Below are 57671 nucleotides of genomic sequence, written 5' to 3'. Positions count from 1 at the left end.
TCGCTGCGCCCTATTCACTTCACGTACTGGCTGCACTGATATGGGTCGGGGGCATGTTTTTCGCCTGGATGGTGCTTCGTCCTGCTGCTGTTTCCGAGTTGCAGGCGCCGGAACGGCTGAAGCTGTGGGCCGAAGTATTCCGCCGCTTCTTTCAGTGGGTGTGGGTTTCGGTACTGGTTCTGCCGATCAGTGGTATCGGCATGTGGCACATGCGCTTTGACGGGCTAGAGGCTGCCCCCCGCTACGTCCACATCATGACTGGAGTGTTCTTGGTGATGCTTGCGCTGTTTCTGCGCATACAACTGCTGCAGCTGCCTGAACTCAAGCGCGCTATCGCCGAGCAGAACTGGCCGGAAGGTGGCGCTGCACTGGGCAGAATCCGCAAGCTGGTCGGTATCAACCTACTGTTGGGCCTGGCTGTGGTGGCGCTGGCAAGCGCACGGCCGCTGTTCTAACACCAGCGTCCGTTATCAAAAACACCGGGCATCCAGACCATGTGAAAGCTGCGGTCCTCCGTCAGGCTGCGAAAGCAGCCTGACCTCAGATCGCTACAAATTCACACGGCCAGGTACACCCGGTAACTATGCATCGCTCGCGTTATGGGCGCGCTTCGACCGAAGCCTCAACACGACGGTTGATGGCACGACCCAACTCAGTCGAGTTGTCAGCGATCGGACGCGATTCACCATAGCCAATAGCCTCTAGACGGCTGGCCTCGACACCGTAGCGGTTGACCAGCGCATCGCGAACGGACTGGGCACGCTGCATGGACAGACGCTGGTTATAGGCATCAGTACCGATGGCATCAGTGTGGCCCTCTACAGTCGTCGAGGTCTGATCGTACTGCTTCATGAAGTCAGCAAGCACTTCGATGTCATCGTAGGCGTCCTGACGGATAGTCGCTTTATCGAAGTCGAATTTTACGTCCAGCTCCACCCGTACGGCTTCCAGCACTGGCTCGGGCTCCGGCTCTGTCACTGGGGCAGGTTCAACTGTCTCTACAACGGCGACAGTCTCCTGCTCGGTTCCATTGGCCCAGCAGTAGGCTGCAGCCATGCCGCCGCCAATCAAGGCGCCATAGCCAGTATAGGTACTGCTTTCTATCGCACCCAGCGCGGCACCGGTTACGCCGCCAACAGCCGCACAACTGGGCCAATCCTGCTTCTGCACCCCTGCGCAGCCGGCCAGAAAGGTGGTCATCACAATCACGGGTACTGCTGTCCGTAAGCTACTCATCGTTAAAGCCTCCTAATGTGGGATCGGCCAGAGCGTTATGCGCAATAGCATAAGCAGCTCCAGTTATATCGAGACTAGGACGGCAGGCGCCTGCGCGCTAGTCTTTATACTTTGGCAGACTGAGCGGACTGCAATTTTTGCGTTCCGCCACGCCTGATAACGAGGAATCCCGGTTTGACAGCATCCCGCTCATCGCAGACGCCACAGCAAGCTCTGGCCGCCCTGTTGGAGCAACAACGCCCGGCGCGATTGCTTTATGTCGGCCGCAGCGAACTGCCCGCCATCGAAGCATTCAGCCGCAGTCACGACAACAGTCAGATTGACCGTACACCAACCGGCCCTCTTCCCGCAGACCTCGCCGACCGCCGCTACGATCTGGCATTGGTCGCCGACTGCCTGGAACATCTTTCGAAGCGCGACGGCCTGCAGCTGCTCGGTGGTATTCGCAATCTCAATACCAACCGCATGGCGGTTTTGGTCGATCTGAACGCGTGCGACTGGCAGGCAACTGACTTCTTCTCCCTGGCACTACAAGTCAGCGCACGTTTCGAACGAGGCGGCCAAACGGTGACCCTCTTCACCTACGACCTGCTTGATTACAAGCAGGTTCCAGATTGGCTCAACGCGAAGTTCTGGGCCAATCCGCAAATGTTCGGCAAATATTGGTGGTAACCAACGATGACTGATGATCAACGGGCAGCTGCGAATTGCCCCTGTGGCAGCGGCGATCCTTACGGCAAATGTTGCGGTCGGTATCATCAAGGTCTGTCGGCACCTAGCGCGGAACGATTGATGCGTTCGCGATACACCGCCTATGTTGTCGGGGCCATCGATTACCTTCGGTCAACCACTCTACCGGCGCAACAGCAAGCCTTGGACCTCCAGGCGATGAAGGAGTGGAGCGCCAACAGCACTTGGCTGGGCCTCGAGGTCGAAGAAAGTCAGGTGTTCGGCGGCCAGCCGGAACATGCGCTGGTCAGCTTCACAGCCCGCTGGCACGACGGGGCAGGCGAACATGCTCAACATGAGCGTTCGGCTTTTGTTCAGCACGACGGATGCTGGTATTTCATCGACTCCACCACACCGCTGAAGGCCGGCCGCAACGACCCCTGCCCTTGCGGCAGCGGTCAGAAGTTCAAGAAGTGCTGTGCCACCTACCTCTGAACACGCAGAAAAAAACCGGCTGACGCAATGCGTAGCCGGTTCATTGCATCCCAACGACCGATCACTTCTCGACGAATGCTCGCTCGATCAGGTAGTGGCCCGGGTCACCCATACGCGGCGACGCCTTAAGGCCGAAGCTGTCCAGCACTTCGCTGGTTTCAGCCAACATGCTCGGGCTGCCACAGATCATCGCGCGGTCATCTTCAGGGTTGATCGGAGGTAGCCCGATATCCGCAAACAACTTGCCGCTGCGCATCAGGTCAGTTAGACGGCCCTGATTCTCGAACGGCTCGCGAGTGACGGTGGGGTAATAGATCAGTTTTTCTTTCAGCGCTTCGCCAAAGAATTCGTTTTGTGGCAAATGCTCGGTGATGAATTCACGATAGGCGACTTCATTAACGTAACGAACGCCGTGCACCAGGATGACCTTCTCGAAGCGCTCATAGGTTTCCGGATCCTGGATCACGCTCATAAAGGGCGCCAGACCAGTCCCGGTGCTCAACAGGTAGAGATGCTTGGCAGGCAACAGGTCGTCCAATACCAGCGTTCCGGTCGGCTTGCGACTGACCATCAGTGAGTCGCCTTCCTTGAGGTGCTGCAGTCGAGACGTCAGCGGACCATCTGGAACCTTGATGCTGAAGAACTCGAGATGTTCTTCATAGTTGGGGCTGGCAATGCTGTAAGCGCGCATTAGGGGTCGCCCTTCCACTTCGAGACCAATCATCACGAACTGGCCGTTTTCAAAGCGCAGACCCGGATTGCGGGTGGTTTTGAAACTGAACAGCGTGTCGTTCCAGTGATGCACACTGAGGACTCGCTCAACGTTCAGGTTGCTCATGTAGTGCTCCCCTTCTAGCGCGCGATGGCGCGTCAATATTTGCCACTAGTTTACTGGCCCGACTAATATCCGCTAAACGAATATTAACGATATATGTTATCGGTTATATAGATATGCATTTCACGCTCCGTCAGCTTCAAGTATTCGTCGCATTCGCGCGGCACGAAAGTGTCTCGCGTGCGGCCGAAAGTCTCGCCCTATCCCAGTCCGCGACCAGCACTTCGCTGGCTGAACTGGAACGCCAGTCGGGGTGCCAGCTGTTCGACCGTGCGGGTAAACGATTGTGGCTGAATGCATTGGGCCACCAGCTCTTACCGCAGGCAGTAGGCTTGCTCGATCAGGCTAAAGCCATCGAGGATCTACTGGCTGGCAAGACCGGCTTCGGCTCGCTCAGCGTGGGTGCCACCCTGACGATCGGCAACTACCTTGCCACCTTGCTGATCGGCAGTTTTATGCAACGCCACCCTGAGTGCCGCGTGAAGCTGCACGTTCAGAACACCGCTCATATTGTCCAACAGGTTGCGCAACATGAACTTGACTTAGGTCTGATCGAAGGCGACTGTCAGCACCCGGAGATCGAGGTACTGCCTTGGGTCGAGGATGAACTGGTGGTGTTTTGTGCACCTCAGCACGCGCTGGCTGAGCACACTGCGGTAAGTCTGGAACAGCTCTCGCGGGAAGCCTGGATTCTCCGCGAACAGGGCTCCGGTACGCGCCTGACATTCGACCATGCCATGCGCCATCATCCCGCCAAGCTGAACATTCGGCTTGAGCTGGAGCATACCGAGGCGATCAAGCGAGCCGTTGAATCTGGGCTCGGGATTGGCTGCATTTCCAGGCTGGCGCTACGCGATGCATTCCGCCGCGGCAGTCTGGTCGCTCTGGAAACACCCGAACTGGATCTTGCCCGGCAGTTCTATTTCATCTGGCACTCGTTGAAATACCAGACCGCTGCGATGCGCGAATTCATCGAGCAATGCCGCGCGCTGACAGCCGGCATCCGTCGAAGTGATGAGATCGTACTGCCGGCGATTGCGTAAGGTGGAGAATCGAGATTAGCGAGGCATCGGCAGGCCGAAACGGTTGTCAGCTGCTGGGAATTGAGCCCATCTGCTGCAAGAGCAGAGCTGCCTGGGTCCGGGTGCGAACGCCCAGCTTGCGGAAGATTGCGGTCACATGCGCCTTGATGGTCGCTTCGGAAACGCTGAGCTCATAGGCGATCTGTTTGTTTAACAAACCGTCGCACACCATGGTCAGCACGCGAAACTGCTGGGGCGTGAGGCTCGCGAGCCCTTCGCTAGCGGCTTTGGCTTCGGCGCTGACATGCGCCACATCATCAATGTTGCTAGGCCACCAGACATCACCGTCAAGCACGACCCGCACGGCCTGCTGGATCGTCTCGAGTGAACTGGACTTGGGGATGAAACCACTGGCGCCAAACTCGCGCGAACGAGCTACAACCGCAGCGTCTTCCTGCGCGGAGATCATTACCACAGGCAGCTGGGGATACTGCCCTCGCAGCAACACGAGCCCGGAGAATCCATAAGCGCCCGGCATGTTCAAATCCAGCAAGACCAGATCCCAGTCCGAGGTACGGGTCAGTTGGGCTTCGAGTTCGGCAATGCTAGCCGCCTCGGAAAGCCGAACGTCATCGCCCAGGCCAAGCGTTAGCGCTTGCTGCAGCGCACTGCGAAACAGGGGGTGATCATCGGCGATAAGGATTTCGTAAGCAGCCATGGCGGACCTATAGTTTTTATTGGCGCTACACCAACCTGAGCCGGTTGCTGACAATCAGGACGGCAAGAACCCGCAATATGCTCGAGGGTGACCGCGGTGATGATATCGCGCCACCACGGGAAATTCGATCATCGTTCCGCATTTAATCAGCTACCCGCCACGCTGGACGGCGAAGCAGTGGCCAAGCGCATCGGTTTAATGCAAAGTTTGCGATTTTCCCGCACGAGTCCAAACATGCGCAAACAAGCCCTTCGCGCCGACTTTCTAATGCTCATCACGGCCATGATCTGGGGGAGCGGATTTGTCGCACAGCGGGTCGGCATGGATAACATCGGGCCGTTCCTGTTCACTGGGTTGCGCTTCGCATTGGGCGCAATCGTGTTGCTTCCCTTGTTATTGCACCAGGGTCGAGGCGCCGCTCGCCACGAACCGTTCTTGCAGCGTGGTTTGCTGCTGGGTGGCCTCAGCATGGGACTCGCGCTGACTATAGGCATCAACCTGCAACAGGTTGGCCTGCTTTTCACGAGCGTGACCAACTCCGGTTTCATTACCGGGCTGTACGTTATCGTCGTGCCTCTGCTAGGGCTGGTAATAGGCCAGAAAACCGGTACTGGGACCTGGCTGGGGGCGGTGCTCGCGGTGGTTGGCATGGCTTTGCTCAGCATCGACGAGAACTTCCAGATCGCTTCCGGCGACTGGATACAGCTGGCCGGCGCCTTCGTCTGGGGCGTTCATGTATTGCTGGTGAGCTTTTTCGTTGGTCGCCACGATGCCATCCGCCTGGCCTTTCTGCAGTTCGTGACCTGTGCGGTCGTCAGCCTTGTTTTGGCGGCAATCTTCGAGCAAGCCAGCCTGGACAGCATCTGGCTTGCCGCACCCGCGCTGATCTACGGCGGAATGTTTGCAGTCGGCGTGGGCTATACCTTGCAAGTCGTGGCACAGAAACATGCAATTGCCTCGCACGCGGCCATCATCCTCTCGCTCGAAGCGGTGTTCGCCGCGCTTGCTGGCGCCTTGCTGCTTGATGAAAGCCTCAGCCCGCGGGGCTATTTCGGCTGTGCGTTGATGTTCGTCGGCATGCTCGCCGCACAACTCTGGCCGCGCAAGGACCTACCGGTGGTGGCGGCCAGCGAGATTCCACAGGTGGCGCGGCACTGAGTGCCCCATCCTGTTCAGCGCTGGCCCATGGCGGCCAGCGCTTTGTGGGTTTCATCATCAGGGTCTGGCGTACGGTGGTGCTTGGCGCCGAGATAATGGTCGGTGAATGCATCGAGCCAAGTATCCAGCGCCGCCGCGCCCTGCTCATCTCCCGCTAAGCCAAGGCACAACGCAGCAACTTCTGCGGTGCATAGATGTTCACTGCGCGTCGAACGGCGCAGGCGGTAGCGTGACAGCACCTCGGCTTGCAGGCTCAGCACCGGCAGATGATTCAGGTAGGGGCTTTTGCGAAACATCTTGCGCGCCTCGGTCCAGGTCGCATCAAGCAGAATGAACAGCGGACGCTTTCCTGGCGCGGCCTTCACCTCCGAGACCACCCGATCAGGTGACGCATACTCGCCCGGAAAGACCACCACCGGCTGATATCGGGTATCGGCGAGCAGTTCCAGCAAACCAGGCTCCACAGCGGTCCGCTGCCACGTGAAGGCGTAGGTGTCGGCCACGATATCTGCAATCAGCCAGCCGGTATTGCTCGGCTTCAGCGGCTCGATATCGTGCATGATCAGGCACACCGCGCTGTTGGTCGTTACGGCTGGCAGCCAGTCGCACAAACAATGACTAGCGGCCACACGGCAGCGAGCACACCGGGGCGTACGCGAACCACGTGCGATGAACGGCTTGGCGCTACGCGCCAGGCGCGCGTCGCGAAGACGGACTACGGCATGAGACATGGAGATTCGATCGATCAGGGCGGAGCGGCAGTTTACCAGCCCGCCCCGAAACCATGGCAGATCTGAACCGTGGGGGCCGGTACCGGTCGAACGACGGCAGTCATCAGGAGATCACCATGCGCCGTCTGACCCCACTATTAACGCTCTGCCTCGCCCTGCCCTTCGCCAATGCCGCGTATGCACAGGACCCAGCACTGGGCCAGTTACTTGAAAAAGTCGCCCGCGAAAGCAGTGTAGGCACGCCGCGCGCGATCAACTCCGACCTGCTCGACGAGGGATACAGCGTAGAGGGAAATGAATTGGTCAACCATCTGAGCGTTCAGCCACGCCATGCCGCTCAGATGCGAGACAACCCCAAGCAGGTCCGCACCCAGTTGGCAGCCAGTGTGTGCAACAACGAGGGACTGCGTCAGCTGATGAGTCAGGGCGCGGTATTGCGCTTTGAGTTCAACGAATACCAGAGCAAGAAGCCGATCACCACCGAGCGCTATCGCTCCAGCGATTGCTAAGGCAACCCGCGCGCCGTGGGCAGCACCAGTGCTGCCCGCGACGGGGGTCCTGGCTAACGCAGCACGCGCGGATCGCCCTTGCCAGCCACCGCGGCGGCCTCATCCGGCTTAAGCAACGCAGTTCGCGGTACGTCGAGCAACCGTGCGCAGGCGGCCAGCACATTCGCCCAGGACGCCCGGTTGGCGAATTGCATGCCACCCTCGTCCAGGGTGCCACCGCGATTGCGATAGCCCAGCACTGAATTGCGCCGCACGTCCGGCAGGATTGGCCAGAGATGACCACGCGCTACCTCAGGGCGCATGTGGGTCAGCAATACCCGCATCTCGATCTGTTCAGGAAACAGACGTTCGGTCACCCCGTCCGCTGCGAGCGCCTCGATTTCCCAACGATCACGCGGCGCGCGGAAGCGCCCCGGCTCCTGAAGATAAACCAGACGATAGCTGACACCCGCCTCTTTGAGCCTCTCGGTGGCCCGCTGCATTTCGGTCAACTGGTAGCTGCCGTTCGCAATCAGAAGGAGGGGATTAGTGCCCTTCTGCTCGTCGACGATGATCGCGCCATCACGCGCAAGCTGCTCGGCCTGGACCTGATTGAAAATGGCAGGCCGCTCACGCTTAGGCATGACCAAGCAAGCCAGCGCACCGCGGGCCTGATAGATGGAAGGCAGCAGCGCCAAGGCACTGTTGTGGTCCGCAGGAAACAGAACCCTCGCCATATCGCTCATCTCGCCCAGCAAGGCCTCGCAGAAGGTGGTGTCCTGGTGCGACTGCTGATTTTTGCCGTTTTCCCAGGTGTGCGATGTGGCGATGATCGGCCAGCCAAGCCAACCAGCGGGCCGTCCCACTTCCTTCTGCTGCCGGGCGAAAATCAGGCCTTGGCGTACCGCACCGAGCATCTTGACGCAGAAGGCCTCATAACTGGCAACCAGGTTCAGCCCACCCTGGTTGGCGAGACAGGCGGAAACCACGGCCTCTTCGTTCAGTGCCGTGATGATCTTGCCGTCCACCGCCTCGAACTCCCCTTCAGGATCGACCACACGGTGTTTCAACGCTTTGAGTACCCCACCCAGGCGATTGCTGGCGAGTTCATCGGGGTTACCTACACGAGGGCGCAACGACGGATTGGCGCGGGTGAGTTCGACAAAAAAATCATCTACCGCTGCCATCGGTGAACAAGCGTGATCGTGGTATCTGAGGGACGGCATGGTCGGCGCAGCGGGCCGCCTCATCGCCAGAACACTGTCGCGCTCGGCGGGGCGCGCGTGACGGGACTGTGCAACCAGATGGCGAGCGTGCTCAAGCTCATCCCAAGGCACGAAAAGCGGGGCGACATGTGTATTGAACAACTCGCGCGAGGCGTCATCGACGTGCGGGTTACCCGGCAACGGCAGGTTATGCGCCGCATTGCTGCCGGCGCCATAGAAGCCGAACCCTTTGATCGTCTCGGCAACGCCGTAGGGGATCGGCAGCGGATAGCGCAGCAGGCCGCGAGCCTTTTCCTCGACCCGCCGGGCCAGGCGCTGCTCCATCTCCCACAATGCACAGACGAAGGCTGCCGGGTCACGACCATCGAAGGGAATCGGGTCGAAGCCACAACGGCTCAGGTGCTGGCGAAACCCTTCAAGCCCCTCGTGGGTACCAAGCTGGGTTCGTTGTTCGATTCGCCGACCGTTGGCGATCATGATCGGCAGCGCCACGCCACAATCCTCAGCACGCCACCAACGTGGCATCCAGTCGCTGCCGCGCTGCTCCTCTGCCGCACCATCAGAAAGGAAGGCGACAAGCGTCTCGCCAGGCAGTGGCATATGGGCATATTGCAGCTCGGCGAAACCAAGGTACCCGCCTTCGGCAATACCGCCGCCGGTGTGCGCGTTGACATGGCTGCCCAGAGGCGCCGATGGGCTGCCATCCGCCGCCTGATGGTAGCCATAGAAATCCTCGAGCAGTCGGTTGAGGCCTGCTTCGCCATCGCCATAAGCTTCCTTTTGCTCGGGATGCATATTGTCGGTAAGCAGATTCAGCGCTTCGATCGCTGCGACGCAATGGCCCTGCCCCATCAACCATGCACGCGTACGGCCTGTCAGAGCGTTCAGTCCAAGATAACCGGCGTAGGCAGGCACCATGTTCAGCGAGCCGCCGGTATGCCCTTCTGGCGCAGCCTTGAAGTCCTCGGCGCAGAGTGGCGCACCGTCGAGCCGAACGCGACGCGCATAGGTCATGTGCACGACCAGCCAGAGTCCTGCCGAGCCGATTCGGTCGATGGCCTGCAATAACCGATAGACACTTGCCAGATCCGGCTGCATCTTCGCCTGTACCAGTTGATGAGCCAGACGAAACACCGCAGCCTGCGTTTCCAAGGCATGCTCGAAAGGTCCATACCCGGTTCGCCAGGAACCGAACTCTGGCTGGATCTCCGCATGATGATCCAGCTCGACAAGACTGGGCAGTAGCTGATTCATGGAGCACTCCGTTAATGGGCGTTGGCGATAGTCTAGTCAGCGTCCGGGGCGCTCTCTCTGATATGCATCAAGATGAGCCGCCGGTATAGCGGGCATGCTTGGCGCAACCGTACAGACAGGAGCTTCTCATGGCTTTGCTCAGCTTTCTCGGCGCCATCCAACAGGTCACCGGATCCTGCTACCTGATCGAAACTCATGGAGGCGTTCGCGTGCTTCTCGACTGCGGCATGCGCCAAGGGCGGCGCGAAGAGGAAGCAGGCAACCGAGCGGGTTTCAGCTTCGATCCTCAAACCCTGGATGCCGTGGTGCTGTCGCACGCGCACATCGATCATAGCGGCTTGCTACCGAAGCTAGTGGCAGCAGGATTCAAAGGGCCAATCCATGTCACCGAAGCGACCGGCAAGCTGGTCGAGCTGATGCTGCTCGACTCTGCGAACATTCAGGAAAAGGACGCCGAGTGGGAAAACCGGTGGCGGGCGCGTTTGGGCAAGCCAGCCATCAAGCCCCTCTACACCCGGGTCGACACCGAACGCATGCTGACGCAACGTCAGCCTCATGCCTATGGCGAAGCGTTCGAAGCAGCACCGGGGGTTTCTGTGAACTTCTTCGATGCGGGGCACATCCTTGGGTCAGCCATCGTTCAGGTCGACGTTGAAGATTTCGGCTCCACCCGCCGACTGGTCTTTTCTGGCGATCTGGGCAATGCCTGTTCACCACTGATGCACGCACCGACGCCATTGAGCGAAGCCGACGTACTGCTGATGGAATCTACCTATGGTGATCGCGACCACCGTGATCACCAGGCCACCATCGAGGAGCTGGCCGAGATCCTTCAGCAGGCCCACCGCGACGGTGGAAACGTACTCATGCCGTCTTTCGCGGTCGGCCGCACGCAAGACTTGATCTATTACCTTGGCCTCCTCTACCACCAAGGCCGTGTACCTCAGCAAGTGGTCTTTCTGGACAGCCCGATGGCCATCGGCGCGAACGCGATTTACTCACTGTTCCAAGAGCAATTGGAGATACAGCCCGGCATACCTGGCGACGACAACCGGCAGCGTATCGAAACATGGCTGCCGATATTCAGGGCGACGCCGACAGCCGAAGAGTCAATGGCCATCAACCGTTTCAAGAGTGGCGCGATCATTATCGCGGGCAGCGGCATGTGTAATGGCGGGCGCATTCTTCATCACTTCAAGCACAACCTCTGGCGTGAAGAATGCCACTTGATCATTCCAGGCTTCCAAGCGAGCGGCACACTCGGTCGCGCCATCGTCGATGGAGCCAAGACCGTCAAGCTGATGCACCAGCGCATAGCGGTGAAAGCTCAGGTTCATACCTTGGGCGGTTTCTCAGCGCATGCCGGACAATCACAGCTGATTGAATGGGCGAGCCAATTCAAGACGCGTCCGGAGCTCTATCTCGTGCATGGGGAGCTAGACAAGATGCGCGCCTTGCAGGAAGCACTGCGTGATCGCCTCGACTGGCAAGCCAACATTCCGGAACCAGGCGACCGCATCGCCCTCTGATGACCGGACACAGCCGCAGCTCAACCCTGCGGCTCACGCACAAAACTGCACGTATGATGATGGGCTTTCGCTCACTGAGCGTAGGGACCAGCATTTTCGCCTTCGCGCGAGGCTACTGTTAGGCATAGAACCATTGGCCCCAGTAGCCGCATGCCAGGCGTCACCTGGACCAAATTTTGGCGGTCATTTGCATACATGCGCACATGGGAGGCGCCGCCCTCGCGCATGGCGGCAGCAGCGCCGAAGCTTTCTCAAGGAGATCTCGTATGCCTTTCGAATCGGACGATTACCTGTCGCGGCATTTCAAAACCAGTGGCGCCGAACTGTCGAAGAAAATCGATGAACTGGTTGCCTTGGTAGTCCCATCCAGCAGCCAGAACCTGCCGCTGTATCGGGAAATGCTGGTCACCGTCATGCGCATGGCACAAGCCGATCGAAGCCGTTGGGACGCAAAGATTCTGCTTCAGACCATGCGCGAAATGGAGCATGCCTTCAGCCGCCTCGACCAGTTCAAGCGTCGCCGCAAGGTGACTGTTTTCGGCTCTGCACGCACCCCCGTCGAGCACCCGCTGTACGCACTTGCCCGGGAGCTCGGCGCGACGCTTGCACGCTACGAGTTGATGGTTATTACCGGCGCCGGTGGCGGCATCATGGCGGCCGCCCATGAAGGCGCAGGCATGGATAACAGCCTCGGCCTTAACATCACCCTGCCCTTTGAGCAGCATGCCAACCCGACGGTAGATGGCACCGACCACCTGCTGTCCTTCCACTTCTTCTTCGTGCGCAAGCTGTTCTTTATCAAGGAGGCGGATGCGTTGGTACTGTGTCCCGGTGGTTTCGGCACACTGGACGAGACCCTGGAAGTGCTTACCCTGGTTCAGACGGGTAAGAGCCCGCTGGTGCCAATCGTCCTGCTGGATGAACCCGGCGGCACGTTCTGGAAAGATGCGCTGGACTTTATGCGTCGCCAGCTTGAGGGCAATCGTTACATTCTGCCGACCGACATGCGATTAATGCGCCTCGTGGACAATGCCGAAGACGCTGCCGCAGAGATTGATCACTTCTACAGCAACTTCCACTCGAGCCGATGGTTGCAGGATCGCTTCGTCATGCGCATGAATCATGTGCTGAACGATGCCGCGGTGTCCTACATGAACGAACATTTCGCCGACCTCTGTCTCAATGGTCGCTTCGAGCAGCAAGCGTGCTGTGAAATGGAGCTGGACGAGCCGGAACTGCAGCCTTTACCCAGGCTGAGCTTTGTTTTCAACGGCCGGGATCACGGCCGGCTACGGGAACTGACCGACTTCATCAATGCGAGGGAACACTGGGCTTCGCCATTGGGTGCCGAAGATTGAAGCGGTGCGAAAACAAGATTTGCAAACGGACGAGGCCGAATAGCGGAGAAACGCTGTTGAGCCCGGATCAGTCGAGCGAAGCGCCTCGTAGGAGGCGCCCGATCAAGTCCAGCGGATAGCCACGGTAGCTGAGAAATCGGCCCTGACGAGCCCTTTCCCGCTGATCGCCCGGCAACTCACCGAACTTGCGCAACCAGACTTCGTGCAGTTGCGCATTCCAATCGAAGCCGCTGTCGCGTAATGCCTGCTCGATATCCTCTCGAGCCAGCCCTCGCTGGGTCAGCTCTTCACGTATGCGCAATGGACCGTACCCGGCGTTGGCTCGCATGCGCACGAAACTCTCCAGATAACGAGCTTCGCTAAGCAATCCCTCATCGGCCAACCTTTCCAGCGCAGGCTCGATGAGTTCAGCTGGCGCACCGCGTAAGCGCAATTTGCGACTCAGCTCGATGCGTCCATGCTCGCGCCGGGCCAGTAGATCCATGGCTGCCCGCCGCACAGCGGCGGGGCTGTCGAGCACGACCGGCATACCGATTAGGCGTCGGCTTCGACCAGATTTTCGCCGGCCGGATTGGCCTTGGTATCAGGCGCAACCACTAGCAACTTGTCGCGAATCTGCTGTTCGATCTCGCGACCGATCTCCACGTTCTCTTCAAGGAACTTGGCCGCATTAGCCTTGCCTTGACCAATCTTGTTGCCCTTGTAGGCATACCAGGCGCCGGACTTCTCGACCAGACCCTGCTGCACGCCAAGGTCAATGACCTCGCCATTGCGGTAGATGCCCTTGCCATAAAGGATCTGGAACTCAGCCTGACGGAACGGTGGCGCCACCTTGTTCTTGACCACCTTGACCCGCGTTTCGCTACCAACCACTTCGTCCCCTTCTTTCACCGCGCCAGTACGACGGATGTCGAGACGGACCGAAGCGTAGAACTTCAGCGCGTTACCGCCGGTGGTGGTTTCCGGACTACCGAACATCACGCCGATCTTCATGCGGATCTGGTTGATGAAGATCACCAGGCAATTGGCGTTCTTGATGTTACCAGTGATCTTGCGCAGCGCCTGGGACATCAGACGCGCCTGCAAACCGACGTGGGTATCGCCCATCTCACCTTCGATTTCGGCCTTGGGCACCAACGCAGCAACCGAGTCGACGATGATCACGTCGACCGCATTGGAGCGCACCAGCATGTCGGTGATTTCCAACGCCTGCTCGCCGGTATCCGGCTGGGAAACCAGCAGATCATCGACATTGACGCCGAGCTTGCCTGCGTAATCTGGATCAAGCGCGTGCTCGGCATCGACGAATGCGCAGGTAGCGCCCATCTTCTGGGCTTCAGCGATAACCGACAGGGTCAGCGTGGTTTTACCCGAAGATTCCGGGCCGTAGATTTCAACGATTCGCCCTCTAGGCAATCCGCCAATGCCAAGCGCGATGTCCAGGCCCAGCGAACCGGTGGAAATGGAGGGAATAGCCTGGCGATCGTGATCGCCCATACGCATGACCGCGCCTTTACCGAACTGCTTTTCGATCTGGCCCAAGGCAGCAGCCAAGGCGCGCTTCTTGTTCTCGTCCATTACAATCCTCACTTGATCAAGAGGGCCAGAGGCCACAACAACTGTATAAGTAGACAGTATTAGAGCATAGGCAAAAACGAGCGCCTAGCCCTCAATCGGATTTTCTCCTGTCGCCAGGCGGATCAATCCGACGAGCGCCGCCTTCACACTCTGTTCACGAACGGCCTGCCGGCCGCCGTCGAACTGAAAACGTCTTGAGTACCGTTCATTGTCGCAGGCCCAGGCCAGCCACACCGTACCGACCGGCTTTTCTGGCGAACCGCCGCCCGGCCCCGCTACGCCGCTGACCGCCACAGCGTAGCGCGCCCCGCTGGCAGCCTGGGCCCCGCGGGTCATCGCTTCGACGACCTCACGGCTCACTGCACCTACTTCGGAAAACAGATGTTCCGGCACGCGCAGCTGACTGGATTTCTGACGGTTGGAATAGGTGACGAAGCCAGCCTCGAACCAGGCCGAGCTTCCGGCAACACGGGTAATGGCCTCGGCAATACCTCCCCCGGTGCAGGACTCGGCTGTGGTTACTTGCGCCGACTTTTGCTGAAGCGCATGGCCCAGCTGGGCCGCGAGTTCGGTCAAGGTGGACATGAAAGCTCCTGATGCCGATATCAAAGGCTACCTTAGCAGCGCACGTTCTGGCGGTCAGCCACGCGAGGCCAAACGCCCTCCGCTGTAAGGACTCACCGGACAGTCCAGTGGCGCTGCATTTCGAGAAACAGAAACGAGGCGGTCCAGGTGATCAATACCAATCCCGTCAGTGCTTCGATGCCGGTCAGGAATCGAATGGCGCCAACGGGATGGATGTCGCCAAAGCCAACGGTCGTAAATGTCGTGAAAGAGAAATAGGCACAGTCCAGCAGGCTGCCGTTGAACTCACCAGCCAGCGTTCCCCAGCCAGGCGAGTGGTGCATGAGATAGTAGGCAAAGGCAAACACCCAGACCTCTACCGCATGTGCCGTCAACGCACCGAACACGCCAAACACGATTCCTACACGATGATGGAAATGTGGGCTCGGCCTGCTTGCAGACAGGCGCGACAGAAACTCGTAGTGAACCGCCACGACAACCGCGACGACAATTACGTTGACCAGCGTAACGAGGAGCAGATTCGTCGATGCATTCGACGCCTGTTCTAGTGCAGACATAGCAATCCCAAAACATTCAAACCGATGCGTGGCATCTCAGGTATCAGCTCGGCAGGTTGCCCCATCGCACCTGGTACGGGCCATGATAACCTTCCCGGTTTATTTCATCCTGCCCACAGCGCCAGTAACGGCCGTTACCTAAACGGGACCCAGCCGCGTCTGCTCTGTTACCTGCACATCGCACCAAGTCGAGCTATATGTCACAAGACCTGTCCCATCACACGCCCATGATGCAGCAGTACTGGAAGCTCAAACGCGAGCATCCTGACCAGCTGATGTTCTACCGCATGGGCGACTTTTACGAGCTGTTCTACGACGATGCCAAGAAAGCGGCCAAGCTGCTGGACATCACCCTGACCGCGCGCGGTCAGTCCGGTGGTAACGCGATACCCATGGCGGGCATCCCGTTTCACTCCGCCGAGGGCTATCTCAGCCGCCTGGTGAAGCTTGGCGAGTCTGTAGTGATCTGCGAACAGATCGGCGACCCAGCGACCAGCAAGGGCCCGGTGGAGCGACAGGTGGTGCGAATCATCACCCCCGGCACGGTGAGCGATGAAGCCCTGCTCGACGAGCACCGGGACAATCTCCTGGCGGCGGTGGTGGGCGACGAGAAGCTGTTCGGCCTGTCGGTACTGGACATCACCAGCGGCCGATTCAGCGTGCAGGAGTTTGGCGGCTGGGAAACGCTACTGGCTGAGGTAGAGCGCCTGAACCCGGCTGAACTGATGATCCCGGACGACTGGCCTGCCAACTTGCCAGTCGAGAAGCGCCGCGGCGTACGCCGGCGAGCCCCTTGGGATTTCGACCGCGACAGTGGCTTCAAAGGGCTCTGCCAACAGTTTGGGACTCAGGATCTGAAAGGCTTTGGGTGCGAGCGGTTGACGCTCGCTATCGGCGCCGCCGGCTGCCTCCTGACCTATGCCAAGGAAACCCAGCGTACCGCACTTCACCATCTGCGCAGCCTTCGCCACGAGCGTCTTGACGAGACGGTCATCCTTGACGGCGCGACCCGGCGCAATCTGGAACTGGACATTAATCTCGGCGGTGGCCGCGAGAATACCCTGCAATCAGTAGTCGACCGCTGCCAGACCGCCATGGGCAGCCGCCTGCTCAGCCGCTGGCTGAATCGCCCGTTGCGTGACCGAAGCGCGCTCGAGGCCCGCCAGGACTCGATCACATGCCTGCTAGAGCACTATCGCTTCGAACAGATCCAGCCACAGCTGAAGGAGATCGGTGATCTCGAGCGCATCCTCGCGCGAATCGGCTTACGCAACGCTCGGCCGCGCGATCTGGCGCGCCTGCGTGACGCGCTCGCAGCCCTGCCGCAGCTTCAGGAGGGCATGACGGAACTGGTCGCCCCTCATCTGACCGAGCTGGCGACCACCATCCGGACCTACCCCGAGCTCGCTGCGTTGTTGGCAAAGGCCATCATCGATAACCCGCCGGCAGTAATCCGCGAAGGCGGCGTGTTGAAGACCGGCTATGACGCTGAACTGGACGAACTGCAATCGCTGTCGGAGAACGCCGGCCAGTACCTGATGGATCTGGAAACTCGTGAGAAAGCCCGCACCGGGCTGGCCAACCTCAAGGTCGGCTACAACCGGGTGCATGGCTATTTCATCGAGCTGCCCAGCAAACAGGCGGAGTCTGCGCCGGCCGACTACATCCGCAGGCAAACGCTAAAGGGCGCCGAGCGTTTCATCACGCCGGAGCTCAAAGAGTTCGAAGACAAGGCGCTGTCTGCCAAGAGCCGGGCACTGGCGCGCGAAAAGCAGCTCTATGAAGAACTGCTGGAGTTGCTCATCGGTCATCTTGCGCCGCTGCAGGATAGCGCCGCGGCGCTGGCCGAACTCGACGTACTCAGCAACCTGGCCGAACGCGCCCTGACGCTCGATCTCAACCGCCCGCGTTTCGTCGAGCATCCCTGCCTGCAGATCGAACAAGGCCGTCACCCTGTGGTTGAACAGGTGTTGCAGACGCCCTTCGTCGCCAACGACCTCAACCTTGATGACGAAACCCGCATGCTGGTGATCACCGGACCGAACATGGGCGGTAAGTCGACTTACATGCGCCAAACGGCCTTGATCGTACTGCTGGCGCAAATCGGCAGTTTCGTGCCGGCCAAAGCCTGCGAACTGTCTCTGGTCGATCGCATCTTTACCCGTATCGGCTCGTCGGACGATCTCGCCGGCGGCCGCTCGACCTTCATGGTCGAAATGAGCGAGACGGCTAACATCCTGCATAACGCCAGCGACCGCAGCCTGGTGCTGATGGACGAAGTCGGGCGCGGCACCAGTACCTTCGACGGCTTGTCACTGGCCTGGGCAGCGGCAGAACACCTGGCCAAACTGCGCGCCTATACCCTTTTCGCGACGCATTACTTCGAACTCACCGTACTGCCGGAAAGCCAGCCGGTGGTGGCCAACGTGCACCTGTCGGCCACCGAGCACAACGAACGCATCGTCTTCCTTCACCATGTACTGCCGGGACCGGCGAGCCAGAGTTATGGCTTGGCCGTGGCACAGTTGGCCGGTGTGCCTGGCGAAGTGATCAAGCGCGCACGCGACCATCTGTCGCGGCTGGAAACCACCAGCCTTCCCCACGAAACGCCCAAGATAACCCCCGGTCAGCCTGCGCCACCTCAGCAGAGCGACCTGTTTGCAAGCCTGCCACACCCGGTAGTCGAAGAATTGGGTCGGATCAATCCCGATGATATGAGCCCGCGCCAGGCGCTGGACCTGCTATACAACCTGAAAGCGCGTGTCTGACGGCTGCAAAAAAGCTGCTAGAATCGCGCGCATTTTTTGGATATAGGCGGCATTTGCCTGGTGCCGCCATAGTCCTGCCGAACGGGGGCGTCATTGCAACGCCACCTGACACGCCCGAGGAGATAGCTAGAAATGACCTTCGTCGTCACCGACAACTGCATCAAGTGCAAATACACCGACTGTGTGGAAGTCTGTCCGGTGGACTGCTTCTACGAAGGCCCGAACTTCCTGGTCATTCATCCGGACGAGTGCATTGACTGCGCGCTCTGCGAGCCGGAGTGCCCTGCCCAGGCGATCTTCTCCGAAGATGAAGTGCCAGATGATCAGCAGGAGTACATCCAGCTGAACGCCGACCTGGCGGAAGTCTGGCCGAACATCACAGAGAAAAAGGACTCGCTGCCCGATGCTGAAGAGTGGGACGGCGTAAAGGACAAGCTGCAGCACCTGGAGCGCTAAGCGCCAGAAACAAAAAAAGCCCGCACGATGCGGGCTTTTTTCATGTCACAGCGGTCAGGCGCGATCAACGCCCTTCTTCACAGTGTCTTTGGCTTCGCCCTTGACTTGCTGAGCGTCGCCTTTTACTTCCTGACGCTGGCCTTCGCCTTTCATGCGCTCGTTATCAGTAGCCTCGCCCAGACCCTGTTTGGCCTTGCCCGCGGCTTCGTTGAGGTTGCCTTTCATTTTGTCTCCAGTACTGCTCATGGCACATTCCTCTCTGCTTGGGTACGTTCAGTTGACAGAACCGCTTCGGCAATAGTTTCGTTTTCCCGAGGAACGGTTCATCAAGCCGTTCAAACATTGCGCGCTTTGGCCAGGCGATCGAACAATGGCCGACCGGCGAGATGCAGAAACAGCGGCGCGCCAGCGATCAAATAGAAGTAGTAGGTCACGAAGCGCCAGATCAGGATGGCCGCCGCGGCCGTGGACTTCCCCACCAAAGGCGCAAGCAAGGCCGCGGAGGCCAGTTCGGCACTGCCCGCGCCGCCCGGCAGCAGGCTCAGCTGACCGGCCGTCAAGGCCAGCATCTGCAGGATAAAGGTCCAAGCCCAGGCAAGCGGTTTACCTAGGCCCAGCAAGGTCAGGTACAGCACGCTATAGCGCAGCATCCAGTGCAACGTCGTCAGGACGAACACTCCCAGCAGGATCGTCCGCGGCAACCTGAAACATTCGAGCAAGGCGTTGCGAAAACTCAGCACTTTTCTGGCCCAGCTACGCTGGCGCGTGCCCTTCACACCCAGTCGACCGATCAGCCAGCCGTTGATCAGAAATACCTGGCGATGAAAGCGGCCAAGCAAGGCAAGTAGCACCATCAGGCCGATCAGCAGTGCCGCACTGAAGCCAAGCAGGCTGGCGATATAGGTGTTTAACGAATGGGTGACCGCATAGATGAGCACACCCACTAGCGCACAGGCGAAAAACAGCAGGTCGGTAAGCTGCTCGACCGCATAGGTTGCGGTGCCCTTGGCAGGCGGCACACCATGGCGCAGCAGCAGCGCCATCATCGTCAGAGGGCCACCCGCACCGCCGGGCGTGGCACAGATGGCGAATTCCGTGGCGATCACGATGCTCACCGCACGGTGCTGGCCCAGGCGGCGGGGGCCTATGAGCAATCGCAGCCGTAGCGCATTCAGGTACCAACCGACGACGATCATGCCCAGCATCGTCAGCAGCAACCCCAGGGGAAAGCTCCGTAACCGCTCGAACAAGTCGCTGCCGCCGAGCAGGATTGGTACCAGAGCAGCCATCAGCAAGGCGCCAGCCAGCAACCACCAACGCCGACTCATGCCGCGGCGCTCGAAGCCAATACGTGGCGATCAAGCCAATCTATCTTCGTCACCGGTTCGCGCCCGTCCGCCAACAGCCGAGTCAACAGATCCAGCCAGTATCGACGCGAGAACTCATGGCGCATGTCCACCGGGTGCAACCCGAGCCGCAACACCGGCGACCGTTGGTACCGATGGAGCATTCGCTCGCTGAGCAGCCGTGACATACCTCGGCGCCATGCACTTCGAGCACTCCAGACCAGGCCGGGCGCGTCTATGGCCTGGTAGTCGGGCAGCAAGTAAAAGTGGCTCGGGTCGCTGGTATAAGTCAGCCCAGTCGCTGCCAAGGCTTCTCGAGCTCCTGGCCCCAAAAGCCAGGCAGGCGCCACGAAACCGTGCAGGGGCCACTGGTTGCGTTCGAACAGCGCGATGCCACGCCGTAGATGTTTGGCTGACTCCTCCCGGCTCAGCGGGTAGAACTCGCCTTCATGGGTAAAGACGCGACGCATGAACCAGTCACGTGGCGTGCGTGGCGAAGGCGCTTCATCTGCGTGGTAGCAACCGTGCAGGATCAGCTCATCGCCACGAGCGAGCCGCCCGTCCAGCAAACGTCGAAAATCGGCGTGATCCTCGAGCCGGTTGCGTCGATGGAAATCCGGCACCACAAGCCATGAGATCGGAATTTGGCCCAGTGCGTCGACCGCTTCGACAAAAGGCCGGTAGTCCGGCCATGTCTCTGGCGCCACGTCATGCAGCACCAGCATCAAGCTGCGCTCAGCCATGCACGGCGACCGGCAATTCCGCCGTGCCCAATACCGCGTGATAGTGCGCCAGTAAGCCGGCGACCACCGCATCCCACGCATGGTGCGCCTCGACATGCTGACGGGCTTGCATCCCGAGCAATCGCGGATCGTCCTCGAACAACTCTCGTACGGTCTGCGCCATCGCTGTAGCGTCCAACGGGCGGCAGAGCCGACCGGTATGGAACGGCACGAGTTCAGGCAATGCGCCGGCGCGTGCCGCGATAACCGGTATCCCACTGGCCATGGCTTCGAGCGCTACCAGGCCGAACGTCTCCTGATTACCGGCGTGCAGCAGGACGTCGCTGCTGGCCATGTAGCGCGCTACCTCCGCGGCAGGACAAAACCGGTCAATCACCGACACGTTGGATGGCACCCGATGAGGCATGCCCGACCCTACCAGCAGCAGATGATAGGGCTTACCCAGCTGCCGCGCGGTTTCGAGCAGTACGTCCAGGTTCTTTTCGCGCGATCCTCGGCCGGCAAAAATCATCAGTCGTGTATCGTCGGCGAGGCCCAGCTCCCGGCGAACTTGCGCGTCACGCAGGCTCGGCCGAAAGGTTTCCAGATCAACGCCCAACGGCTGCACATAGACGTTGTCGACGCCCAGTGAAACCAGCTTTTCCGCCATCACTCGGCTTGGCGCCAGCACCCGGTCGAAGCTGCTGTAAAGCCTCGACACATAGCCGTTCATGTTGGTGCCTAACCATCCACCGATACGGTTGCTCACCAACAGTGGAAGGTCTGAGTGATAAAAGCCGATCACCGGCACGTCGAGCCTGCGGCCAGCATCCAGCGCCGCCCAGGCAGTCATATAGGGATCCCCGACCTCGATCACGTCGGGACGCAGCGAACGCAGCTGATTACGCCACGGGGCGCGCCTTACCGGAAATCGGTAGCCTTTGCCGAAAGGCAGTGCGGGCGCGGGTATCTGATAGATGCCTGCGTTGTGGCTATAGCTCTCACCTGGGACCAGGATGCTATGGCGAACGCCTGCATAGAGCTGGAGACGGCGGTGTTTAGCCTCGAGATAAGTACGCACCCCGCCGCTGGCGGGTGCGTAGAACATGGTCATGTCGGCGATGTGCAAAGTGGAGCGTCTCCGTTAGGTCTCGATGCAGAGCCTTCGGAGCCCGGTTCAGCTAGCTGTCTCAGCCGTCTGTTACGAGGCCACAACAGAGCCATTTGCCCGAAAGATTCTGCAATGAAATCAATGGACCACCGACCTAAGCGGTTGTTCGCAGACGCATCCGCGTTACTTCGGCGCGCTAGCCGTCGACTCGCTTGTCGCCCTCAGCCTTGCCCTCTGCCGAGGCATGTTCGATTACGGCATTCATCTCAGCACCGAAGAGCAGGACCGCCGCCGAAATATAGAAGTACAGCAGAAGAACGATGACCGCCCCGATGCTTCCGTAAGTCGCGTCGTAGTTACCGAAGTTCTGTACATACAAGCCGAAGGCGATGGAGGCGGCAATCCAGACGATCACAGCAAGCACCGAGCCTGGGGTGATGAAGCGGAACTCCTGCTCGACATCGGGCGTGACGTAATAGATTACCGCCAGCACCAGCATCATCAGCACCACCACGACCGGCCAGCGCAGCCAGGTCCAGAGGGTGACCACGATCTCCTTCAGGCCAACCTGATCGGCCAGCCACTCGAAGACTTGTGGGCCGACAATCATCAGTGCGGCGGTAGCCAGCAGAATCAGCGCCAGACCGATGGTGTATACCACCGAGAGGAGGATCAGCTTCCAGGTTGGCCGCTCTTCTTCGACGTCGTAGGCCCTGTTCATCGCGTTCATCAACGAGCGCACCCCAATCGAGGCCGACCACAACGCCACGAGAATACCGAAGGAAAGGAAGCCACCTTTTTTCTCCTGCATCTCGTCAATGACAGGGTTGACCAGGCTCAGGGCGTCGGGTGGCAACACCAGCGATACCTGCTCACGGAGCCAGGTGAAAAACTCTTGCAGATCTAGCAGACCAAGCAGCGAAATCAGAAACAGCAGAAAGGGAAACAACGAGAAGATGGCCCGGTACGCCAATGCCGACGCATAGGTAGTCATGTCGTCATTGCTGAACTCCTTGAAGGTGCGTTTCAGCAGCTCAAAGCCACCTACACCACGCAAATCCAGCATCGCCATTCCCCTTATCGCACGTCGTTAAAAAGCCAAAGCCGTCAAAAATGGGACGGCCCTGCTTTGTAAGAGTTCGCCAAAGAACGCCAGCGCCTGCCGCCCCTCTCCCGACAACCAGGAATTAAGCCAGGCAGTAAGGACGACGGAGGAACTTTCCGCCTCGACAGCGCTCTTGATGGAGTTGCCAATTTAGCGGTCGCTGACTGGGAACGCCTGCATCATCGTCGTTCTGCGAACCGCTCTTGAGTGGACTCGCGTTGAGCGGCAGAGCAACCCGGACGCCAACATGGCTTGTCGCAATTCGTGACAACAGGAGCAGTAAATGAAATCGGCCTACGCCACGGACGCCCCCCAGCCAGGAATGAAAGCCGACCTCGTCAAATACGCCAGGCTCATCGTTACCAAAGGCAGCGGCGCGGGCGCTACGCTCGGCCTGAACATCCTATTGGCGCGCCTGCTGGTGCCAGAGCTTGCCGGGACCGTGTTCTTTTGCGTTGCTCTCGGCATATTCCTGTCATTGCTGGCGCGGCTGGGCCTCGACATCGCCTGCCTGAAGAACATCTCTTCCCTGCACGAAGGCCAACAGCGAAGCTACTTCGACCGTGCGCTGATGCTTGCCGCGCTGATGAACATTCCCGCGTTCCTGATCGGCCTGGCGGTGGTGTATTTCTCCGAGACCACACAAGCCTATTTCGCGCATGCGGTGGTTCTTTTCGCGGTTACTGCGCTCGGCCTGTCGCTGCTGAGCATCGCCAGCGAAACCTTGAAGGCCAAGCACAAGACCAGCGAAGGCCTGTTCTGGCAAACCGCCTTCCAGCCTGCGTTAACGCTTCTGCTGGTGGCTATCATGGGTAGCGATCTGACAACCGTTGTGGCCTGCTTTGTGTTCAGCTTCGCACTGGCGATACTCGGTTCAGTCTGGCGCGCCCGCCGCAGCCTGCCCCGGTCAGGATCGGAAGCTGCGCTGGGCTGGCGAGAGATGCTCATCCTCTGCGTACCGCTGATGCTGATTGCAGTGATGAACAGCATCATTGAGCTGTCCGACACGCTATTGCTCGGTGTGCTGCGCTCGGCCAGCGAAGTCAGCATCTATTACATCGCCGCCAAGATCGCAGCGCTCTCGACCACGCTGCTGTTCATCATCAACGGCACCATCGCCCCGGACATCTCCAAACGCTGGGCGCAGAACGACCGCGCTGGTGCGTTCGCTATTGTCCGCAAGTATTCGCGCTTCATGCTGGCGCTGGCGCTGATGATCCTGCTCGCCATCGGCCTGCTACGCGAATACATCCTTGCCGTGTTCGGCCCCGAGTACCGCGAGCAAGGCGTCTATCCATTGCTGGTCCTTGCCATCGGCTATTTCTTTGTCCTGGCCGCAGGCCCGCTGGGCATCTTCATGACCATGACTGGCAATCACCGTCGTTACTTGCACAACAACATCGCGGCCTGCGTGATCAACGTCGCGCTAAACCTGATCCTCATTCCGCGCTACGGCGTCAACGGCGCCTGCTTTGCGACAGCCGTAGCGCTGGCGATCAAAAACACCCTGCTCTACGTGCAGTTCAAGAACATCGAAAGGAGTCCGACGCCATGACTGACCGGGTAAACGTAATCGCTTACGGAGCCTATGACCGGCACAACTATGGCGATCTGCTCTTTGCAATCGTCCTCAAGCGTTACCTGGAAGCGGATGGTCGCTTTTCTGTGATAGTCGCCGCGACCAAGAAGTCCAATCTTTCACGGTACGGGGCGCTTCCCACCGTTCCGCTGAAAAAAGCGCTGGACGCTACCCGTCAGCAGCCGAAAACGATGCTCATCGTGGCCGGCGGCGAGTGCCTTACGGCGCAGTGGGAAAGCATCATCGGCTACCTCGCACCGCAGGCGATCTATTACCCGATCAAGGCGAGCCCCTACCTGATCGGCCACAAGGCGTTCATCCGCCTGAGCCGTATGTTCACTTCGATTCCGTCGGACATTCCGCTCGTCCTTGGCGAACGCGACCTGCCCGGCTACAAGGTGATGTACAACAGCGTCGGTGGAAACGAGATCAGCCGCAAGAAGCCGCTGATCCATGACGCCATCAAGCGCAACCTCAAAGACTGCACCTATGTGTCGGTACGTGACCGGGAAACCTCGGCTGAGCTGGACAAGCTCGGAGTCGAACACAACCTGGTGCCGGATAGCGCGATCCTGATATCCGATATCTTCCCGCAGCAGGTCGATTCCGCCGAGCCCGGCCATATCGTCTTCCATATCTCCGATCACCACGCCAAGCGCCGCATCGAGGCGATCGCTCAGCAACTGACCGAACTCAACGTCAATACCGGTCTTAAGATCGCGCTGCTCACCATCGGCAAGGCACCTGGGCACTCGGATGACGAACCGCTCGACAAGCTGCATAGCCTGCTCGGTGACGAGCGCGCCTACCGTGTAGACAGTGGCAACATCGAAGACATCATTCGCTGCATCGCCACCAGCAAGCTCTACTGCGGTACCAGCCTGCACGGCGCGATCACCGCGCTTGCCTACGCCGTTCCGCAAATAGCATTACTCCCGCAGCGCGTGATCAAGCTCTCGAGCTTTCTTGAAACCTGGGTTCCCAAGCAGTCGTGCGGCTTTGCAGAAGTCCCGCAGATCAGCCAGATCGGCACCAACCTGGTCAACGTGTTCGGCGACAGCCAGCGCGCCGAGCTGCGCGCGGTGGTCGAAGCCATGAAAGGCCGCGTGCGGGCTAACCTCGACCATATGGTCGAGCTCTACGACGCGGCCCCTGCGCGCGGCGAGAAAACCCGCAACGAGCAGCACAAGCCGGAAGCCGTAGCCGCGAACTGAATCAGCAGCCGCGCTGTACCACGAAAAAGCCCGCAACTGTGCGGGCTTTTTTGTCCATCAGGCTTCGCTCGGCCGTCGAACTAGCGAACCGGAGTCATCGCATTGGCTCGAGCCGTGTGAAGCTTCCGGTAGCTGTCAATGAGCCGCTGGTGGCGATCAAGCCCTTCCAGTTTGGTGCTGGTAGGCGTCAAGCCGAAGAAGCGCACGCTACCGTCCAACGACCCGATCACCGCATCCATCCGAGCATCGCCAAACATTCGGCGGAAGTTGACCTCGTAATCATCAAGTTGCAGCTCCTCGTCCAGCTCCACCTCCAATACGACATTTAACGCCTGGTAGAACAAGCCGCGCTCGACGGTGTTGTCGTTGAATTGCAGAAAGGCCTCAACCAGCTCTTTGGCTTCTTCGAATCGCTGCAAGGCGAGATAGATCAACAGCTTCAACTCAAGAATAGTGAGCTGACCCCAGGCGGTGTTGTCATCGAACTCAATCCCGATCAATGTCGTGATGTCGGTGTAGTCATCCAGTTCGCTTTCTTCCAGACGCTCGACAAGTGCCTGCAAACCGGCATCGTCCAGGCTGTGCAGATTCAGAATATCCGCACGGAACAGTAGCGCTTTGTTGGTGTTATCCCAGATCAGATCCTCCACCGGGTAGATCTCGGAATAGCCGGGCACGAGGATGCGGCAAGCCGTTGCGCCCAGATCCTCGTAGATCGCCATATAGGCTTCCTTCCCCATCTCTTCGAGGATGCCGAACAAGGTGGCAGCCTCCTGGGCATTGGCGTCGTCGCCATCGGCCGTGAAATCCCATTCAACGAAATCGAAGTCTGCTTTGGAGCTGAAGAAGCGCCACGACACCACACCGCTCGAATCGATGAAATGTTCCACGAAGTTGTTCGGCTCGGTCACCGCGTTGCTTTCGAAGGTCGGCTGAGGCAAATCGTTGAGCCCTTCGAAACTGCGTCCTTGCAGCAACTCCGTGAGGCTGCGCTCCAGCGCAACTTCGAAGCTCGGATGAGCGCCGAAAGAGGCAAATACGCCACCGGTACGAGGGTTCATCAAGGTGACGCACATTACCGGGAACTGCCCGCCCAGCGAGGCATCTTTGACCAGCACCGGGAAGCCTTGCTCTTCCAGCCCCTTGATGCCCGCTAAGATGCCGGGGAATTTTGCCAATACGTTCTGAGGAACATCCGGCAGCGCAATTTCACCTTCGAGGATTTCCCGTTTAACGGCGCGCTCGAAAATTTCTGACAGGCATTGCACCTGAGCTTCGGCCAGTGTGTTGCCGGCACTCATGCCATTGCTGAGAAACAGGTTTTCGATCAGGTTGGATGGGAAATACACCACCTCCCCATCCGACTGCCGGATATAAGGCAAAGCGCAGATGCCACGCTTTACATTGCCAGAGTTGGTGTCGTACAAATGCGAGCCGCGCAAATCTCCGTCGGGGTTATATGTTTCCAGGCAATACTCATCGAGTATTTCCGCCGGCAACGCATCCTTACGGCCAGGCTTGAACCAACGCTCGTTCGGATAATGAACGAACGCGGCATTGGCAGTATCTTCTCCCCAGAACTGATCGTTGTAGAAGAAATTACAGTTGATCCGCTCGATAAATTCGCCTAGCGCCGACGCTAAAGCACTTTCCTTAGTGGCGCCTTTCCCGTTGGTAAAACACATCGGCGAATGCGCATCGCGGATATGCAGCGACCAGACGTTCGGCACGATATTGCGCCACGAGGCGATTTCGATCTTCATGCCAAGATCGGCCAGGAGTCCGGACATATTGGCGATCGTCTGCTCCAAAGGCAGATCCTTACCCGCTATATAGGTGCGCGCCTCTGATTCTGTGCCGGGCAGCAGCAAGGCCTGCGCATCGGCGTCTAGGTTCTCGACCTCTTCAATGACGAACTCCGGCCCGGTTTGCACCACCTTCTTGACGGTGCAGCGCTCGATTGAACGCAAGATGCCCTGACGGTCCTTATCGGAAATATCCGCAGGCAACTCGACCTGAATCTTGAACATCTGGTTGTAGCGATTCTCCGGATCGACAATGTTGTTCTGCGATAGACGGATATTTTCGGTAGGAATACTGCGAGTCTGGCAATACAACTTTACGAAGTACGCGGCACATAGCGCCGACGAAGCCAGGAAATAGTCGAAAGGCCCCGGTGCCGAACCATCGCCTTTGTAACGAATTGGCTGATCGGCGACCACCGTGAAATCATCAAACTTGGCTTCGAGCCTGAGGTTGTCGAGAAAATTAACCTTGATTTCCATGCGGGATTACCAGAACGATACATTTGATCGCCATTATCCGGCTTCCAGGCTAGATGTCTTTTTCTTTTCCGAAAAAGCAGTTCGCAATCAGGCGCTCTTTCCGCGGCCCAAACGTCGCTGCGATGCATCGCGACGCTGCCTAACCGCCGGAAAATGAAAAGGCCCGCATCGCTGCGAGCCTTGACTTCATTGGTGCCGGTGAGAGGAGTCGAACCCCCGACCTTCGCATTACGAATGCGCTGCTCTACCTACTGAGCTACACCGGCGCCGAGCGGCGCATTATCGAATTTCGCCGGTGCGGACTCAAGCCCGCACCGGCGAAACAGACGCTATCGTCGACCTAAGTCGACTCGGCGTTTGCGCTGCGTTATATACCCGCTGACGTCGTACCGGTAGTACCGGTCGAGCCGGAGTTCGAGCGGTTGCTATCGCTGCTGTTGCTGACGTCCTGCTTGACGCGATTCGCCACTTCTTCACCTTTGGCGGAAGCTTTTTGATAGCCCTCTTCCGCTTTGTGGCGAAGCTGATCGGTCATGCGATCGCTGGCCTCACCGAGCATTTCGTCTTCACGACGGGATGGTGGGACCGATGCAGCAATCAAAGCGCCCAATGCGATACCGATCGCACCAAGAGCCAAGGGCTGTTCCTGCAACAGCTGGTTGAATCCGCCACGTGCCCGGTCTGCACCACCGCGAAGCCGGGCGGATGCCTGACGACTGGAGTCGCTTGCTCGAGTGCGCGCACTGCCCAACGACTCGGAAACGCTCTGACCCATATGGCTGGCCTTTTCTTTCATGCTGGCACCTTGCTGCTTGATGCCAGCGGTTTTGGCGGACAGCTTGTCACCCATCGACGGGCCATTCGAACCAGTGTTGTAACCCGCTGTGGTGACGTTGGAATGAGGCTGGCGATTCTGCCCAGCCATCATCCAGATCAGGCCGATCGAGGTGAGCACGGTCGGCACCGGATTGGCCTTTACCGTATTGCTCAGGTTACTGAAGAACTCGCCACCGCCGCCTTTGACGTAGCCCAGCGCGGTATCAATCAACTCACCGGGAGAGAGCTTGTTTTCAAGCGCATGAACAATGTTGCCGATCTCGGTACGGGTCTGATCGATCTCTCGCTCTAGCTCGTCCGGATCCTTTTGCGCTTCGGCATCAATCTGATTACGTGTGCTCATGATGTGTGCCCCTTCACAGCTTCTTTATCCTTGTTGACCGAATGAATGGTGCGCTCCGGCTTGAACGAAGAAGCCTGAAACTTCTTCTTGCCGGACGACACCATGATCAACCCGATAACCACTACGACAGCGCCAACGATCAGCGCGGCGAGCCAAGGCTCGACCACGTTGCTCAGCCCGTATACGGCCGACATCAACAGAACGATGAATCCGCCGAGAAGCACTGCACCGCCGGTAGCGACGCTGCCGGCACCCGCTTTGGTCGCGCGGATCGACTCGGTCATTTCAGCCTTCGCCAGCGCCAGCTCCTTGGTGATCAAGGATGGCACTTCGTGCGTTAGCTGACGAAGCAGGCCACCTACAGAGGTGTCGTTTTCGGCGCGGTGGCCAGGCTCCACAGTCGTATTGGCTGTGGAGGTCGTGGTCGTTGTCTTACGTGCTTCGCTCATGGGAAAAGTCCTCCGTCGGTACCCTTGCCGTCGCGGCTGGTAGTGGAACCCGTGCTGCTGGAGCCAGCGTTTGAACCAACACCCAACCCATTGCTGGTATTGGCGCCAGTGCGGGTGCCCGTCCCAGTGGAGCCTGTGCCAAGGCCTGTTCCGACGCCGGTAGCTGAACCGGTTCCTACAGAAGTTCCGGTGGTCGGCCTGGAAGTGCTGGTTGCAGAGGAAACGCCTGCATTGCTAACACTACCGATAGAGCCGGGCTCGCCTGTGCTGAGACGATCGTTTAGCTCATCCTGATCGGAGCTGTGATGGCTGCTGGAGCCACTGGCTGCACTGCTGCTCTGATGGCCATAATCTTCTTGCGAAGCGCGCTTGCTCGAAGCGCGGGCAAAACGGGTAAGGCCGAAGCCCAAAGCCACACTCCCCGTGAGGAACAGAGCGGGGTTGTTTCGTGCAAGACGATTCACGTCTTGGAACAGCTCGTCCACGCTCTTGCCACGCAGGCTGTCGGAGAACTGCACCATGCTTTGCGCCATATCGGAGACGTAGTTGGACAGCCCGAGGCGGTCTTGCCCTTCTAGCTCTTGAGCAGCAGCTTTAGCACTTTGGGCGACTTTCTCAATTTCATCAGCTGCGGTTTCCCGATAGCCTTCCAATTGAGATTTGCCCTGGGTTTTCACCTGATCGGCCGCTTGACGAGCTTTCGCCTTCGCATCTTCAGCGGCATGTCCGGCAGTGCTGGAGCCAGTAGTGGAGCTTTGGCTTGTATCAGAGGTATGGCTTCCACTCGACCCCATGTTCGAGCTCGTCGAACTGGTGGCGTTAGAGCCAGTGGAGCTGGTTGTGGAATTGGGGCCGGTCTTAGGTTGGCCACCGTAACCAGTAATTTCTTCGTCGGGTGTAGTCATTTGATTCACCTTTTATATGGCTTGGCCGGAAGACCACGGTCCGTAGGGACACAGCAGGAGCGGTGAGCCGCGAACTGTGTATTTTCGGTGCGCACATATATGGTGACCGGGGGTAGATTTTTGAGTTCCATTCTTTTGGGACCATGAGAAGTGCCCTTCGCAAGCTTATGAAAATTAAACACGAAATGAACTTCGGGCACTCCACCAAGTGGCACTTCGCCAACCATTTAGCTCTATCCCGCATGAATACTGTGTTAAAGCGAAGCGGCGACTAACAAGCGAAACGACAACATATGCAATCCTTGTATGTATCGCTGATTGCCAAACTCATCTCGCGAGAGTTTTAGAGCGGAACCGCAGCCGACGAACTGCACCGTTATTCGCCCGACAAGAATTACCCAGACAATAAAAAACGGGCCCGAAGGCCCGTTCTTTAATATCAGTCGCTGTTACATCGGACCGATGGTGGAGCATGTCTTCTTGGCAGCGGCATGCTTTTGCAGCGGAGCCAGCTGAGGACGATGCTTACCGCTCGACACGTCCAGCGCCATGATGTTCTCACCCCAGCGAGGACCGGCAGCCCAGTAGGTGCTCGGGATGCAGTTCGCGTTCAGGTAAGCCAGCAGGTTGTCAGTCGCGACCACAGCAGATGGAGAGAAGTCCGGAATGCCGTGCTCACCAAGGAACCCGCGCAGCTTGTTCGCCTTCAGCCACTCGACCCAAGGCTTGACCCGCTCGACACCCAGCATCGGAGCGAAGGTTTCAGCACGCTTGGTGTAGGTACCCGAGTAGTCGAAGTCCAGATACTGGTGCGCTTCGTACACCAGGTTGTTCTTCGGATCACGCATCCACGGATCGTTGATCAGCGAGGTGTTGTACTTCTGCCAGTGGAAGGCGCTGGAGTAACGGTCACCGGCGATCATGATCCACTTGGACGGATCGATCTTGCGGATCGCCTGCCCAGCAGCCTGAGCCGTCTGCGGCCAGAGGTTGTTACCAGTGTTGTAAGGCTCGTTCATCAGACCGTAGCCATACAGCGCAGGATGCTTGGACACCGCTACCGCAATCTTGCGCCAGGTCTCGGCGAACTGGGCGCGCGGCACTTCCGGCGAGTTAATTACCTTGCCGTAGTAGCGATAATAGTTGTGCATATCAAGGACGACCTTGATGCCGTACTTCTGTGCGTAATCCAAGGACTGCTTGATGCGGCCCAGTTCAGCTGCGTCCAGTTCGGTACCCAGCTTGGGCTGGATACGCTCCCAGAGGAAGCCCAGGCGAATCAGCTTGAAGCCGAGCCCGGCGTGACGCTTGTAGTAGGACTCGTCCGCGTAGGTATAGCCCTTGTTGTAGATACCCGGAACAGTACCTGGATCGAACACACCCGAACCGAAGTTGACACCCACAAGATTAATACCGCTGCCATCACTGACTACTGGGGCCGGAGCAGGTGCTGGAGTCGGGGCTGGTGCAGGGGTCGGCGCCGGAGCAGGCGCAACGGCCGCTGGCGGCGTAGCGGTGCCGGTGCTGCCGGATACAACACTGATGGTCTTGGGATAGCCGACAGCGCTGGCGGACAGGGCGGTGCCTTTGAGCATGACAGAGAGATGAGCGCCTACGTCATAGACCGCAGCGACCGTCCGTACCTGGCCATCGGCCAACTTGACCGATGAACCGACCACGAACGCGGCCTTGTTTGCACCGGTGTCCGGGATCGAGAAGCCGGCGGACTTGCGATAGATGCCATTCTGCCAATCGGTGTTGGTGAAGCTGTTCATCGAAGCGGTGTAGGTGCTGCTAGGTGCGCTGGGGGCGGTTACAACCGGAGCCGGGGCAGCTGGCGCGCTAGGGGCTGCAGTCGCAACCACGGTGCTGACGGTGCGCGGGGCGCCGACTTTACCGCCATCCAGCAGGCCACCATCGACATAGATGCTGAGGTTGGCTCCAACCTTGTAGACCCGGGAAATCTTGCGCACCTGGCCGTCAGCGAACTTGATCTGAACGCCCGGCTTGAATGCCGCGATGGAAGCCGAAGTGGCCGGTACGGACAACGCGGCGGTGCGGCGCCAAACGCCGTTAAGGAAATCGTTACTGGTGAACTTGTTGATCGAAGACGTGAAAGCGGTCGAGGAAGACGTACTTGCTGTGACGGCAGCAGCCACTTCGCCTGTAAAGGTAACAGCACTGAATACTGCAGCGAGCGCGATAGAACGAACGAGTGCCTTAGGGGCGCCCATAAATACATTGGTAGACATCTAGTCTCTCCGAAACTTAATACTTCTAAAGGCCGGAGCCTTTAAAAAAGTGGCGGGAGTTGTAATTAAGTCGTACAGGCGCTTGGGGCAGATGCATCACTTGCGCAACCGGACGAACCGCGTTGCAACGACACCGGATCACCAGTAGTGGAACCCGGCAATCCGTTGCGTGGCGTCTTTATAATAGGTTTCCAAAACTATTCAAAATCTATTTGACGGATTTAGATCGCCAATCCTACGTCACAATTTTGACCGGCCATTAATCCGCTATTATTTCGTGGCTTAGTGCCACTACTGCAAATAGGGTTTAATCCGCTTTAGCCCGTTGCGCTTTCACCTACCACAGCGTCATTTTTTTGAATTTTCAAACCGATCGCTAAGTAAAGGCCTTTTAATTTACCCGACAAACGGTAGGCGTAAGGAAGCCTGATTTCCGGTCGCTGATAGAGGAGGAAGCAGCGCTTCCCTTCCTGAAAGAAGGCGTGGCTATGGCGAAATCAACGATGGAGAAACGACCTATGGCGCAAGAACGATTCGAAAAGGGTGACCACGTACGCTGGAACTCTGAAGCCGGGCATGTGACGGGGCGCATCGTCAAAGTGCATACCCGAGATACCGACTATAAAGGCCACACGCGACACGCCAGCCCGGAAGACCCTCAATACGAGATCGAAAGCGACAAGACCGATCACGTCGCGATGCACAAGGGCGGCGCGCTGAGCCGGATTAAATGAGCCCGGTTCAGCCCCAGCAGATCTGGACCGTCGGCCATTCCACCCGCACAACCGAGACCTTCATCGCCTTGCTGGAGCACTACGGCATCCGGGCCATCGCCGATGTGCGGCGTTTTCCGGGCTCAAGGCGGTTGCCGCAATTCATGTCGGCAAACCTCGAAGCGTCGCTCGCCGAGCACGGGATCGCCTATGAGTGGATCGAAGCGCTGGGGGGCCGGCGGCGGGCCACGCCGGGACCGAGCGCGAGTGCATGGCGCAATAGCTCCTTTCGTGGCTACGCCGAACATCTGCACACCGACGAGTTCGCCTGCGGGATACAACAGCTGTTGCGCTTGGCAGCCGAGAAACCCACCGCGATCATGTGTGCCGAAGTGCTCTGGTGGCGATGCCACCGCTCCATGGTGTCGGATGTTCTGAAGTTGCGCGGCGTCGAAGTGCTGCATATCCAGGACGAACAACGTCTGACACTGCACCCCTATACCTCGCCAGCAAGACTCAACCACGGTGAGTTGGTTTATGACGTGGGCATAGGGCAGCCGCTTAAGACATCCGGGCCAGGCATTAGCTAGCGCCTATGCCATTGCAAGAGCAAGCAGGACGTGGCGTGCCTACAGATGCTCCGACCGTATCTATCAGCTCCCCATGCGAAAAGACCTTCGGCGCTGATCAGAACGCGTCGATACCGTCGGTGCGACAAAACTGCCTACCCGCCGCAGAAACTTTTTCAGGGGAGCAGCTTCTTATTGCCGGATGCACTTCAAGCATCACGCGGCATGATCGGCTCTAAGAATGGTGCTCCGTAGGGACCACGCGTGCCGCCCAGGCGACTCGCCCACAGGGAAGGGAGTTCAAGTGCATAGCGTCCTTATGGGCAAACTGCTTGCAGCGCGGCAGCAACTGGGCGGAAACGCCTCCGCCAAGGTATTCAAGGGCATGGCGACTCTGGCCGTCGGCAACGGCTTGGCCCGGGTTGTTGGCCTCGCATCCATCCCGCTCCTCACTCGCATCTACAGCCCCGAGCATTTTGCTGTCCTGTCGGTCTTTACCGCGCTGCTGCTGATTCTTACCCCCATGATGACGCTGCGCTACGAACTCGCGGTTCCGCTGCCCAGCAGGGACGGTACTGCGATGACGCTGATGGTCCTGTCCGCGGTCTTCGTTGCCGCGACAACCGTAATTGTGAGCATTCTGTTGTGGCTTGCTGGCCCCGCTTTGCTGACCTTGGTCTCGATGGAAGCGCTGATGCCGTATCGCTGGATGCTAGGGGTCGCACTGACGAGCGCGGGTCTCTATGAGGTGCTGTTGATCTGGGCCGTACGCCGACGCGCCTATCCAGCCATCGCACGCACCCAGCTGCAGCAGAGCGCTGTGGGTTCGATTGCCAAGGTGGCGCTGGGACTGCTGGGTTTGAAGCCGGTCGGGCTGCTGGCTGGCCAGGTGTTAGGGGCTGGCGCGGGGACAATCAGGCTAATACGGTTGTTCGAGGCGGATATGAAGCGCTACTGGCGCCAGGTCACCCTGTTACGGGCCTGGCGGCTAATGCGGCACTATCGAAGCTTTCCGACCTACCGCCTGCCTTCACAGTTGCTGCAGATTGTCTCCAGCCAGGCGCCTTTGCTGCTGACCGCGGCCCTCTACGACCCGCAAACGACGGGTCAACTCGGGCTGGCCATGATGACGCTGGCTTTACCGATGAATCTGCTCGGGCATTCGACCAGCAAGGCGTATTACGCTGAAATCGCTACGATTGGACGTAAGCGCCCCGCGGAAATCCGCACGCTGACCTATTCGGTGATCAAGCGGTTGCTGGCGCTCGCGCTGGCGCCGACGCTAGTACTGCTGCTCTTCGGCGAGCGAATATTTGCGTTGGCGTTTGGCACTGAATGGACGATGGCGGGCGAGATGGCGTCGTTATTGGCGATTTATCTGCTGTTCCAATTCATGCATGCGCCCGCTTCGCATCTGCTTTCGGTCTTCCAGGGGCAGCGGCTGCTCTTGGCATTGAACATACAACGGGCCGTGCTCACCCTCGCCTGCTTCGCCAGCGGTCACCTGCTTGAGTTGCCGATTACTTCAGTTTTGCTGGTTTACGCCATCACGCTCTCGGCGCATTACCTGTTCAGCTTGCTGATGTCGTTACGTGTGATTCCACGATAGCCGTCATCACCGCCTTTCTGCCGCAACCTTCCATGGCCATACGACAGACAGCGGGGATGGCTCAGGGCTCGCGCTTGAGCGCGTTCCAGTCGTCTACACGGCGAGCACTGGAGAGTGCGTTACGCGACAGGTAATAGAAGAAGACGGGTATACCGATGGCATAACGCTTGAACAGCCGGCGCGGCTCGATGAGCATGCGGAACGCCCACTCCAACCCCAGGCGGCGAAAGACAACGGGGGCACGGGGAAAACGCTGTGCCGAAAAGTCCAGAATGGCGCCGCCGCAAATCAGCAGCGCACGGGTATCCATGGCCTTCTGCAGGTGCAGCGCAACGCGCTCCTGCTTGGGCATCCCCATGGCCAGCACGATGATTGGATAGCGACCAGGCACGTGGTGCTTCTGGTAGAACGCCAGATAATCCTCGGGCGCCTTGAAGCCATCGATGGCATGGAAATGCCTGTTTCCGAACAGATTGCGCGCACCCTCGCTGAGCCAGGGTTCACGGGTGCCCATGGCAAACAGCTCGTAGCGGTCTTTGGACTCGCCTACCAGATCCTCGATCAGCTCAGGAATGAAGTCTGACCCGTTGAGGTTGGCCTTGGGATCGCGCCCATTGAATGAGCAGGCCATCTTGATGCCGATCCCGTCGCGCAGGAGGTAGTTGACCTGCAGAAAGCTATCCAACACCGCCGGCTGACGCTGCGCAATGTTGTAGCCGTGCTGATTGAGAAAGCCAAGAATCGTCGGTGAGTCACGCTTTTTCAGTTCAGAGATGAAAGGACCTGTATCGGCTTCTTCCAATAGTTTCAGCTTCCCTATCAAAGGATCCATCCTTTTGGTGAGGGGATTTTTCATAAATAGATTCTCTGTCTGTAACCCGTGAAAAAAGTTGTTGGCGTCCGACAGCAATCTTGGTGGTCGTGCGCCGCCAGGCGGAAAGATTCGCCTGTCAAAAATGAACAATGCCTGCCGTCACCGGACAAACGAAGCAACCGCAGCCGCGGTATCGTCCCAAAGAGCAGAATGAGGTAGTGAGATGTTAAGGACACGCAGCGCTTCGGACCGGTCAAAAGGAATACTCCTCGGACTCACGCTTGCCCTCTCGAGTGCCGTTGGCTACGCAGAAAATATCGATCTGATTGGATTGAATATTGGCGGAGCCGCATTTTCCGGTAATGTCATCCCCGGAAAATATAAAACAAATTATTTCTTCCCTGCGCCCGGCTACCTTGCCCAGTGGAAAGCCAAGGGTATCGAGACCATCCGCTTCCCCATTATGTGGGAGCGCCTGCAACCAGCGTTGAACGCCGAACTTGACGAGGACTACGCGGAACTGATCGACCAGACTCTGCAACAGGCCGCTCAATACGACATGCGCGTCATCCTCGATATCCATAACTATGCCCGTTATCGCAAGCAGATAATCGGCACCGAGGCCGTGCCGATATCGGCGTATGCCGATCTGCTCGAACGTGTGGCCAAGCGTTGGAAAGATGAAAAAGGTCTTTATGCCTACGACATCATGAACGAGCCACATGGCGCCGATGAATACTGGCCGGCCGCCGCTCAGGCCGGTATCGACGCCATCAGAAAACATGACCAGAAGCGGCCCCTGCTTATAGAGGGCAACTTCTGGTCTAGCAGTTATCGTTGGCCGAAATTCAATGATCCGTTGTTGCAACTGAAAGACCCCTCCGACAAGTTGATATTTTCAGCTCATCTGTACATCGATAAACACGGCAGCGGACATTACAAGGAGCCGCTGGAGAAAAACTTCGACACCATGCTAGGCGTCAAGCGAGTCAAACCCTTTATCGACTGGCTGATCGAGCACGACAAACAAGGCCATATCGGCGAGTTCGGCATTCCCGCCGATGAACCTCGCTACCTCGAAGCCATGGATAACTTGCTGGCTTATCTGCAAGAGCATTGCATCCCGATCACCTACTGGGCGGCGGGCTCTTCCTGGGGCAAATACAAACTATCCGTCGAACCCACCAAGGACGGCCGAGACCGCCCCCAGTGGGATGTACTCAGCAAATACGTCGGTCAGGGCGAATGCACTCGCATCGGGCCTAACCACTGACTGTATTCACGCGGACGGCAGGTTGGTTGCACATCATGGATACACAACCAACCTCGCCTTCAACTCTTCGATGATGGCGCTACGGGCGCCCACCTGCTCAATATCGACTTGGCCTTCCCAATCAGTTTCGCTTTGAGACTGTGAGTTTTCCGTAGCGTATTGGCCTTGAGGTTATAGACCTGCCCAGGCACATACATCTCATTGGTCTCAATGCAGTAGACCGGCTTGCGGCTGAGCTTCATGATCTCGACCGCCTGCCTAACTTCGCTTTCGACGAACAGCCGTGTCAGCGGTTGATTGGCATACACTTCCGCCTTGAACTTGTGATGGATGTTCAAGCGCCGGCGTTCTTCGGCGGTAGGCAGATCCAGCATGTGCAGCGTTCCGTACTGCACGCCGTTGCGTTCCAGCCATTCTTCCGTTTCGGCGCGATACTTCTCCAGCCGGCTGGTCACCAAGTGCGCGACCTTGACCGAGGGAATGAACAAAGGGCGCGTGCAGCTGAGAAATTCCCGGTAGTTCGGCCCGTCGTCGTTCTCTTCGTTGGTCGGGTCGACACAGAGCACACCGTCGATATCCAGGCACGCTTGCGCCAGGTAAGGATGGTGCATGACGTTCCATTCGAAGACCCGAGGCTGTTCGACGAGCTCGAGATGAAAGTCAACATGGTGCCGATTATGTTTCTCGGCAAATACCGCCATGGTCACCACCTGGCCGTCATAGCTCGCACGAACCTGTTCTTCCGCGGCACGCATCGACTTGGCCGAAGAAATACTGTCGTCAACCAGCAGAATCTTTTTCGCCTCCCTTGGTTTGACCAGTTCAGCGTGCTTGTAGGTGCGGGTACTGCCCTTCTTCAGGTCGTCGTTGCGCAGGAATGAGTAGAGATCCGTCAACGGAAGATTCTGTTTCAGCGCAATGATGCTGGCGACCAACATCCCACTTCTTGGTATGCCGACAACCAGATCGACATCGTTGGGAATCTTGCCGGCACATTCTGTACTCAGCCGCGACAGATCATTCAGGCTTCGGTAATTCATCGAACTCTCTCCTGCACCCTGTTCTTTTGACAGTCCATTTTTCTTAGGTCGGTTACCTGTTGCTCAGCGCCCCAACGAGGCGCGCAATTGCTTGGAATGCGTATGCACGTAATGCAGCGCATAGAGCGCTAACGCATTAGGTTTGGAAAAATTCAGAAAGCGCTGCCTGATATCCATGTCTTCACGAATCGCCTCGAAGCGTCGTTTATGTGAAACACCGGTTGTATCGAAAATGCACAGCGGGAAAGGCAACTGAAGAACTTCAGCTTGCAGGTCCAGTCCTTGGAGAAATTCGAGCAGCAAGCAGTAATCGGCCGACAACTTGTAATCCAACCGGAACTTGAACCGCTGCAGCCGCTCGTTCTCGAAGTACATCGTTTGATGGCTAGCCGGCAAACCAAGCGGTGCGCGATCAATGGGCCGAGCGGCGGTACGCTTCAACTCGCCGCTAGCTTCTTTGCGATAAAAATCGCCGTAAATGAATTTTGGTTCGACGGTGGCTTTCGTTAATTCTTCATTGATCCGCTCAAGTACATTCGGATCAGCAAAGGAATCGCCACTGTTTAGAAACAGGGTATAGCCGGGGGTCTCAACGGCTCTTTGACGCCCTTTTTCCATTGCATCGTAGATGCCTTTGTCCGGCTCTATTGTGATTTCTGCCTGACTGTCATCCAGGCTTCGCAGCCACTCGCCACTACCATCTTTTGACGCACCGTCAATCACGATCCAGCGAAAGTTCCGGTAAGTCTGGCTGGCCAGGCTCCGATAGGTTTCCTTCAGGCCATCAAAATTATTCCAGTTTATAGTTACGATACTGAAACTGACCATAATTCACCTGTTCTAGATTTGCATTGAGAGGAGCATCCGCCATCTGTAACTTGGCGTAATAGAGGAAGAACGCAGCCGCCATTCCATACACGTCGCCCGAGAACGTCAGCGCGTTGGACAGCGTGATATTCAGCATGCTCACCACGAACGAAAGCTGTAATGCGGCAAGAAGGTTGCCCTTGTCCGAACACTGGCGCATGACCCAGATAAAGCCGCCATAGAACATCAGGACTACGACTGGCGTCAGGAAACCGTAGCGGTGATAGACGCCGAATATTCCGACATCCGCCAGATAGAAGTGCGAGTTATAGATCCTTGAGAACCCGCCATTCCATTGCAGGGACAGCGCGCCCATACCGAAATAATTGTTGGCGCTAATGGCGTCGAGAATCACCGAAACAGTCGTGTCGCGCACCCCAGGTCCGGATGTCGCATCGAACAGCAAGGCGTCGAAGCGTGCGAACTGCTCGTGATAAAACTCCGGAACCAGCAGATACGACACCACCAGAACCATCACACCCAGCGCACTCAGCTTCATTAACGAGTCGATACGCTTGCGGAAAATCCATACCCCGGCCAGCGCCCAGACCAGCATGGTCTGGCGTGTTTGCATGACCAACCAAAGGTAGGCGACGAAATAGAGAAGAATGGCCAGCCGCCCAAGAGTGACGCGGTCCTTCATGCTGTACATCACCATGAACACGGCAACGGTCACGAACGGCGAGCCGATACGAAAGCGGTTCGGGCGCAGCAGGTCTTCATACTGCGTCCAGTCATCGACGGTGAACGAGGCAACCTGGTTCTGGGGAATGATCCCCAAGTAGTAGGCAAAGCCCAGCGTCGCGCAAAACAGTGCGACATAGAGAAAGTACTTCGCCAGCTCTTCCTGGGTGGGAGATGCCTTGACCAACAAGAACAGCGTCGGGAAGAACACCAGGTACTGGAAGAAACGACGTTCTTCCAGCAAGCCATACGCTAGCGGCTGACCGAAGTTCAGGTTGGCGAGTACCGCCGAGATCACTGGTAACAGGCAGCCCATGAAAATGATCCACAGGCTCGTCTTGGACTGATAGACCCATTTCCACGCCACGAACAGACAGGCCGTTGCCGCCACCACCAGCAGCAAGAACAGCTCTTGGAAGTACGCGATCCCGGCCCGTTTGTCATCCGTCAGGAAGAAGCAGGTCGAGTTCAGCAGTAACAGGATGAACAACAGATTCTTGTACGCCAGAACTTTCCTTAACAAGCGCTCTCTCCAGTATCCGATTGACGTGGCGAAACATAGAACCGAGCAGCCCATCCTGATGACTTGGATGAGGCGGCCCACTGCGGCGAGGAAAACGTGCGCCATGGATGGACAACAGCAGCGGAAGAAAGGTCCGCGGCCGCAAGATGCATCCCTGGCGGCTACTCTTTTCGGTCAGTGACGCGCCTGGTGCTGGTTTTCGACGAACCAGCGATAGGCGTCGCGCAGACCATCTTCCAGGCTGATGCTCGACTGCCAGCCCAGTGCCTTGAGGCGCGAGACATCCATCAGCTTGCGCGGCGTGCCATCCGGCTTGCTGCTGTCGAACTTCAACTCACCCTGGTATTCAGTGACCCGCGCAATGGTTTCCGCCAGTTCGCGAATGCTGCAGTCCACGCCAGTACCGACGTTGATGTGCGAAAGCATCGGCTGGGTGTGGGCCTGGTAGGTTTCGTCGTCCAGTTCCATCACGTGCACGCTGGCGGCGGCCATGTCGTCGACATGGAGAAATTCACGCTGAGGCTTGCCACTGCCCCAGATCACCACTTCGTTGTCGCCACGCTGGGTCGCTTCGTGAAAGCGCTTGAGCAGCGCTGGCACCACGTGGCTGTTTTCCGGATGGAAGTTGTCGTTGGGACCGTAGAGATTGGTCGGCATGACGCTGCGATAGTCCCGTCCATACTGGCGGTTGTAGCTTTCACAGAGCTTGATGCCGGCGATTTTCGCAACCGCGTAAGGCTCATTGGTCGGCTCGAGCACGCCGGTCACCAGCGCCTCTTCTTTCATCGGCTGCTCGGCATGCTTTGGATAGATGCAGGACGAGCCGAGGAACAACAGCTTGTTCACATCGTTGACGTGCGCTGCGTGGATGATGTTCGCCTCGACCATCAGGTTCTGATAGATGAACTCGGCCGGATAGGTGTTGTTGGCGTGGATACCGCCGACCTTGGCCGAGGCCATGTACACCTGATCGATTTTGTTTTCAGCAAAGAAGGCATTGACGGCCGCCTGATCGACCAGATCCAGCTCTTCACGACCGCGCGTGATGAGGTTGGTGTATCCCAGCGCTTGCAAGCGCCGGACGATCGCAGAACCCACCATGCCACGATGTCCCGCAACGAAAATACGTGCGTCACGATTCATATTCAGTTCTCCACACTCACTGGAATTTCGAAACCGTGCTCTTTGAGCAGGGCATGGCGCTGGGCGACCTTGAGGTCCTCACGAACCATTTCGGCGCACATTTCCTGCACGCTGATCTCAGGCGTCCAGCCCAGCTTGTTCTTGGCATTGCTCGGATCGCCCAGCAGGGTTTCCACTTCCGCGGGACGGAAGTAGCGCGGATCGATACGGACAACGACGTCACCGACCTTCAGTGCCGGCGCCTTGTCCCCTTCGATACCGGCAACGATGGCGCGTTCTTCGATGCCGCTCCCTTCGAAGCGCAGCTCAACGCCCAGCTCGGCAGCCGACCACTTGATGAACTCACGCACCGAGTACTGCACGCCGGTGGCGATGACGAAGTCTTCGGCCTGATCCTGCTGCAGCATCATCCACTGCATGCGCACGTAGTCTTTGGCATGTCCCCAATCGCGTAGCGCATCGAGGTTGCCCATGTGCAGGCACGTCTCGAGCCCCTGGGCGATGTTAGCCAGGCCCCGGGTGATCTTGCGCGTCACGAAGGTCTCGCCACGGCGTGGCGACTCGTGGTTGAAGAGAATCCCGTTGCAGGCGTACATACCGTAGGCTTCGCGGTAGTTCACGGTGATCCAGTAGGCATAGAGCTTGGCCACCGCATAAGGAGAACGCGGGTAGAACGGCGTGGTTTCCTTCTGCGGAATTTCCTGGACCAGGCCATAGAGTTCGGAAGTCGAGGCCTGGTAGAAGCGTGTCTTCTTTTCCAGGCCCAGCAGGCGAATGGCTTCAAGGATGCGCAAGGCGCCCATACCATCGACATCGGCGGTGTATTCAGGCGACTCGAAGCTGACCGCGACGTGGGATTGCGCACCGAGGTTGTAGACCTCGTCCGGCTGGACTTCCTGGATGATGCGGGTCAGGTTCGACGAATCGGTCAGGTCGCCGTAGTGCAGCACGAAGTTCTGGTCTTCAACGTGACGGTCCTGATAGATGTGGTCGACCCGCTGCGTATTGAACGACGACGCACGGCGTTTGATGCCGTGTACCTCGTAGCCCTTTTCCAGCAGAAACTCAGCGAGATAGGAACCGTCCTGGCCAGTAATTCCGGTGATCAGCGCGCGTTTCTTTTCCATTTCAGAGTACCTGTAGGTTCCAGATGACGAGAGGGGTATTGAGTTGATGCTGAGCAGACAGCGCAGAGGCGACCAAGCGCTCTGCCCCGCCTTGCAGCTGATTGAGTCGATAGTTGGCCGTTGACGTTAACGGGGCGTTACCGCCCTGCCCGGCGCGGACGAACGGACTGTTCATGCGAGCATTTCCTGGTACAGCGCCTGGTATTGACGGGCAATGACGGGGCTGTCGAAGGTGGTCAGGATTTTTTCTCGCGCATTGAGCACAAGCTGCGGATAGTCTGCCTCTCCGCTGATCCACTCGACGCCTTCTGCCAGACCCTGAGCGTCAAAGGGCGCAGCCTTATAACCGTCGTGCTTGTGCGTCACGATGTCCTTCGGCCCTGTGGCATCGAAGCACACCACGGGGGTTCCGCAGCCCATGGCTTCGGCCAACGTCTTGCCGAACGCCTCCATCAGGCTCGGCGCGATGAAGACATCTGCCGCCGAATAAAGCAGGCGCAGCGAGATGCTGTCATGCAGGTAGCCGAACGAGGTGTAGTCGAACCCCAAGCCGTCGGCGACGGACTGGTCGAGCTTGCCGAAAAAGCACAGGTGGTACTTGGCCGGGTCCAGGTGCGTGAGCATCTCCAGATATTTGCCAAAGCCCTTATAGGTATCTTTTGCGCTGGTGCAGCCGGTCAGGATGATTTTCTTCTCGGTCTCGATACCAAGCAGTTGCCGCGCCAGCTGTTTGTCCAGCGGAAAGAACTCACTGGCATCGACGTTGTTGTGGATGGTGCGCACGTCGAAGTCGCGGAACAGGAGACTCTGCCTAGCCTGCTCGGAAACCCAGTCGCTGATGCCGATCATCTTCATCGACTCGGGCAGGTACTTGCGCTTGCGGTTGAGTACGAAACGCGACAGGTCTCGGTCGGAGTTGCTGCCAAGCTGATCGCAACTGCCACAGCCGGTGGTGAATTTTTCACAGCCCATGGCGTAGTGGCATCCGCCGGTCATTGGCCACATGTCACGCATGGTCCAGACAACGGGCTTGCGCAATTTGGCGAGGTGCTTCATGTCGACGAAGCCACCGTTGACCCAATGCAGATGCACCACGTCCGCCTCACGGCATGCTGTGCTGTCAGTGAAATCGGCGCCCATGACGCCAGCGCTGAACATGCCGGACTGGCGCTTGCGGTAGACGCTGGCAAACGCCTGGTCAGCCTGACTTCTGGCAATGCTGATGATCTTGTCTTTCTTGCTGCGACTGACCGACACCACCGAGGTGTCGCCATGAGTTTGCTGACTGTTGGTGTAGACGCGCGAGTCGACACCCAACGAGCGCAAGCCCTGGTGCAGCCAGTAAGCACCGCGTGCGGCGCCCCCGGTCAGTTCGCCAGCAACCAAATGTAAAACCTTCATCAATCGAAACTCTCTTCTGAATGCTGGGCGTTCTGCTGAGCCGCGTACCACCTGCGCGATGCAATCAGCACGATCACCATCAGCGACGAATAGATGACGATGCTCGCGACGGCGAAGGCCTGCACGGTGGCCAGGGCGCTGCCGATCAACAGCGCACCGCCGAACAGCGACAGCACGCGCAAGCTGGTGCTGAATATTTCGAACAACAGGAAGCGGGCCTGCAGCGACAGCGCCGGGACCGCAACCACGCATGGACGCGAAACGAAGATCACGTACTCGGCCAAGGCCAGCCAACGGGCGTACTCGCCAGCCACATGCCACTGGTCACCAAACACCAGTGCAAACAGCCATGGGCCAAACACTGCCACCAGCGAAAACGGCACCAGGCCAACCAGACCCAGCGCGGCGGTTGCCTTCAGCAGCATCGCGGCGACCGGCTCGCGGTCGTGGATGGCACGGCTGATGCGCGGGTAGTACACATCGGCGACCGACTTGCCGATCAGATTGGTTGGCATCGTCAGCGCCTGCTTGCACAGAGCGAAGAAGCCCGCGGCAGCCGGTCCGAAATAGGCAGCAAGCACCAGCGTCGGCAAATGCTGCGACACGGCGTTGATTAACATCACCGGCGCACGAAACCTTGGGAAGTCGCTGTGCCTGCGAGCCAGTTCGAGCATGCCGGGGCTGCCCTGCTCGGCGTCTTCCGCATGGTTATCCGCATGGGGTTTGGCGCGCAGCATGGCCAACGCGAGCATTGCCGCATGCAACGCTTGTTGCAGGGCGGTGGTGCAGACCAACACCAGAGCAGAGGACTGCACCAGACCAGCGACGGTCCGCATCGAGTTGAAGAACAACGAATGCCCCACCGCCACACTTGCGGTGATACGAAAACGCTGGGTGCGAAACAGCCACTGCTGGCAAATCTCAAGCGCCGCGCCGCAGAACATCACGAACGGGATGAGCATCAGGTATGGCTGAATGATCTCGATCTCGAGCGTTCGGGCAAGCTGATCGCCAAAGAAGTACAGCGCCAGAGCGACCACTGTCGACAGCGACAACGCAGTAGCCAGTGCCAATCGCACGAGACCTCGCGCATCGCCATCGCGCTTGGGCAGCACAATGGCAATGGGATAGGTCAACGCCGCCACCGGTATCAGCATCATCGTGACGCTGAGAAAGGTGCCGAGTACCCCATACGCTTCTGGACCATAAATGCGCGTGATCACCGGCATGAACGCCAGGGTGATCGCCTGCGCACCGGCGGTGCCAGTCACCACGGTCAGGATATTGCGCAGCAGCTTGCTGCGCATGCTTGCCTGCAGCAGCGCAGCCAGTCTTTCCCTGACCGGGGACGAAGTGCGCCGCATGCTGGACTGATCGATGGCGCTCACTCGCTGCCCCTCGCTCAGGCCTGGACCGGCTGACGGCCGATGCCGTAGTAGCTGAACCCTTCGCGCTTGACCTGCTCGCGGTCGTACTGGTTACGCCCGTCGATGATCAGCGGGGTGTTCAGCAGGCGCTTGAGCGCACGGAAATCCGGACGGCGGAACGGCTTCCATTCGGTTACCAGGCACAGCGCATCGGCATCGATAGCGGCTTCGTATTGTCCCTCGACAATCTGCAGACGGCCGTCGGTAAACCAGCTCTCAGGGAACTCGCGGCGGGCAGTTTCACGGGCAACCGGATCGAACGCGCGCACCTTGGCGCCGGCATTGATCAGGCTGTTGATCAGCACCACGCTTGGCGCCTCGCGCATGTCGTCGGTGCCGGGCTTGAACGCCAGCCCCCAGACCGCAAAGGTGCGGCCGCTCAGGTCGCCATTGAAGTGGGTGGACAGCTTGTTGAACAGCGAATGCTTCTGCTGATCGTTGCGCGATTCCACCGCCTGTAGCAGCTTGGGCTCGAAGTCGTTCTGATGGGCGATGTTGATCAGCGCCTTGACGTCTTTCGGGAAGCAGGAGCCGCCGTAGCCACAGCCGGCATAGATGAAGTGGTAGCCAATGCGCTCGTCAGAGCCGATACCCAGGCGCACATTCTCGACATCCACATCGAGGCGCTCGCAGAGGCTGGCGATCTCGTTCATGAAGGAGATTTTGGTCGCCAGCATGGCATTGGCTGCGTACTTGGTCATTTCCGCATCGCGAATGCCCATGAACATGGTGCGCGGACGATTTCGGATGAAGGGTGCGTACAGCGCGCTCATGACCTGACGAGCGTGCTCGTTGTCAGCACCGATAACGATGCGGTCCGGGTGCATGAAGTCGTTGACCGCCGCACCCTCCTTGAGGAATTCCGGGTTGGAGACGACTGAGAATTCAATGTCGACGCCGCGCGCCTCAAGACGCTCGGCAACCGCTGCGCGCACGAGGTCCGCCGTGCCGACCGGCACTGTCGATTTGTTCACCACGATTGCAGGAGCAGTCAGCGTGTCACCAATCTGCTTGGCGACCTCCAGTACATAGCGCAAATCGGCGGAGCCATCTTCGCCCGGCGGAGTGCCGACAGCGATGAAAAACACTTCGGACTGCTCGACTGCCTCGGAGAGCGACGTGGTGAAGAGCAAGCGGCCGGTCTGATGGTTCTCGGTGACGATCTCTTCGAGGCCCGGCTCATAGATCGGCAGAATGCCCTGCTTTAGGTTATCGATTTTGGCCTTGTCGACGTCGACGCAGTAAACCGTGTTACCCATCTCCGCGATACAGGCTCCGGTAACCAGTCCGACGTAGCCGCTTCCAACGACGGTGATATTCATAGCAGGATCCTCGATTCATACATTGATACAGGCGTGCCTCGGCGCGACCCTTTTCGGTGGCCGATGGCGCAAATTGTTCGCTTGGGCAGATAGTCAATCCGGGGTGTGTCCATCGCATGGTTGGACACACCCCGGTAATGGATTGACGAGCCGGTCGTCAGACCGTTTGTGGCTCGCTGTATCCGTAATGGTCGTAGTAGCCACGGAACTGACCGTTCTTCTTGGCTTTCTCGATATCGACGTAGTTGAGTACCACGCCGGTGACCGGCGCATTGCTGTTCTGCAGCTGGCTCACCCCTTTCTGCACATGTGGGATCAGCGTGCTATCGGACTTGACGACGTAGATCACCGCATCAGCGAGCGTGGACAGAACAGCCGCATCACTGACCGCCTGGCTCGGCGGCGAATCGATAATGATGCGGTCGTAACGGCCTTTGACCACTTCAAGCAGTTTGGCGAAGCGCGGCGAAGACAGCAGTTCCAGCGGATTGGATGGCACCGCACCGGCGGCGATCATGTCCACATTGCCGACCGTATGGATGCAATCTTCGAGCTTGGCATTGCCACCGATCAGGTTGACCAGGCCAGGCGTGCCCGGCTTGAAATCGAACGCCTTGTCGAGCGTCGCGCGACGCAAGTCGGCGTCGATCAACAGCACGCGATGCAGCTGGCCCATGGCGAATGCGAGGTTGGCCGATACCGAACTCTTACCTTCGCCCGGTGCGGTCGAGGTGATCACCAGCACCTGACGAGGCTGGCTTGCCTCGGTCAGCAGCAGGTTGGTGCGGATAGTCCGTACCGCTTCGCAGAAGCGCTTGTCACCGCTGCGTTCGAACAGGTGGCTGACTTCCTTGCGCAGCTTGCGCGGCACCTGCGGGACGATACCCATGACAGGCAGACCCAGCTTGGACTCGACTTCTTCGGAGCTCTTGAAGGTGTTGTCGAGAATTTCGCGGATGATCGCCTGGGCGATACCCAGCACCAGTGCCAGGAACAACGCCACCACCAAGATCAGCTTCTTGTTTGGCGCACTGGCCTCGGTTGGCGGGATGGCGGCATCGACTACCCGAGCATTGGTAGAGCTGAGATCCGAGGTCGCGGTGGTTTCCTGCAGGCGGGTCATGAAGGTGTCGTAGAGCGCACGATCGCTTTCGACCTCACGCTGCAGGTCACGCACCTTGAACTCTTTGCGGGAGATATCCTGAATCCGGCCCTTGTTCTCGTCGAAGGAGGCCTTCAAGGAGTTCTCATTGGCGACGGCCAGCTGATAGTTACGCTCGATGCTGGCGACGACCTGCTCGACCTGCTGTTTCAGGCTGGCGGTGGCAGCATTGAGGTCCGACCGAGCAGAAACCATCGCCGGGTGGCGGTTGCCGTAGCGACGCGAAAGATCTTCGACACGCGAACGGGCATGGGCCTGGTCAGCTTTGAATTGCTGGATCAGCGGATGACCCAGAACGGCCGGCACGCTGGCCAGACGCTCCCAGCCCTGGCTGCGCATGGACTCGACCTGGCGGTACTGGCTTTCGGCTTCAGCACGCTGACGGCGCGCATCGATCATGCGATCACCAGTAAGCGACAGCTCGTTGGCACTGATGGTGCCTACACCATCGAGGTCGACCAGCCCTTCCGCATCGAGATATGCCTGAAGGCGATCTTCCGAAGCCTGCAGGTTCTCACGCAACGAAACCAGGCGTTCATTCATCCAGCTGGCAGCGGTCATCGACATGTCGACCTTCGCTTCCAGCTGCGCTTCGATATAGGCCTGCGCCAATCGGTTGGTGGCCTGTGCGGCAGTCAGGTTATCCGCCATGGATACCGACAGATAAACCAGCTGACTCTTGCCCTCGACCCAGACTGAAGTACGCTCCATAAACTGCTGGGTGGCGTAATCCATGACCTGCGCTTCGGTGATCGGCTCTGGCTCTTCGCCTGTGACCATATCGATCAGAGCGCCAACATCGACCAGCGGGCCCGGCTGCTGTCGCAGATCGAACTCGGGGTGTTCGGTCAGATTCAGATCACGGACGACGCGCTCGGCAACGCCACGGCTCTGCATCAGGCTGAGCTGTGTCTGCAGATACTCGCTGAGCTCAACCGGGGTATCGGCTGCCGGCTGGAACGACAACACTGGCGTGCCCTTGCTCTCGATTAGGACCGTGGCGACAGCCTTGTAGATCGGCGTCATGCGCGACAGCAGGAAAACGGTCAGCACCGCGACGACCGCCACGAGCAGGATGATCCCCCACTTGCGCGACCAGACTGCATGCCAGATTTTTTTCAGATCTATGAAGTCACTATCAGCCGCAGGCCCAGCGGGGCGCTGCCATGGTCGATCCGGGCGAACTGGGCTATTCATCAGAAGAATCCTTCATCGATGTTGATCGTGTCGCCAGGGCGAACCAGGGTGTTCATGGTGGCTTTCTCTTCCTCGCGGCTGCCTTGCGAGCCGCGCACGATAGTCATGCGTTTGGTCGAAGCACGCTCGGTCAGCCCGCCAGCAAGCGCAATGGCGCGGTCAAGCGTCAGGCCGGGCTGGAACGGATAGCCGCCTGGAAGCTTTACCTCACCGGCGATGTAGAACTCGCGGTAGTTGGCAACCGATACCGATACGCGCGGATCGATCAGATAGCCATCCTTCAGCTTCTCGACCAGGATGTTGCGCACTTCACCTGGGGTTTTGCCGTTGGCGTCCACCTCACCAATGAAGGGAAAGGTGAAAGTGCCAGCGTCTGTCAGGCGAATCTCTTCGAAGGTCAGGTCCGGCTCACCATGCACATTGATGCGAATGACGTCCCCCGAGCCCAACTGGTATTGCGCAGCGGCGGCACCGGCGCTGAACGCCAGCATCAGCAGCAGTGAAAAGAGTTTGAACATGTTCGGGATGCGCATCGGCGGCTCCTCCTTAGGCACTGGTTAACGTCCTACCCGGGCTCAGAGGCTCAGGTCGAAACTCAGCAGATAAACGTTACGGTCGTAGGTTTCCGAGCTCAGACTGGAGTCGTTTTCCGTCCTGAGGTAGGAAAGGGTCACGTCGATCCAACGATCAGGTGACCAGGTCACGCCTGCGCCGTAGCCGGTGCGCTCATCGTCCCGGTTAATCCCTTCGTACTCGCGGTCCGAGAATCGATACAGCAGCTCGGTCGAGATCCGCGACGTCCATTCGTGATCCCAGGAAGCAATGGTGGTCCAGTCATTGATGGTGCTGGCGCCATCATTGCCTTCGTCGAAGGCACGGCGAGAGTTGACTGTGAATGCCGAATAGCTACGCGGCTTGTAGGTGACACCGACTTCCCACATGGGGCTGGTAAAGTCTTCGCGCTGATCGCTGTCGAAGTCCTTCCGCTCGGCGCCCAACTTGACTGTGCCGGAGGTCTTGGAGGTTGCATCCCAGGTAGCACCACCCAGCAACGCCACGTTGGTGCTATCGCGCAGTGCGCTGGAGAGCTTGTAGTCATGATCGGTATGGCGAACTTCGACCAGCGAACGGGTCTTGGAACCCAGCCGATGGAACCAGATGGAGTTGAACATCAAACTGTCGCGCTCTTCCGACGCGTTGATGTTGTCGCTGTTGTGGTAGCGACGCTGCTCGTAATGCGTGCCGAACTCCAGCTGGTTGCGAGCAGTGCGGGCTCCGAAACGATAAGCCGCCTGGGCAACGGCGGTACTGTACTTGTCGTTCTCGGTGTTGATCTCGGTGTCGGCGGTCTCTTCCACGCGGTGGTAGGCGAGACCCCAAGTCAGGCGATGCCGGGAAGTGAATTCCATGGCGCTTCTGAGGCGCAGATGATGGTCGGTGTTACTGGCTTCGGAATCCGAATGGAAGATATCGCTGTTGAACGAGTACTCAAGCTCATACTCGCTGTTGCGATTACCGGTTCCCAGCACGAACGTTGGATTAATACCGGTGACCCAGGATGCCTGCTCGTTGTCCGACAGACCGCGGTAGTTGTCGTCGTAGCTTTCGCGCACAACCAGCGTTGGGGTGAACTCGAACCCTCCCAGCTGTATGTACCGGGGTTCGTCGTCCTGTGCCCAGCTCTGAGTGGCTGCAAGGCACAGTAGCGGCAAGCATGGAAGTGTGATCTTCCTCATATAGAATCCCTTCTCGGAGATAAATTGTGGTGCATACCTACCCTCTGGCTGCGTCGCCTGGCTGCTGTGAGGAGGCATAGACACGCAACAGACCGCAAATATCCCAGACAGTTGCACATTCGATCAGCGGGCCTCTTTTTCGATCGTCAACCGTTTTTCTCCTGCAGCAGCCCGATACAGCCATTTCAAACACGCTACCGCCCCTGGCACGGCGCCTATAACGGAACATCCGCTGACCACTCGCCCACAAGCAAGCCGCGCTTAGCGTTCGATCACTGGATCGAGCGATGGCGAAACGTACCGTTGGCTTAGGTCTTGTTATTAGCCCGGCATCATCGTGCCGTGCGGCGCGGGTCAGCGCTGATGGGCCCATACGAACAAACAGGCACCCAGAGCAGCACAGATGGTTATGCTCTGAACCTGCAAGACAATGCGAAACACATCCCTGTCAGCATCCAGAGCGGCCTTCCCGCTAGGCTCCGAGACGCCTAAAAACATCAGGGTCCCTCTCTGGACCCAGCGCGAGAGCAGCGAGTTCCGTGTCGTGAGCCTGAATAAGACCAGCCGAGGATCAGCGGTCAGCAGCTGCCGCTTGATGGGGCGAGACAGGGCCGCAACGACCTCGATCAGATGGACGAGACGCTACAACCTTTCTCGCTAGGGGCAGCGAGCCAATGCATCAACTCGCCATCTGGCGTCGAACAGACACACTGCTAACTGCAGCGATGCCAAGGGCGGGCGACGGGATCGCCCGGCCTGCTCAGGCGAGCTCGATACGATCAGGATGGATAGCGATGCGCCCCTGTTTGTACAGGCCGCCGATGGCTTTCTTGAAGTTGCCCTTGCTGACGCCGAACAGGCGTGCGATTTCGTCTGCGGCGGTCTTGTCGCTGACCGGCAGGCTGCCCTGGTTTTCCTGCAGCTTCTGCAGAATCAGCGCCTGCAATGCATCAGCCGCCTCGCTGCCCACCGGCTGAAGGCTCAGGCTGATCTTGCCGTCCGCGCGAACTTCCTTGATGTAGCCCTTCTCGCGGATGCCGCCACGCAGGAACTTGAAGGCCTCGTTCTTGTGGATCAGGCCCCAGTGTTTGCCGTTGATGATCGCCTTGTGCCCGAGGTCGGTGGGCTCCACCACCAACAGGTCAACGGCTTCGCCAACCTTGTAACGCGCGGGCGTCTTGTCCAGGTAACGGTCTAACCGCGCAGTGGCAGTGATGCGACGGGTGTGCTTGTCGAGGTAGACGTGAACGACACAATAATCGCCCTCGTTGAGCGGCCGCTTTTCTTCAGAGTGAGGCAGCAGCAGATCCTTGGGCAGCCCCCAGTCGAGAAACAGCCCGATCCGGTTGATCTCGGCGACCTTGAGGCTAGCGAATTCCCCGACTTGCACCTTGGGTTTCTCGGTGGTCGCGATGAGCTTGTCTTCACTGTCGAGGTAAATGAAGACGTTCAGCCAGTCATCGACCTCCGTCGGCGTGTTTTTCGGAATGTAGCGGTTGGGCAGCAGGATTTCGCCATCCGGACCGCCATCCAGATAAAGGCCGAAACCGGTGTGCTTGACGATTTGCAGGCTGTTGAAGCGCCCGATTGCGGCCATGTAGCGATTCCTCTGGGTCGAAGGCGGCGATTCTAGCAGGCCACCCGCTTGCCGCGTGCGCACCGCTGCGGCGCGCACGCGGGAACGTCGTTATCGCGGCAGTGCGTAGGCGATGACCGAATCCCCGGCCTTGGTGCCGAGCGACCCGTGACCGCCGGCAACGACCACGACCATCTGGCGCCCCGAACGGCTCTGATAGGTCATCGGCGTCGCCTGGCCGCCCGCTGGCAACCGTGCCCGCCAAAGCTGCTTACCGGTGGTGACGTCATAGGCGCGCACGTAGTAATCCAGCGTACTGGAGAGGAACGCCACCCCGCCCGCAGTGATCACCGGCCCGCCCAGACTCGGCACACCCATTTCGAAAGGCAGCGGCACCGGTGCCCGGTCACGCACCGTACCGTTCTTGCGCAGCCAATGGGTTTTACCCGTGCGCAGGTCGGCGCCCGCCACGTAACCCCATGGCGGCGCAGTGCACGGCAGACCGATCGGCGACACGAACGGCTTCAGGTCCACCGCAAACGGCGCGCCGAAGTTTTCGTTCAGGTGCGGTTCGCTGTCGGAGACGTAAGCCTTCTCATCGTTCTCGCGCGGAATCAACGTTGAGGTGAAAGCCAAATAGGACGGTGCGCTAAACACCATCTGCCGGACCGGATCGACAGCTACCCCACCCCAGTTGAACACCCCGAAATTGCCAGGGTAGACCAGCGAACCCTGGGTCGAAGGCGGCGTGTAACGCCCTTCGTAACGCAACGAATTGAACTGGATGTGACACATCATCTGATCAATGAAGGTCGCGCCCCACAAATCGGAATCCTGCAGCTTCGGCGGCTCGTACGACAGTGCCGACACAGGTTGCGTAGCCGCAGCATAATCGCCCTTCGCGGCACCTTGCGGCGCGGGCACCTCGCGCACCGGCAGCACTGGCTCGCCCGTGCGGCGATCCAATACATAGATGTCGCCCTGTTTGGTCGGCTGAACGAGTGCGGGGACCATGCCCGACTCGGTCTGGATGTCGACAAGACTTGGCTGCGCCGGCACATCCATGTCCCAGAGATCATGGTGCACGGTCTGAAATACCCAGCGCAGCTGCCCTGTTTCCAGATCCAGCGCGACGATGGAAGACGAGAATCGCTCACTGTTCTCGCTGCGGTTGCCGCCCCACTGATCCGGAACCTGATTACCCATCGGCACGAACACCAGCCCCAGCTCCTCGTCGGCGCTGGAAATGCTCCAGCTGTTCGGCGTGCTCTCGCTGTAGGTTTCGCCCGGCGCGATAGGTGCGGTCTGTTCCGGATTGCCCGGGTCCCAGTTCCACTTCAGTTCGCCAGTGATTGCGTCATACGCCCGGATGACGCCAGATGGCTCGGTGGTCGAGACATTGTCGTTGACCGCCCCGCCGACAATAACCAGGTCATTAGCCACAACCGGTGGCGAGGTGGAATAGTAGAAACCCTCCGTGACGTTCGGCATGTTCTTCCACAAATTCACCGCGCCGTTTTCGCCAAATGATTCGCAGACCTTGCCGGTCTCGGGGTCCAATGCGATCAGGCGCGCATCCGCTGTGGGCATGAACAGGCGCTGCTGGCAGGCCTGTCCCTCCACGGGGGTCTCGCTGGTGTGATAGGACAGACCGCGACACGTCAGATGCTGCCGATTGGTCGAATCCGGAACCTCCGGATCGAAGCGCCAGCGCTCTTCCCCGGTCTCGGCATCCAACGCGATCACGAAGTTGTGCGGCGTGCAGATGAACAGGCTGTCATCGATCTTCAGCGGCGTGACTTCGTAAGTGGTCTCGTTGGGATCGCTTGGACGTCGCATATCGCCGGTGTGGTAATACCAGACCTTTTCTAGCCGCTCGACGTTGCTTGGCGTGATTTGCGAGAGCGGTGAGTAGCGCGTGCCGTGCTGGGTGCGACCGTATGCATGCCAATCGCTGGCTGGCACGTTATCAGCGGTGTTCACCTCGGCCGCTGGCGCAGCAGCCAAAGGCGGCGGCAGCATGCCCTTGATGTCACTGCTGTCGGAGGTCAACGCGTGCAGAGCCGTCGCGCCCCATAGCGCCACCGCGATCATCAGCGGGATAGCGCTACCGCCCCAGGCGCGCGCACCGAAGTGTTGCCAACCCAGTCGCTGGGCAATCCAGGGCGTCAGGAACCACAGCCCAAGCGGGCCAATAATGCTGGCGCGCGGTGCCAATTGCCACCAGTCGAAGCCGACCTCGTAAATTGCCCAGCCCAGCGCGCCAAGCATTACCAGCGAGTAGACCCAAAGCGCCGCACGGCGCCGAGCTAACAGCAAAGCGCCCGTGAGCAGAAAGCCGACTGCAAGGATTGCGAAATACCAGGTACCGCCGAGCGCGATAACTTTCCAACCCCCGACAGCAAGCGCCAGGCCCAGGATGATGCACAGGATTGCACTAATGACGACCGCCACTCTCCGCTCCTTTTCCATTTGTCCGGGGCTGGAGATGACGAAACAAATAACTTTGCCGCGAGCGTCCCCTGCCTGTCTTTGTGCCGGGGCAGACGATCGCTTCGCCAGACCCCGTATTTGAGTGGACCGGACACGGGCGAGAATGCTCCCCCGTTTAGGGGAAAAATCGCTGAGCGTTCTTACCGACGACCCAAGCCCGCTATCGCATCTGCCGCTAATCTGTCTGCCGCCAGGCTAAGCGCAACGACAACGATCCGCGGAAACACGTGCGAAGCAAGGAATGCACACAGAAAAATCAAGGCCAGCGAAAAAAATCGAACAAAAATTAGCCAGATCTGTATAATGTCCGGTTCGACTGACCATAGGAAACAGATAACGATGGCCGCCAAGACCTCCTCAGCCAAGCGCAAACCCGAACCTGCCAGTGAAACCAGCGAATCGCTAGCCAACCAGATGGCAGCCTTCCTCAAGTCCGGCGGTGAAGTGCAGAAGATCCCGAACGGGGTCAGCGGCCAGACCCAAGGCCCTTCGCGCCAGATCACCATCAGCAAGAAGTAATCTCCGCAACACCTAACCTAGTAAGCGAGTCCCCACTGCTTTTAGCCGTTTGCAGTGGCTCGCCAGGTTTCTCCTTCCGAAGCACCCGAGCCTGCCATGACCGACCCGATACGCTTGTCCAAACGCCTCGCCGAGCAGATCGGCTGTTCCCGGCGCGAGGCCGAACTGTATATCGAGGGAGGCTGGGTCAGCGTCGACGGGCATATCATCGAAACGCCCTATTTCAAGGTGGCCGAGCAGCGCATCGAACTGCTGCCCGGCGCCACCGCGACTGAACAGCCGCCGGTCACGCTGCTGTTGCACAAACCCGCCGGCCAGCCCACCGCTGCAGAACCTGCTGACGTGCTGAAGCAACTTGCTGAGGCCGGCCATTGGAGCGGCGACAACTCTCGCCAGGCACCCCGCGAACGCCATTACGCACGTCAAACCGCCCTGCTGCCGCTGGAGCAGGACATCAGCGGGCTGGTGATATTCAGCCAGCAACGCGAGGTGATCCGCAAACTGGCCGATCCACGCGACATGCTAGAGCAGGAGTACATCGTCGAAGTCGCTGGCGAACCGGAGGAAGGCGGCCTGGCGTTGCTGGGCAAAGGGATCGGCCATCGTGGCAGGGTTCTGCCCAAGGCGAAGGCCAGTTGGCAGAACGAGACCCGCCTGCGCGTCGTGCTTAAGAATCCGCAGGCCGGCGATCTGCGTCAGCTCTGCGAAGCCATCGGCTTGGAGATGCTCAACTGCAAGCGGATACGGATCGGCCGCCTGTCGATGGCCAAGCTGCCGGTCGGAGAGTGGCGTTTTCTCGGCGAGCATGAACGCTTCTAGCCTAGCGACGTCTCTTGCATAACCCCTGACGGCTCGCACCTGGCGATCGCTGGACTATGCTGGTGCCAATGAAACCGGATACAAAATCAGCTACCGGCCGCCGCGCCAGGCCCTGATTGCCGCATTTCGCCATTCCGAGATACAGGATCACCAATGCACAGATTCGTCCTGTTGCTGACGTTCGTTCTGTTGCCCTCGATCTGCGGGGCTCAACAACGAGTCGAGGTGTGGACGTATCATTTTTCACCACCGTTCATTCTCGAAAACGGCGAGGGACTTTCGCGTGCTTTCGTCGACCTGCTCAACAACGACGCCGCTAACAATCAGCGCTTTCGCTTCGAGCTAGTCAAATTGCCGCGCAAGCGCGTCGATATGCGGCTAGCACGAGAGCGACCTGGCGTTTTGCTCTGGGCCACTCCGAACTTCTTCACTGCCGAGCAAGCAGCCAACGGCAAATGGTCGGTGCCGCTACTGATCGATCAACAGGACTTTGTTTCGCTGCCCGATGCCCCCTTTGAGTATGAAAACCCCGAATCGCTACACAACCTTGTCTTGGGAGGCGTGCTCGGGCACCGATACGAAGGGCTCGAAGCGGATATCGCCAGCGGTGCAATCAAGCGCCAGAACGCCCAGGGCGACCTTCAAAACATCGAGAAGCTGCTGTCAGGTCGCATCGCCACTTTGCTGATTCCGCGCTCTACCCTGCTCTACTACCGGAAAGAGAAAAAGCTCCAGGATTTGTACGTCTCAAATACGCCGCTGTACCAGTTCACTCGACATCTATGGGTCGCCGATGCGCTTGGCCAAGCTGCCACCCAGTATCTCGCCCGATTCGTGGAGAACTTG

Annotated in this window: 52 protein-coding genes and 1 tRNA gene (2 of these 53 cut by a window edge); 19 read left to right on the top strand and 34 right to left on the bottom strand. The window is 58.8% G+C overall.

Annotated features, from left to right (window positions below; genetic code table 11):
• Positions 1 to 455, top strand: the 3' portion of a protein-coding gene (locus C1896_06635) for a hypothetical protein (GenBank protein ID AZZ44623.1). The gene continues 10 nt to the left of window position 1, outside the view; the window shows 455 of its 465 coding nt (coding positions 11-465); the start codon falls outside the window, past its left edge; the stop codon is at positions 453 to 455.
• 142 nt (positions 456 to 597) lie between these two features.
• On the opposite strand, the gene C1896_06630 is transcribed toward C1896_06635, so the two are convergent.
• Positions 598 to 1200 (bottom strand): OmpA family protein, encoded by a 603-nt coding sequence (locus C1896_06630; GenBank protein ID AZZ44622.1) that lies wholly within the window; start codon positions 1198 to 1200, stop codon positions 598 to 600.
• Positions 1201 to 1410: 210 nt separating this feature from the next.
• Between C1896_06630 and C1896_06625 the strand changes: the two genes are divergently transcribed.
• Positions 1411 to 1908 (top strand): hypothetical protein, encoded by a 498-nt coding sequence (locus tag C1896_06625; protein ID AZZ44621.1) that lies wholly within the window; start codon positions 1411 to 1413, stop codon positions 1906 to 1908.
• 6 nt (positions 1909 to 1914) lie between these two features.
• Positions 1915 to 2400 (top strand): hypothetical protein, encoded by a 486-nt coding sequence (locus tag C1896_06620; GenBank protein ID AZZ44620.1) that lies wholly within the window; start codon positions 1915 to 1917, stop codon positions 2398 to 2400.
• A gap of 61 nt (positions 2401 to 2461) precedes the next feature.
• On the opposite strand, the gene C1896_06615 is transcribed toward C1896_06620, so the two are convergent.
• The gene (locus C1896_06615) at positions 2462 to 3238 is read right to left on the bottom strand and encodes a ferredoxin--NADP reductase (GenBank protein ID AZZ44619.1); all 777 of its coding nucleotides are present in this window, start codon (positions 3236 to 3238) and stop codon (positions 2462 to 2464) included.
• Positions 3239 to 3351: 113 nt separating this feature from the next.
• Here C1896_06615 and C1896_06610 point away from each other — a divergent pair, with 113 nt between their 5' ends.
• A complete protein-coding gene (locus C1896_06610; protein AZZ44618.1) occupies positions 3352 to 4278 on the top strand; it encodes a LysR family transcriptional regulator in 927 nt (308 codons plus the stop codon).
• A gap of 46 nt (positions 4279 to 4324) precedes the next feature.
• Here the strand turns inward: C1896_06610 and C1896_06605 are convergent, their stop codons facing one another.
• Complete coding sequence (locus C1896_06605) at positions 4325 to 4975, bottom strand: DNA-binding response regulator (protein AZZ44617.1); 651 nt, start codon at positions 4973 to 4975, stop codon at positions 4325 to 4327.
• Between the two features lie 234 nt (positions 4976 to 5209).
• On the opposite strand from C1896_06605, the gene C1896_06600 reads away from it, so the two are divergent.
• The gene (locus C1896_06600; protein ID AZZ44616.1) at positions 5210 to 6133 is read left to right on the top strand and encodes an EamA family transporter; all 924 of its coding nucleotides are present in this window, start codon (positions 5210 to 5212) and stop codon (positions 6131 to 6133) included.
• Positions 6134 to 6147: 14 nt separating this feature from the next.
• On the opposite strand, the gene C1896_06595 is transcribed toward C1896_06600, so the two are convergent.
• Entirely contained in the window at positions 6148 to 6864 is a 717-nt protein-coding gene (locus C1896_06595; protein AZZ44615.1) for a DTW domain-containing protein, read from the bottom strand.
• Positions 6865 to 6980: 116 nt separating this feature from the next.
• On the opposite strand from C1896_06595, the gene C1896_06590 reads away from it, so the two are divergent.
• Positions 6981 to 7373 carry a hypothetical protein gene (locus tag C1896_06590; GenBank protein ID AZZ44614.1) on the top strand — a complete coding sequence of 131 codons (393 nt, stop codon included), beginning with the start codon at positions 6981 to 6983 and terminating at the stop codon, positions 7371 to 7373.
• 53 nt (positions 7374 to 7426) lie between these two features.
• On the opposite strand, the gene C1896_06585 is transcribed toward C1896_06590, so the two are convergent.
• Positions 7427 to 9832, bottom strand: a complete 2406-nt coding sequence (locus C1896_06585; protein ID AZZ44613.1) for a xylulose 5-phosphate 3-epimerase — start codon at positions 9830 to 9832, stop codon at positions 7427 to 7429.
• 128 nt (positions 9833 to 9960) lie between these two features.
• Here C1896_06585 and C1896_06580 point away from each other — a divergent pair, with 128 nt between their 5' ends.
• Together C1896_06580 and C1896_06575 are read left to right on the top strand one after the other, a co-directional pair.
• Entirely contained in the window at positions 9961 to 11361 is a 1401-nt protein-coding gene (locus C1896_06580; protein AZZ44612.1) for an MBL fold metallo-hydrolase, read from the top strand.
• Positions 11362 to 11627: 266 nt separating this feature from the next.
• The gene (locus C1896_06575; GenBank protein ID AZZ44611.1) at positions 11628 to 12719 is read left to right on the top strand and encodes a TIGR00730 family Rossman fold protein; all 1092 of its coding nucleotides are present in this window, start codon (positions 11628 to 11630) and stop codon (positions 12717 to 12719) included.
• Positions 12720 to 12786: 67 nt separating this feature from the next.
• Here the strand turns inward: C1896_06575 and C1896_06570 are convergent, their stop codons facing one another.
• From C1896_06570 to C1896_06555, 4 genes are all read right to left on the bottom strand, one after another.
• Complete coding sequence (locus C1896_06570) at positions 12787 to 13248, bottom strand: recombination regulator RecX (GenBank protein ID AZZ44610.1); 462 nt, start codon at positions 13246 to 13248, stop codon at positions 12787 to 12789.
• A gap of 5 nt (positions 13249 to 13253) precedes the next feature.
• Positions 13254 to 14297, bottom strand: a complete 1044-nt coding sequence (recA, locus tag C1896_06565) for a recombinase RecA (GenBank protein AZZ44609.1) — start codon at positions 14295 to 14297, stop codon at positions 13254 to 13256.
• 84 nt (positions 14298 to 14381) lie between these two features.
• Positions 14382 to 14882 (bottom strand): damage-inducible protein CinA, encoded by a 501-nt coding sequence (locus tag C1896_06560; protein AZZ44608.1) that lies wholly within the window; start codon positions 14880 to 14882, stop codon positions 14382 to 14384.
• A gap of 92 nt (positions 14883 to 14974) precedes the next feature.
• A complete protein-coding gene (locus tag C1896_06555; GenBank protein ID AZZ44607.1) occupies positions 14975 to 15439 on the bottom strand; it encodes an ion transporter in 465 nt (154 codons plus the stop codon).
• Between the two features lie 197 nt (positions 15440 to 15636).
• Between C1896_06555 and mutS the strand changes: the two genes are divergently transcribed.
• Both mutS and C1896_06545 read left to right on the top strand, forming a co-directional pair.
• Entirely contained in the window at positions 15637 to 18207 is a 2571-nt protein-coding gene (gene mutS, locus C1896_06550) for a DNA mismatch repair protein MutS (GenBank protein ID AZZ44606.1), read from the top strand.
• A 132-nt stretch (positions 18208 to 18339) separates the two neighbouring features.
• On the top strand, positions 18340 to 18663 hold the full coding sequence (locus C1896_06545; GenBank protein AZZ44605.1) for a ferredoxin: 324 nt from the start codon (positions 18340 to 18342) through the stop codon (positions 18661 to 18663).
• 54 nt (positions 18664 to 18717) lie between these two features.
• Here the strand turns inward: C1896_06545 and C1896_06540 are convergent, their stop codons facing one another.
• From C1896_06540 to C1896_06520, 5 genes are all read right to left on the bottom strand, one after another.
• Complete coding sequence (locus C1896_06540; protein ID AZZ44604.1) at positions 18718 to 18909, bottom strand: CsbD family protein; 192 nt, start codon at positions 18907 to 18909, stop codon at positions 18718 to 18720.
• A gap of 89 nt (positions 18910 to 18998) precedes the next feature.
• Complete coding sequence (locus C1896_06535) at positions 18999 to 19991, bottom strand: TIGR00374 family protein (protein AZZ44603.1); 993 nt, start codon at positions 19989 to 19991, stop codon at positions 18999 to 19001.
• Positions 19988 to 20752: a DUF2334 domain-containing protein gene (locus C1896_06530; protein ID AZZ44602.1), complete on the bottom strand. Its 765-nt coding sequence runs from the start codon at positions 20750 to 20752 to the stop codon at positions 19988 to 19990. Before C1896_06530 ends, C1896_06535 begins: the two co-directional genes overlap by 4 nt.
• Positions 20745 to 21860 (bottom strand): glycoside hydrolase, encoded by a 1116-nt coding sequence (locus C1896_06525; GenBank protein ID AZZ44601.1) that lies wholly within the window; start codon positions 21858 to 21860, stop codon positions 20745 to 20747. Before C1896_06525 ends, C1896_06530 begins: the two co-directional genes overlap by 8 nt.
• Before the next feature lie 178 nt (positions 21861 to 22038).
• The gene (locus C1896_06520) at positions 22039 to 22914 is read right to left on the bottom strand and encodes a ribonuclease BN (GenBank protein AZZ44600.1); all 876 of its coding nucleotides are present in this window, start codon (positions 22912 to 22914) and stop codon (positions 22039 to 22041) included.
• Between the two features lie 316 nt (positions 22915 to 23230).
• On the opposite strand from C1896_06520, the gene C1896_06515 reads away from it, so the two are divergent.
• Complete coding sequence (locus C1896_06515; GenBank protein AZZ44599.1) at positions 23231 to 24502, top strand: polysaccharide biosynthesis protein; 1272 nt, start codon at positions 23231 to 23233, stop codon at positions 24500 to 24502.
• A complete protein-coding gene (locus C1896_06510) occupies positions 24499 to 25740 on the top strand; it encodes a polysaccharide pyruvyl transferase family protein (protein ID AZZ44598.1) in 1242 nt (413 codons plus the stop codon). Before C1896_06515 ends, C1896_06510 begins: the two co-directional genes overlap by 4 nt.
• 80 nt (positions 25741 to 25820) lie before the next feature.
• Here C1896_06510 and C1896_06505 read toward each other — a convergent pair whose 3' ends face one another.
• The 6 genes from C1896_06505 to C1896_06480 form a co-directional block, all read right to left on the bottom strand.
• Positions 25821 to 28025 (bottom strand): OsmC domain/YcaO domain-containing protein, encoded by a 2205-nt coding sequence (locus tag C1896_06505; GenBank protein AZZ44597.1) that lies wholly within the window; start codon positions 28023 to 28025, stop codon positions 25821 to 25823.
• Between the two features lie 190 nt (positions 28026 to 28215).
• Positions 28216 to 28291 (bottom strand) — tRNA-Thr (locus C1896_06500).
• Between the two features lie 101 nt (positions 28292 to 28392).
• The gene (locus C1896_06495; protein ID AZZ44596.1) at positions 28393 to 29205 is read right to left on the bottom strand and encodes a DUF3618 domain-containing protein; all 813 of its coding nucleotides are present in this window, start codon (positions 29203 to 29205) and stop codon (positions 28393 to 28395) included.
• Positions 29202 to 29654 (bottom strand): phage holin family protein, encoded by a 453-nt coding sequence (locus C1896_06490; protein ID AZZ44595.1) that lies wholly within the window; start codon positions 29652 to 29654, stop codon positions 29202 to 29204. The genes C1896_06495 and C1896_06490 overlap by 4 nt, the downstream gene beginning before the upstream one ends.
• A complete protein-coding gene (locus C1896_06485) occupies positions 29651 to 30559 on the bottom strand; it encodes a hypothetical protein (GenBank protein AZZ44594.1) in 909 nt (302 codons plus the stop codon). Before C1896_06485 ends, C1896_06490 begins: the two co-directional genes overlap by 4 nt.
• Before the next feature lie 449 nt (positions 30560 to 31008).
• The gene (locus C1896_06480; protein ID AZZ44593.1) at positions 31009 to 32811 is read right to left on the bottom strand and encodes a cellulase; all 1803 of its coding nucleotides are present in this window, start codon (positions 32809 to 32811) and stop codon (positions 31009 to 31011) included.
• A gap of 518 nt (positions 32812 to 33329) precedes the next feature.
• On the opposite strand from C1896_06480, the gene C1896_06475 reads away from it, so the two are divergent.
• From C1896_06475 to C1896_06465, 3 genes are all read left to right on the top strand, one after another.
• The gene (locus C1896_06475) at positions 33330 to 33545 is read left to right on the top strand and encodes a DUF2945 domain-containing protein (GenBank protein AZZ44592.1); all 216 of its coding nucleotides are present in this window, start codon (positions 33330 to 33332) and stop codon (positions 33543 to 33545) included.
• On the top strand, positions 33542 to 34114 hold the full coding sequence (locus C1896_06470; GenBank protein ID AZZ44591.1) for a DUF488 domain-containing protein: 573 nt from the start codon (positions 33542 to 33544) through the stop codon (positions 34112 to 34114). Before C1896_06475 ends, C1896_06470 begins: the two co-directional genes overlap by 4 nt.
• A 220-nt stretch (positions 34115 to 34334) precedes the next feature.
• The gene (locus C1896_06465) at positions 34335 to 35702 is read left to right on the top strand and encodes a hypothetical protein (protein ID AZZ44590.1); all 1368 of its coding nucleotides are present in this window, start codon (positions 34335 to 34337) and stop codon (positions 35700 to 35702) included.
• 61 nt (positions 35703 to 35763) lie between these two features.
• On the opposite strand, the gene C1896_06460 is transcribed toward C1896_06465, so the two are convergent.
• Entirely contained in the window at positions 35764 to 36534 is a 771-nt protein-coding gene (locus C1896_06460; protein AZZ44589.1) for a glycosyltransferase, read from the bottom strand.
• Positions 36535 to 36739: 205 nt separating this feature from the next.
• Here C1896_06460 and C1896_06455 point away from each other — a divergent pair, with 205 nt between their 5' ends.
• Positions 36740 to 37789 (top strand): endoglucanase, encoded by a 1050-nt coding sequence (locus C1896_06455; GenBank protein AZZ44588.1) that lies wholly within the window; start codon positions 36740 to 36742, stop codon positions 37787 to 37789.
• 59 nt (positions 37790 to 37848) lie between these two features.
• On the opposite strand, the gene C1896_06450 is transcribed toward C1896_06455, so the two are convergent.
• From C1896_06450 to C1896_06390, 13 genes are all read right to left on the bottom strand, one after another.
• The gene (locus C1896_06450) at positions 37849 to 38829 is read right to left on the bottom strand and encodes a phosphoribosyltransferase (protein ID AZZ44587.1); all 981 of its coding nucleotides are present in this window, start codon (positions 38827 to 38829) and stop codon (positions 37849 to 37851) included.
• A gap of 63 nt (positions 38830 to 38892) precedes the next feature.
• Positions 38893 to 39657, bottom strand: coding sequence for a glycosyl transferase family 2 (locus tag C1896_06445; protein ID AZZ47552.1), 765 nt, complete (start codon positions 39655 to 39657; stop codon positions 38893 to 38895).
• Positions 39620 to 40864 (bottom strand): hypothetical protein, encoded by a 1245-nt coding sequence (locus C1896_06440; GenBank protein AZZ47553.1) that lies wholly within the window; start codon positions 40862 to 40864, stop codon positions 39620 to 39622. The genes C1896_06445 and C1896_06440 overlap by 38 nt, the downstream gene beginning before the upstream one ends.
• Before the next feature lie 213 nt (positions 40865 to 41077).
• Positions 41078 to 42046: a GDP-fucose synthetase gene (locus C1896_06435; GenBank protein AZZ44586.1), complete on the bottom strand. Its 969-nt coding sequence runs from the start codon at positions 42044 to 42046 to the stop codon at positions 41078 to 41080.
• A gap of 2 nt (positions 42047 to 42048) precedes the next feature.
• On the bottom strand, positions 42049 to 43173 hold the full coding sequence (gene gmd, locus C1896_06430) for a GDP-mannose 4,6-dehydratase (protein AZZ44585.1): 1125 nt from the start codon (positions 43171 to 43173) through the stop codon (positions 42049 to 42051).
• 171 nt (positions 43174 to 43344) lie between these two features.
• On the bottom strand, positions 43345 to 44574 hold the full coding sequence (locus C1896_06425; GenBank protein ID AZZ44584.1) for a glucosyltransferase: 1230 nt from the start codon (positions 44572 to 44574) through the stop codon (positions 43345 to 43347).
• On the bottom strand, positions 44574 to 45962 hold the full coding sequence (locus C1896_06420; GenBank protein ID AZZ44583.1) for a polysaccharide biosynthesis protein: 1389 nt from the start codon (positions 45960 to 45962) through the stop codon (positions 44574 to 44576). Before C1896_06420 ends, C1896_06425 begins: the two co-directional genes overlap by 1 nt.
• A gap of 14 nt (positions 45963 to 45976) precedes the next feature.
• The gene (locus C1896_06415; protein AZZ44582.1) at positions 45977 to 47323 is read right to left on the bottom strand and encodes a UDP-glucose 6-dehydrogenase; all 1347 of its coding nucleotides are present in this window, start codon (positions 47321 to 47323) and stop codon (positions 45977 to 45979) included.
• Positions 47324 to 47480: 157 nt separating this feature from the next.
• On the bottom strand, positions 47481 to 49682 hold the full coding sequence (locus C1896_06410) for a lipopolysaccharide biosynthesis protein (protein ID AZZ44581.1): 2202 nt from the start codon (positions 49680 to 49682) through the stop codon (positions 47481 to 47483).
• Complete coding sequence (locus C1896_06405; protein ID AZZ44580.1) at positions 49682 to 50215, bottom strand: capsular biosynthesis protein; 534 nt, start codon at positions 50213 to 50215, stop codon at positions 49682 to 49684. The genes C1896_06410 and C1896_06405 overlap by 1 nt, the downstream gene beginning before the upstream one ends.
• Before the next feature lie 42 nt (positions 50216 to 50257).
• Positions 50258 to 51418, bottom strand: a complete 1161-nt coding sequence (locus tag C1896_06400; protein AZZ44579.1) for a hypothetical protein — start codon at positions 51416 to 51418, stop codon at positions 50258 to 50260.
• 760 nt (positions 51419 to 52178) lie between these two features.
• Positions 52179 to 53015, bottom strand: a complete 837-nt coding sequence (locus C1896_06395; GenBank protein ID AZZ44578.1) for a GntR family transcriptional regulator — start codon at positions 53013 to 53015, stop codon at positions 52179 to 52181.
• Positions 53016 to 53105: 90 nt separating this feature from the next.
• Positions 53106 to 55448 (bottom strand): membrane-bound PQQ-dependent dehydrogenase, glucose/quinate/shikimate family, encoded by a 2343-nt coding sequence (locus C1896_06390; protein AZZ44577.1) that lies wholly within the window; start codon positions 55446 to 55448, stop codon positions 53106 to 53108.
• 378 nt (positions 55449 to 55826) lie between these two features.
• Here C1896_06390 and C1896_06385 point away from each other — a divergent pair, with 378 nt between their 5' ends.
• The 3 genes from C1896_06385 to C1896_06375 all read left to right on the top strand — a co-directional run.
• Entirely contained in the window at positions 55827 to 56006 is a 180-nt protein-coding gene (locus C1896_06385; protein ID AZZ44576.1) for a hypothetical protein, read from the top strand.
• A 96-nt stretch (positions 56007 to 56102) separates the two neighbouring features.
• A complete protein-coding gene (locus tag C1896_06380) occupies positions 56103 to 56825 on the top strand; it encodes an RNA-binding protein (protein ID AZZ44575.1) in 723 nt (240 codons plus the stop codon).
• Positions 56826 to 56978: 153 nt separating this feature from the next.
• Positions 56979 to 57671, top strand: the 5' portion of a protein-coding gene (locus tag C1896_06375) for a PAAT family amino acid ABC transporter substrate-binding protein (GenBank protein AZZ44574.1). It continues 69 nt past the right edge of the window; 693 of the gene's 762 nt are visible here — the first part of the coding sequence; its start codon is at positions 56979 to 56981; its stop codon lies beyond the right edge, outside the window.

This window comes from Pseudomonadaceae bacterium SI-3 (assembly GCA_004010935.1).
Lineage (GTDB): Bacteria > Pseudomonadota > Gammaproteobacteria > Pseudomonadales > Pseudomonadaceae > Stutzerimonas.
The sequence above is the reverse complement of the archived record's forward strand: the minus strand, read 5'-3'. Positions and strand labels throughout refer to the sequence as shown.

What these genes read in the sequence shown, in the direction of transcription:
- C1896_06505 (AZZ44597.1), bottom strand. Translation starts at nt 28,025, where the DNA reads ATGGAAATCAAGGTTAATTTTCTCGACAACCTCAGGCTCGAAGCCAAG.
- mutS (AZZ44606.1), top strand. Translation starts at nt 15,637, where the DNA reads ATGTCACAAGACCTGTCCCATCACACGCCCATGATGCAGCAGTACTGG.
- C1896_06535 (AZZ44603.1), bottom strand. Translation starts at nt 19,991, where the DNA reads ATGAGTCGGCGTTGGTGGTTGCTGGCTGGCGCCTTGCTGATGGCTGCT.
- C1896_06455 (AZZ44588.1), top strand. Translation starts at nt 36,740, where the DNA reads ATGTTAAGGACACGCAGCGCTTCGGACCGGTCAAAAGGAATACTCCTC.
- C1896_06575 (AZZ44611.1), top strand. Translation starts at nt 11,628, where the DNA reads ATGCCTTTCGAATCGGACGATTACCTGTCGCGGCATTTCAAAACCAGT.
- C1896_06605 (AZZ44617.1), bottom strand. Translation starts at nt 4,975, where the DNA reads ATGGCTGCTTACGAAATCCTTATCGCCGATGATCACCCCCTGTTTCGC.
- C1896_06630 (AZZ44622.1), bottom strand. Translation starts at nt 1,200, where the DNA reads ATGACCACCTTTCTGGCCGGCTGCGCAGGGGTGCAGAAGCAGGATTGG.
- C1896_06415 (AZZ44582.1), bottom strand. Translation starts at nt 47,323, where the DNA reads ATGAATATCACCGTCGTTGGAAGCGGCTACGTCGGACTGGTTACCGGA.
- C1896_06520 (AZZ44600.1), bottom strand. Translation starts at nt 22,914, where the DNA reads ATGGCGATGCTGGATTTGCGTGGTGTAGGTGGCTTTGAGCTGCTGAAA.
- recA (AZZ44609.1), bottom strand. Translation starts at nt 14,297, where the DNA reads ATGGACGAGAACAAGAAGCGCGCCTTGGCTGCTGCCTTGGGCCAGATC.
- C1896_06620 (AZZ44620.1), top strand. Translation starts at nt 1,915, where the DNA reads ATGACTGATGATCAACGGGCAGCTGCGAATTGCCCCTGTGGCAGCGGC.
- C1896_06470 (AZZ44591.1), top strand. Translation starts at nt 33,542, where the DNA reads ATGAGCCCGGTTCAGCCCCAGCAGATCTGGACCGTCGGCCATTCCACC.
- C1896_06445 (AZZ47552.1), bottom strand. Translation starts at nt 39,657, where the DNA reads ATGGTCAGTTTCAGTATCGTAACTATAAACTGGAATAATTTTGATGGC.
- C1896_06530 (AZZ44602.1), bottom strand. Translation starts at nt 20,752, where the DNA reads ATGGCTGAGCGCAGCTTGATGCTGGTGCTGCATGACGTGGCGCCAGAG.
- C1896_06515 (AZZ44599.1), top strand. Translation starts at nt 23,231, where the DNA reads ATGAAATCGGCCTACGCCACGGACGCCCCCCAGCCAGGAATGAAAGCC.
- C1896_06410 (AZZ44581.1), bottom strand. Translation starts at nt 49,682, where the DNA reads ATGAATAGCCCAGTTCGCCCGGATCGACCATGGCAGCGCCCCGCTGGG.
- C1896_06395 (AZZ44578.1), bottom strand. Translation starts at nt 53,015, where the DNA reads ATGGCCGCAATCGGGCGCTTCAACAGCCTGCAAATCGTCAAGCACACC.
- C1896_06545 (AZZ44605.1), top strand. Translation starts at nt 18,340, where the DNA reads ATGACCTTCGTCGTCACCGACAACTGCATCAAGTGCAAATACACCGAC.
- C1896_06580 (AZZ44612.1), top strand. Translation starts at nt 9,961, where the DNA reads ATGGCTTTGCTCAGCTTTCTCGGCGCCATCCAACAGGTCACCGGATCC.
- C1896_06570 (AZZ44610.1), bottom strand. Translation starts at nt 13,248, where the DNA reads ATGCCGGTCGTGCTCGACAGCCCCGCCGCTGTGCGGCGGGCAGCCATG.
- C1896_06595 (AZZ44615.1), bottom strand. Translation starts at nt 6,864, where the DNA reads ATGTCTCATGCCGTAGTCCGTCTTCGCGACGCGCGCCTGGCGCGTAGC.
- C1896_06590 (AZZ44614.1), top strand. Translation starts at nt 6,981, where the DNA reads ATGCGCCGTCTGACCCCACTATTAACGCTCTGCCTCGCCCTGCCCTTC.
- C1896_06400 (AZZ44579.1), bottom strand. Translation starts at nt 51,418, where the DNA reads ATGAGGAAGATCACACTTCCATGCTTGCCGCTACTGTGCCTTGCAGCC.
- gmd (AZZ44585.1), bottom strand. Translation starts at nt 43,173, where the DNA reads ATGGAAAAGAAACGCGCGCTGATCACCGGAATTACTGGCCAGGACGGT.
- C1896_06425 (AZZ44584.1), bottom strand. Translation starts at nt 44,574, where the DNA reads ATGAAGGTTTTACATTTGGTTGCTGGCGAACTGACCGGGGGCGCCGCA.
- C1896_06610 (AZZ44618.1), top strand. Translation starts at nt 3,352, where the DNA reads ATGCATTTCACGCTCCGTCAGCTTCAAGTATTCGTCGCATTCGCGCGG.
- C1896_06560 (AZZ44608.1), bottom strand. Translation starts at nt 14,882, where the DNA reads ATGTCCACCTTGACCGAACTCGCGGCCCAGCTGGGCCATGCGCTTCAG.
- C1896_06485 (AZZ44594.1), bottom strand. Translation starts at nt 30,559, where the DNA reads ATGACTACACCCGACGAAGAAATTACTGGTTACGGTGGCCAACCTAAG.
- C1896_06495 (AZZ44596.1), bottom strand. Translation starts at nt 29,205, where the DNA reads ATGAGCACACGTAATCAGATTGATGCCGAAGCGCAAAAGGATCCGGAC.
- C1896_06385 (AZZ44576.1), top strand. Translation starts at nt 55,827, where the DNA reads ATGGCCGCCAAGACCTCCTCAGCCAAGCGCAAACCCGAACCTGCCAGT.
- C1896_06435 (AZZ44586.1), bottom strand. Translation starts at nt 42,046, where the DNA reads ATGAATCGTGACGCACGTATTTTCGTTGCGGGACATCGTGGCATGGTG.
- C1896_06450 (AZZ44587.1), bottom strand. Translation starts at nt 38,829, where the DNA reads ATGAATTACCGAAGCCTGAATGATCTGTCGCGGCTGAGTACAGAATGT.
- C1896_06555 (AZZ44607.1), bottom strand. Translation starts at nt 15,439, where the DNA reads ATGTCTGCACTAGAACAGGCGTCGAATGCATCGACGAATCTGCTCCTC.
- C1896_06615 (AZZ44619.1), bottom strand. Translation starts at nt 3,238, where the DNA reads ATGAGCAACCTGAACGTTGAGCGAGTCCTCAGTGTGCATCACTGGAAC.
- C1896_06540 (AZZ44604.1), bottom strand. Translation starts at nt 18,909, where the DNA reads ATGAGCAGTACTGGAGACAAAATGAAAGGCAACCTCAACGAAGCCGCG.
- C1896_06475 (AZZ44592.1), top strand. Translation starts at nt 33,330, where the DNA reads ATGGCGCAAGAACGATTCGAAAAGGGTGACCACGTACGCTGGAACTCT.
- C1896_06510 (AZZ44598.1), top strand. Translation starts at nt 24,499, where the DNA reads ATGACTGACCGGGTAAACGTAATCGCTTACGGAGCCTATGACCGGCAC.
- C1896_06465 (AZZ44590.1), top strand. Translation starts at nt 34,335, where the DNA reads ATGGTGCTCCGTAGGGACCACGCGTGCCGCCCAGGCGACTCGCCCACA.
- C1896_06460 (AZZ44589.1), bottom strand. Translation starts at nt 36,534, where the DNA reads ATGGATCCTTTGATAGGGAAGCTGAAACTATTGGAAGAAGCCGATACA.
- C1896_06600 (AZZ44616.1), top strand. Translation starts at nt 5,210, where the DNA reads ATGCGCAAACAAGCCCTTCGCGCCGACTTTCTAATGCTCATCACGGCC.
- C1896_06480 (AZZ44593.1), bottom strand. Translation starts at nt 32,811, where the DNA reads ATGTCTACCAATGTATTTATGGGCGCCCCTAAGGCACTCGTTCGTTCT.
- C1896_06490 (AZZ44595.1), bottom strand. Translation starts at nt 29,654, where the DNA reads ATGAGCGAAGCACGTAAGACAACGACCACGACCTCCACAGCCAATACG.
- C1896_06405 (AZZ44580.1), bottom strand. Translation starts at nt 50,215, where the DNA reads ATGCGCATCCCGAACATGTTCAAACTCTTTTCACTGCTGCTGATGCTG.
- C1896_06380 (AZZ44575.1), top strand. Translation starts at nt 56,103, where the DNA reads ATGACCGACCCGATACGCTTGTCCAAACGCCTCGCCGAGCAGATCGGC.
- C1896_06585 (AZZ44613.1), bottom strand. Translation starts at nt 9,832, where the DNA reads ATGAATCAGCTACTGCCCAGTCTTGTCGAGCTGGATCATCATGCGGAG.